Annotated in this window: 46 protein-coding genes (1 of these 46 running past the window's edge); 25 read left to right on the forward strand and 21 right to left on the reverse strand. The window is 72.2% G+C overall.

All coding sequences use genetic code 11. The features are described 5' to 3' along the window. From KM933_RS15240 to KM933_RS39335, 10 genes are all read right to left on the reverse strand, one after another. Nucleotides 1–437 (reverse strand): zinc ribbon domain-containing protein (locus KM933_RS15240; protein WP_221352392.1); only part of this gene is annotated, 437 nt, incomplete at its 3' end. A 3-nt stretch (nt 438–440) separates the two neighbouring features. Further along, nucleotides 441–3,323, reverse strand: a complete 2,883-nt coding sequence (locus tag KM933_RS15245; protein WP_221352394.1) for a serine/threonine-protein kinase — start codon at nt 3,321–3,323, stop codon at nt 441–443. After that, on the reverse strand, nt 3,320–4,639 hold the full coding sequence (locus KM933_RS15250) for a coiled-coil domain-containing protein (protein ID WP_221352397.1): 1,320 nt from the start codon (nt 4,637–4,639) through the stop codon (nt 3,320–3,322). Before KM933_RS15250 ends, KM933_RS15245 begins: the two co-directional genes overlap by 4 nt. Nucleotides 4,640–4,793: 154 nt before the next feature. Then, nucleotides 4,794–5,822 (reverse strand): glutamate ABC transporter substrate-binding protein, encoded by a 1,029-nt coding sequence (locus KM933_RS15255; protein ID WP_221352399.1) that lies wholly within the window; start codon nt 5,820–5,822, stop codon nt 4,794–4,796. A 22-nt stretch (nt 5,823–5,844) separates the two neighbouring features. Then, entirely contained in the window at nt 5,845–7,356 is a 1,512-nt protein-coding gene (locus KM933_RS15260; protein ID WP_430727319.1) for a hypothetical protein, read from the reverse strand. Nucleotides 7,357–7,626: 270 nt separating this feature from the next. Further along, nucleotides 7,627–8,700, reverse strand: coding sequence for an N-acetylglucosamine kinase (locus tag KM933_RS15265; RefSeq protein ID WP_308013408.1), 1,074 nt, complete (start codon nt 8,698–8,700; stop codon nt 7,627–7,629). Further along, entirely contained in the window at nt 8,691–9,956 is a 1,266-nt protein-coding gene (locus tag KM933_RS15270) for a 6-phospho-beta-glucosidase (protein ID WP_221352401.1), read from the reverse strand. The genes KM933_RS15265 and KM933_RS15270 overlap by 10 nt, the downstream gene beginning before the upstream one ends. Before the next feature lie 105 nt (nt 9,957–10,061). Further along, complete coding sequence (locus tag KM933_RS15275) at nt 10,062–11,303, reverse strand: ROK family transcriptional regulator (RefSeq protein ID WP_221352403.1); 1,242 nt, start codon at nt 11,301–11,303, stop codon at nt 10,062–10,064. A 276-nt stretch (nt 11,304–11,579) separates the two neighbouring features. Further along, on the reverse strand, nt 11,580–13,730 hold the full coding sequence (locus KM933_RS15280) for a trypsin-like serine protease (RefSeq protein ID WP_308013409.1): 2,151 nt from the start codon (nt 13,728–13,730) through the stop codon (nt 11,580–11,582). A gap of 61 nt (nt 13,731–13,791) precedes the next feature. After that, nucleotides 13,792–14,301 (reverse strand): hypothetical protein, encoded by a 510-nt coding sequence (locus KM933_RS39335; protein ID WP_308013410.1) that lies wholly within the window; start codon nt 14,299–14,301, stop codon nt 13,792–13,794. A gap of 408 nt (nt 14,302–14,709) precedes the next feature. On the opposite strand from KM933_RS39335, the gene KM933_RS15290 reads away from it, so the two are divergent. Both KM933_RS15290 and KM933_RS15295 read left to right on the forward strand, forming a co-directional pair. Continuing rightward, nucleotides 14,710–18,282, forward strand: a complete 3,573-nt coding sequence (locus tag KM933_RS15290) for an ALF repeat-containing protein (RefSeq protein ID WP_221352405.1) — start codon at nt 14,710–14,712, stop codon at nt 18,280–18,282. An 8-nt stretch (nt 18,283–18,290) separates the two neighbouring features. Then, nucleotides 18,291–18,692 (forward strand): hypothetical protein, encoded by a 402-nt coding sequence (locus tag KM933_RS15295; RefSeq protein WP_221352407.1) that lies wholly within the window; start codon nt 18,291–18,293, stop codon nt 18,690–18,692. A 314-nt stretch (nt 18,693–19,006) separates the two neighbouring features. On the opposite strand, the gene KM933_RS15300 is transcribed toward KM933_RS15295, so the two are convergent. From KM933_RS15300 to KM933_RS15310, 3 genes are all read right to left on the reverse strand, one after another. After that, entirely contained in the window at nt 19,007–19,633 is a 627-nt protein-coding gene (locus KM933_RS15300; RefSeq protein WP_221352410.1) for a Uma2 family endonuclease, read from the reverse strand. A 390-nt stretch (nt 19,634–20,023) separates the two neighbouring features. Continuing rightward, nucleotides 20,024–20,197, reverse strand: a complete 174-nt coding sequence (locus KM933_RS15305) for a DUF397 domain-containing protein (protein ID WP_430727321.1) — start codon at nt 20,195–20,197, stop codon at nt 20,024–20,026. Between the two features lie 17 nt (nt 20,198–20,214). Continuing rightward, nucleotides 20,215–21,096, reverse strand: coding sequence for a helix-turn-helix domain-containing protein (locus KM933_RS15310; RefSeq protein ID WP_221352414.1), 882 nt, complete (start codon nt 21,094–21,096; stop codon nt 20,215–20,217). Between the two features lie 178 nt (nt 21,097–21,274). Between KM933_RS15310 and KM933_RS15315 the strand changes: the two genes are divergently transcribed. Both KM933_RS15315 and KM933_RS15320 read left to right on the forward strand, forming a co-directional pair. Further along, the gene (locus tag KM933_RS15315; RefSeq protein WP_260333589.1) at nt 21,275–21,724 is read left to right on the forward strand and encodes an ATP-binding protein; all 450 of its coding nucleotides are present in this window, start codon (nt 21,275–21,277) and stop codon (nt 21,722–21,724) included. Next, nucleotides 21,721–22,083, forward strand: a complete 363-nt coding sequence (locus tag KM933_RS15320) for a hypothetical protein (protein ID WP_221352417.1) — start codon at nt 21,721–21,723, stop codon at nt 22,081–22,083. Before KM933_RS15315 ends, KM933_RS15320 begins: the two co-directional genes overlap by 4 nt. A 141-nt stretch (nt 22,084–22,224) precedes the next feature. On the opposite strand, the gene KM933_RS15325 is transcribed toward KM933_RS15320, so the two are convergent. Then, the gene (locus tag KM933_RS15325) at nt 22,225–23,322 is read right to left on the reverse strand and encodes a mechanosensitive ion channel family protein (protein WP_221352419.1); all 1,098 of its coding nucleotides are present in this window, start codon (nt 23,320–23,322) and stop codon (nt 22,225–22,227) included. A 283-nt stretch (nt 23,323–23,605) separates the two neighbouring features. Here KM933_RS15325 and KM933_RS15330 point away from each other — a divergent pair, with 283 nt between their 5' ends. The 5 genes from KM933_RS15330 to KM933_RS15355 all read left to right on the forward strand — a co-directional run bounded on the left by KM933_RS15330 (nt 23,606) and on the right by KM933_RS15355 (nt 28,963). Then, nucleotides 23,606–24,142 (forward strand): HNH endonuclease, encoded by a 537-nt coding sequence (locus KM933_RS15330; RefSeq protein ID WP_221352421.1) that lies wholly within the window; start codon nt 23,606–23,608, stop codon nt 24,140–24,142. A 173-nt stretch (nt 24,143–24,315) separates the two neighbouring features. Then, nucleotides 24,316–24,582 carry a hypothetical protein gene (locus KM933_RS15335; protein ID WP_221352422.1) on the forward strand — a complete coding sequence of 89 codons (267 nt, stop codon included), beginning with the start codon at nt 24,316–24,318 and terminating at the stop codon, nt 24,580–24,582. Continuing rightward, nucleotides 24,582–26,894: a 4-alpha-glucanotransferase gene (gene malQ / locus KM933_RS15345; protein ID WP_260333590.1), complete on the forward strand. Its 2,313-nt coding sequence runs from the start codon at nt 24,582–24,584 to the stop codon at nt 26,892–26,894. Before KM933_RS15335 ends, malQ begins: the two co-directional genes overlap by 1 nt. A 74-nt stretch (nt 26,895–26,968) precedes the next feature. Next, entirely contained in the window at nt 26,969–27,268 is a 300-nt protein-coding gene (locus KM933_RS15350) for a hypothetical protein (protein ID WP_221352424.1), read from the forward strand. A gap of 120 nt (nt 27,269–27,388) precedes the next feature. Continuing rightward, complete coding sequence (locus tag KM933_RS15355; protein WP_221352426.1) at nt 27,389–28,963, forward strand: FAD-dependent monooxygenase; 1,575 nt, start codon at nt 27,389–27,391, stop codon at nt 28,961–28,963. A gap of 99 nt (nt 28,964–29,062) precedes the next feature. Here the strand turns inward: KM933_RS15355 and pepN (KM933_RS15360) are convergent, their stop codons facing one another. Next, nucleotides 29,063–31,663, reverse strand: a complete 2,601-nt coding sequence (pepN, locus tag KM933_RS15360) for an aminopeptidase N (RefSeq protein WP_221352427.1) — start codon at nt 31,661–31,663, stop codon at nt 29,063–29,065. 112 nt (nt 31,664–31,775) lie between these two features. On the opposite strand from pepN (KM933_RS15360), the gene KM933_RS15365 reads away from it, so the two are divergent. After that, a complete protein-coding gene (locus KM933_RS15365) occupies nt 31,776–32,387 on the forward strand; it encodes a DUF1203 domain-containing protein (RefSeq protein ID WP_221352429.1) in 612 nt (203 codons plus the stop codon). A 73-nt stretch (nt 32,388–32,460) separates the two neighbouring features. Then, nucleotides 32,461–33,330 (forward strand): SCO4651 family lipoprotein, encoded by an 870-nt coding sequence (locus KM933_RS15370; protein WP_221352431.1) that lies wholly within the window; start codon nt 32,461–32,463, stop codon nt 33,328–33,330. Between the two features lie 115 nt (nt 33,331–33,445). Here the strand turns inward: KM933_RS15370 and KM933_RS15375 are convergent, their stop codons facing one another. After that, the gene (locus tag KM933_RS15375) at nt 33,446–34,483 is read right to left on the reverse strand and encodes an aspartate-semialdehyde dehydrogenase (protein WP_221352433.1); all 1,038 of its coding nucleotides are present in this window, start codon (nt 34,481–34,483) and stop codon (nt 33,446–33,448) included. A 224-nt stretch (nt 34,484–34,707) separates the two neighbouring features. Here KM933_RS15375 and KM933_RS15380 point away from each other — a divergent pair, with 224 nt between their 5' ends. From KM933_RS15380 to KM933_RS15410, 7 genes are all read left to right on the forward strand, one after another. Then, nucleotides 34,708–35,274 (forward strand): RNA polymerase sigma factor, encoded by a 567-nt coding sequence (locus KM933_RS15380; RefSeq protein ID WP_221352435.1) that lies wholly within the window; start codon nt 34,708–34,710, stop codon nt 35,272–35,274. A gap of 1 nt (nt 35,275) precedes the next feature. Further along, nucleotides 35,276–36,058 (forward strand): hypothetical protein, encoded by a 783-nt coding sequence (locus KM933_RS15385; protein WP_221352437.1) that lies wholly within the window; start codon nt 35,276–35,278, stop codon nt 36,056–36,058. A 126-nt stretch (nt 36,059–36,184) separates the two neighbouring features. Next, nucleotides 36,185–36,721, forward strand: a complete 537-nt coding sequence (locus KM933_RS15390) for an RNA polymerase sigma factor (protein ID WP_221352439.1) — start codon at nt 36,185–36,187, stop codon at nt 36,719–36,721. Next, a complete protein-coding gene (locus KM933_RS15395; protein WP_221352441.1) occupies nt 36,718–37,479 on the forward strand; it encodes a hypothetical protein in 762 nt (253 codons plus the stop codon). Before KM933_RS15390 ends, KM933_RS15395 begins: the two co-directional genes overlap by 4 nt. Before the next feature lie 155 nt (nt 37,480–37,634). Then, on the forward strand, nt 37,635–38,363 hold the full coding sequence (locus tag KM933_RS15400; protein WP_221352443.1) for a hypothetical protein: 729 nt from the start codon (nt 37,635–37,637) through the stop codon (nt 38,361–38,363). Nucleotides 38,364–38,416: 53 nt separating this feature from the next. Next, entirely contained in the window at nt 38,417–38,941 is a 525-nt protein-coding gene (locus KM933_RS15405) for a hypothetical protein (RefSeq protein WP_221352445.1), read from the forward strand. A 2-nt stretch (nt 38,942–38,943) separates the two neighbouring features. Continuing rightward, on the forward strand, nt 38,944–39,324 hold the full coding sequence (locus KM933_RS15410) for a hypothetical protein (RefSeq protein ID WP_221352447.1): 381 nt from the start codon (nt 38,944–38,946) through the stop codon (nt 39,322–39,324). Nucleotides 39,325–39,427: 103 nt separating this feature from the next. Here the strand turns inward: KM933_RS15410 and KM933_RS15415 are convergent, their stop codons facing one another. After that, complete coding sequence (locus KM933_RS15415; RefSeq protein WP_221352449.1) at nt 39,428–42,748, reverse strand: S8 family serine peptidase; 3,321 nt, start codon at nt 42,746–42,748, stop codon at nt 39,428–39,430. Nucleotides 42,749–42,969: 221 nt separating this feature from the next. On the opposite strand from KM933_RS15415, the gene KM933_RS15420 reads away from it, so the two are divergent. Both KM933_RS15420 and KM933_RS15425 read left to right on the forward strand, forming a co-directional pair. Next, nucleotides 42,970–43,458: an NUDIX hydrolase gene (locus KM933_RS15420; RefSeq protein WP_221352451.1), complete on the forward strand. Its 489-nt coding sequence runs from the start codon at nt 42,970–42,972 to the stop codon at nt 43,456–43,458. Between the two features lie 244 nt (nt 43,459–43,702). Beyond that, nucleotides 43,703–45,466 (forward strand): TIGR03767 family metallophosphoesterase, encoded by a 1,764-nt coding sequence (locus KM933_RS15425; protein ID WP_221352453.1) that lies wholly within the window; start codon nt 43,703–43,705, stop codon nt 45,464–45,466. 33 nt (nt 45,467–45,499) lie between these two features. Here KM933_RS15425 and KM933_RS15430 read toward each other — a convergent pair whose 3' ends face one another. Both KM933_RS15430 and pepN (KM933_RS15435) read right to left on the reverse strand, forming a co-directional pair. Continuing rightward, a complete protein-coding gene (locus KM933_RS15430) occupies nt 45,500–46,627 on the reverse strand; it encodes a hypothetical protein (RefSeq protein ID WP_221352455.1) in 1,128 nt (375 codons plus the stop codon). A 226-nt stretch (nt 46,628–46,853) separates the two neighbouring features. After that, nucleotides 46,854–49,433 carry an aminopeptidase N gene (pepN, locus tag KM933_RS15435; protein WP_221352457.1) on the reverse strand — a complete coding sequence of 860 codons (2,580 nt, stop codon included), beginning with the start codon at nt 49,431–49,433 and terminating at the stop codon, nt 46,854–46,856. A 375-nt stretch (nt 49,434–49,808) separates the two neighbouring features. On the opposite strand from pepN (KM933_RS15435), the gene KM933_RS15440 reads away from it, so the two are divergent. Next, nucleotides 49,809–50,465 carry a mycothiol-dependent nitroreductase Rv2466c family protein gene (locus KM933_RS15440; protein WP_221352459.1) on the forward strand — a complete coding sequence of 219 codons (657 nt, stop codon included), beginning with the start codon at nt 49,809–49,811 and terminating at the stop codon, nt 50,463–50,465. A gap of 508 nt (nt 50,466–50,973) precedes the next feature. Beyond that, nucleotides 50,974–51,555, forward strand: coding sequence for a biotin transporter BioY (locus KM933_RS15445; RefSeq protein WP_221352460.1), 582 nt, complete (start codon nt 50,974–50,976; stop codon nt 51,553–51,555). Nucleotides 51,556–51,693: 138 nt separating this feature from the next. On the opposite strand, the gene KM933_RS15450 is transcribed toward KM933_RS15445, so the two are convergent. Beyond that, on the reverse strand, nt 51,694–52,455 hold the full coding sequence (locus KM933_RS15450; protein ID WP_221352462.1) for a hypothetical protein: 762 nt from the start codon (nt 52,453–52,455) through the stop codon (nt 51,694–51,696). 239 nt (nt 52,456–52,694) lie between these two features. Here KM933_RS15450 and KM933_RS15455 point away from each other — a divergent pair, with 239 nt between their 5' ends. Next, the gene (locus KM933_RS15455) at nt 52,695–54,548 is read left to right on the forward strand and encodes a serine/threonine-protein kinase (RefSeq protein ID WP_430727320.1); all 1,854 of its coding nucleotides are present in this window, start codon (nt 52,695–52,697) and stop codon (nt 54,546–54,548) included. A 91-nt stretch (nt 54,549–54,639) separates the two neighbouring features. Here the strand turns inward: KM933_RS15455 and KM933_RS15460 are convergent, their stop codons facing one another. Then, the gene (locus tag KM933_RS15460) at nt 54,640–56,088 is read right to left on the reverse strand and encodes an amino acid permease (protein ID WP_221352466.1); all 1,449 of its coding nucleotides are present in this window, start codon (nt 56,086–56,088) and stop codon (nt 54,640–54,642) included. A gap of 252 nt (nt 56,089–56,340) precedes the next feature. Here KM933_RS15460 and KM933_RS15465 point away from each other — a divergent pair, with 252 nt between their 5' ends. Beyond that, on the forward strand, nt 56,341–56,826 hold the full coding sequence (locus tag KM933_RS15465; RefSeq protein WP_221352468.1) for a ribose-5-phosphate isomerase: 486 nt from the start codon (nt 56,341–56,343) through the stop codon (nt 56,824–56,826). Between the two features lie 201 nt (nt 56,827–57,027). Continuing rightward, nucleotides 57,028–57,671 carry the 5' portion of an Fpg/Nei family DNA glycosylase gene (locus KM933_RS15470; protein ID WP_221352470.1) on the forward strand. The gene runs 166 nt beyond the window's last position, so 644 of the gene's 810 nt are visible here — the first part of the coding sequence; the start codon lies at nt 57,028–57,030; the stop codon falls past the right edge of the window.

Below are 57,671 nucleotides of genomic sequence, written 5' to 3' on the forward strand. Positions count from 1 at the left end.
GGCGCGGCGCGCGGTGGAGCGGCGGGCCGGGCCGGTGGCTGGGCGTGCGGCGCCTCCGAAGGGCGGCCGGGCGGTGGAGCGGAAGGCCGGGCCGGTGGCTGGGCGTGCGGCGCCTCCGGAGGCCGGCCCGGCCGGTCGAACCGTACGCCGGGGCCCGGGCTCTCGGAGCCGCCCGACTCCCGGCCCTCCAGGTCCGTCGGCAGGACCACGGCCGCCGGGGTGTCCGAGCCGGCCGGCTCGGGCGCGACCGGCCAGTCCACGGAGGCCGCGGCCGAAGGGGGCCGCGGCGCCGCGCCGTTCATGGCGATCGTGGGGTGGTCGTCCGGCGGCGCGGGTACGGCCGACAGGTCGTACCCGCACGCACCGCAGAAACGGTCTCCCGACTCCAGCGGTTCCTCACAGCTGGGGCAGGCGGCCAGTTGGGGCATCTGCGACATGAATTACACCCACGTCCGGGGGCGGTAGCGGTTGGCGCGCTCCACCAGATCGATCCTCTCCTCGCCACCTGGGGCGAGCCGGGCCAGTGTCCGGTACGAACGCTCCAGACCGAAACGCAGACCCCGCTCGTCCAGGTCACTGCCGAGCAGTACGGTCCGCGCACCGGTGGCCGGTGGGACGGAACCCTGGCTACCGGAGAGTACCCAGTCCAGGGCGCAGCCAAGGACCTCTGTGGACAACTGCTCGCGGCGCACGGCGTCCAGGCCGTATCCGTCCAGGGCCTCGACCTGGGCCGAGGCCGAGGTCAGGTCGGCCAGGAACGCCGTACCGGGCGGCCCGGAACCCGGTACCCCCTGACGGGGCACCACCGTCCCGGGCGCGGTCGCGGCGGCGCCCGCCGGTGCCGTCGGTACCGCTGCCGCCGTCGCTGCCGCTGCCGGTACTGCCGTTGCCGGCGCCGCGAGGGCCCCCGGCACGGACGCGGCGGTCTCCGCCAGGCGCTGCCGCAGCCGTGCCCGCACGGCGGCGACCCGCGCCGCCGTGTAGTGGATGGATGCCTCCGGCACCGACTCCAGCGTCCGTACGGCCCCCGCGCGGTCGCCCGCCGCCAGCTGGACGCGGGCCAGGCCGAACGCGGCGCTCACATAGCTCGGGTCGGTCGTCCACACCAGCCGGTAGTACTCGGCGGCGTTGTCCAGCTGCCCGAGGACCTCCGCGCACAGCCCGAGGGCGAGCTTGGGCGCCGGCTCGCCCGGGAACGCGTCGTAGACCGCGTCGAAGGACACCGCCGCGACCTCGTGGCCGCCGGTCGCCAGTGCCGCCACGCCCCGGTACCAGACCACCCGCCAGTCGTCGGGGTGGTCGGCCTCCAGGGCTTCGAGGGTCCTGGTCGCGTGGTCGTGCTCGCCCATCTCCAGGCGCGCCCGCAGTTCGCGCAGCCGCAGTTCCGGGGAACCGGCGGGCGCCGCGTGCAGCGCGGTGATCAGCTCCGCGGGCGCGGAGGTCATGAGCCCCGCCAGGAAACCGGCGTTCGGATCGCCGGGGTCGACGTGGGGGACCGGCAGCGCGAGCCCGGCGGCCGCGGTGTCCAGCGGCTTGACGAGGGATGCCGGAGCGGGCGCGAGGGCCGGCGAACCGTTCGGCCCGTTCGGCCCGCCGACCCGGCCGACTCCGCCGACCCCGGCTGCCGGGGCCGACCCGTTCGCCTCGGCCGCCTCGGCCGCCCGCGCCGACGCGCCTCTCCTCCACCACGCGGGTACGTGCACGGGCCTGGCCCCCAGCAGCGACACGTCCCCGTCCAGCCTGCCGAACAACTCCGTGTCGGTGACCCTCAGCTCGGGCCCGAACAAGGTGGACAGCGAGGGCCGCGGACGTCCCGTCTGCACGGCGACGACCTCGCGCAGCACCCCGGTGAGCTGCTCGGCCATCTCCTGCGCGGAGGCGAACCGGCGGGCCGGATCGGGGTCGGTGGCCCGCACCAGCAGCCGGTAGAACGACTCGTAGGTGCGGAAGACCTCGATGGTGTCCGGGTCGGGCAGGGAGTCCGCGAACACGTTCGTGTAGCCCTGGAAGTCGAAGGTCAGGACCGCCAGGGTGCGCGCGACCGTGTAGAGGTCGGAGGCGACCGACGGGCCGACGTCGGCGACCTCCGGGGCCTGGTAGCCGACCGTGCCGTAGATGGCCGACTCCTCGTCGTCCATCCGGCGCACCGCGCCCATGTCGATCAGCTTGAGCTGGTCCTCGGTCTGTATCGCGTTGTCGACCTTGAAGTCGCAGTACAGGAGGTTGCGGCTGTGCAGGTGACCGAGGGCCTCCAGCGCCTCGATGCCGTACGCGCACGCCTGCTCGACCGGCAGCGGGTCGCGCCTGCCGAGCGCGTCGCGGCGGCCGTTGGCGATCTCCTTGAGGGACTTGCCGCCGACGTACTCCATGACGATGTAGCCGTCGAGGGAGCCGGTGCGCTGGTCGAGGTGTTCCACGAAGTTGTAGATCCGCACGATGTTCGCGTGCTCGATCTCGGCGAGGAAGCGGCGCTCGGAGATCGCGGCGGCCATGGCGTCCTGGTCGCCGGTGTCGAGGAGGCCCTTGAGGACCACCCAGCGGTCGGAGACCGCCCGGTCGACGGCGAGGTAGACCCAGCCGAGCCCGCCGTGCGCGAGGCAGCCCACGACCTCGTACTGGCCGTGCACGATGTCGCCGCTGCACAGCTTCGGCACGAACGAGTACGGATGGCCGCACTTGGTGCAGAAGCCCTCCGTGCGCCCGGGCCGCTCACCGCGCGAACGCCCCACCGGCGCCCCGCAGTCGGAGCGGGAGCAGAATCGCTTCCGCTCGGGAACCTCGGGGTTCTCCTGCACCATCGCGCGCGGGTCGGGCCGCGGTACGCCCGGGACCTGTACGAGACCCACGCCGAGCCGGCCGCGGGCCGAGGAGCCGGCCGCCGAACCGGAGCTGCGCACCGACACCGAGCGGCCCGTGGAGCGCCCCGAGACGGAGCGCGACAGACGGCCCGACACCGAGCGCCGGGACTGGGCCGACCGCGACGAGGAGCGGGACGATGAGCGGGACGACGCACGGGAGGACGCGCGGGAGCCGGAGTGCGAGCCGGCGTTGCCCGAGCCGCGCGCCCCCTTGCCGCCCGCCGTGATCCCGGTGGGCGGCGAGCCCACCCTGCCGGTCGACGAGACGACCGGCGCCAGACCGCAGGTGTCGCAGTACAGCTCGCCGCCGCCCACGTCCTCGTAGGACCCCGTGCACCCGGGCCGCTGGCACGGCTTCTGCGGATCCTGTCCGCTCCCCTGGCCCTGCCCGCCCTGCCCGCCCTGCCCGCCCTGCCGGTTCGGCCGGTTGGGCCGGTTGTGCCGGTTCTCGTCCGGCTGACTCATGACTCCCCCCTCCGGTCCTGTGGCCCGCCGTCGCCGGGGACCCTCGGTGCCAGCAGCTCGGCGGCCGCCCGCTGGTAGCGCAGCACCGCCTGTTCCGCCACCCGCAGGTCGCAGGGCGCGCTCCACAGCATGCGGCGCGCCGCGTCGTACCGCTCCACGAGCAGCGGGTCCTCGGCGAGGCCGTGCCGGGCGACCTTCGCCTTGTACGCGTCGAGCCGGCCGCGCAGCTCCGCGCGGACCGCGAGCGGCGCGGTGACCGCGGTCAGCGACTCCCGGGCGCGCAGCAGCTCGTCCTCGGCCTTCTCCTCCAGGGACTCCAGGAGGGGCGAGAGACGGTGCCACTGCGCGTGCCTGCGGTACTCGGAGGCCGCCGCCAGCTGCTCCTGCAGCGCGGTGGGCGGGCCGCTGACCGCGGGCACCTCGGACGCGGCGATCTTCGCCAGGACCTCGCCGCGCGCGCTCCTCGCCTCCGCGAGGGTGCGGTCCGCGCGGCTGAGCACGTCCCGCAGCCGCACCAGCCGCGCCTCCGCGTCCTGGCGCACGGTGAGCACGGCGTCGATCTCGCGGCGCACCTCCTCCAGGGCGCGCGCCTCCCGGTCGTAGCGCGTCGTGTCGGGGCGGCCGCCGCCGGGCGCCGAACTCCCCCGCGCCGGTGTCCAGAAGGCCAGCGGATCGGAGACCACCTGCTCGCGCAGCGACGTCAGCGTGCGCGTGATCCGCTCCAGGTCGTCCCCCGAGGGGTGCTCACCGGGCCGGACGCCCACGGAGTGCGCCAGCCGGCGGGTGCGCTGCAACTCCGCGGCCAGCAGGTCGATCCGGGCCGGCAGCGCCGACCAGACCGCGTCGGCCGCGACGACCATGTCCAGCGACGACGCGTACAGCTCGTTCATGCGCTCCACGAGTTCGGCCAGGGTGAAGCGCTCGCTCAGCCGGCCCGTGCCCGCCGTCGTGGGCGCCGCGGCGGTGGAGGCGCTGCCGGCCACCGTGACGCTCTCGCCGCGCAGCAGTTCCGTCAGCTCGACGAGGTCCTCGCGGCTCGACCAGCGCCTGCGGGAGCGGATCTGCCGCGCGGAGCGCAGCGCGCCCGCGTACGCGTCGAAGTACGCCCACAGCAGGGTGATCGCCGCCTCGGTGGTCTCCCAGCGCTCCTTGGTCGTGCCCGTCAGCTCGGCGCCTTCGAGGAGTCTGCGGCCCGCGTGGTCCTGCAGGGCGAGGAGCGAGGTCTCGATGGCCTCGTGCTCCGCGCCGAGCCGCGCCAGCGCGCGGTCCACCTCGTCCCGGTCCAGTACCGGCCCGGACGGTCCCGCGACGCCCATCGATCACCCCTCGCCTCGTCCGTGCCGGCCGACTGCCCGCCCGGTGTCTCCCGGGCACTTCAAGTACTTCGGGTACTTGAGGTACTTCCTGAACTTTCCGGAGCCTATTCGCCGAACCGTGCGTCCCCGTACGCGTTTTGTGTCCGAACCGGCCTCAGGGCTGCCTGTACTTGACCGCGGGCGGTCCGGACGAGGGGCCGAGAGTCCTGGCGAGCCACGTGTCGTACGACGTCCGCCAGCCGTCCTTGCGGTAGTCCACCAGGATCTGGTTGACCCGGCGCACCAGGTCGTCCGCCTCCTTCTTCATCGCCACGCCGTAGTACTCCTCGGTGAACGGCTCGCCCTTGAGCCCGACCGTCGGGTCCTGCGCGGCCTGGCTCGCCGCGAGGGCGCCGTCGGTGACCACGGCGTCCACCTCGCCGAGCTGCAGCCGTACCAGGCAGTCGAGCTGGTTCGGCACGGTGCGCCCCTCGAAGTCGGCGGACCCGGCCAGGCTCCCGGACTTCTTGCCGGCCTCCAGCGCGTCGTAGGCGGTGGAACCGGCCGCCGTGCAGATCCGTTTGTCCGCCAGGGAGGCGTCGTACCCGGTGATGCCGGACTTCTTCGGGGCGAGCACCTGCTGACCGGTCTCGAAGTAGGGCGAGGAGAAGGCGACGTCCTCCAGCCGCTTGCAGTTGATCGTCATGGTGCGCACCACCATGTCGACCTTGTCGTCCTGGATCGCCGGGATGCGCTGGTCGGTGGGGATCGCCCGGAAGCGGACGTTGTTCTTCTTCTCGCCCACGATCCTGTCCGCGATCTCGCGCGCGAGGTCGATGTCGAAGCCCTCCAGTTCGGCCTCGGCGGACGCGCTGTTCGGGTTGCGGTAGCCGAAACGGAAGCTGTTCTGGTCGACGCCGACGATCAGATGGCCGCGCGCCTTGATCTTCCGGACCGCCGGGCCGTTCTGCCCGCCCGAGGACGGGGACAGGCTCTGGTCCTCGGGGTGCTCGGGGTCGAGGCAGTCCTCGTCCCCGACCGGGTCGGTCCGGGCCGCCCCGCGGCCGTCGGAGTCGGCGGCGCCCCCGCGGGACTGGGCCACCGGCAGCAGCAGCGCGAACACCGCCGCCAGGGCGCAGACGACCGCCATGGCGCCCACTCCGCCCCAGCCCCGCAGACCGGCCCGCAGACGTCGCACGTTCATCACCGTGTCCCCTCCCACCGTCTCACCGGTACTCCGACAGCCTGCGCCCGATGCCCAGCACCGCGCCGGCCGCGGCCAGCACGGCGAGCACCGCGGCCCCCACCACGAGACCGTCCATCGCGCCCCGGCCGTCACCGGCCGCCCGCCGGAACTCGGCGCGCTCGTGCGCGAGCGCCTTCCTCAGGTTCTCGTCCACGTTCTCGAAGCACTCGCCCGTCGGTTCCTCGGCGGCGGTGCCGATGACCTTGTCGAGCGCCGCCTGGTAGTTGCCGGCGGTGTCCTGCGCGCGGGCTTCCCGGTGCCGCTCCTTCCAGACCCTCATGCTGTCCGTCGCGGCCTCGACCGGCTTCGCGCCCGCGGTGTCGTCGGCGAGGTCCCCGGCGGCGGCCAGCTTCGCGGTGAGGTCCCTCATCTGCCGCTCGTAGTCGTAGTCGTACACGTCCACGGTCTTCCTGGCGGCGCCCGTGCCGACGTCCTTGGTCTCCGCGCCGCGGGCGACCAGGGTGAGGTTCTCGTTGCCGCGGGCCTTGAGCGAGGCGATCCGGGCGTCGTTCAGCGTGTTCAGCGAGCGCACCCCGTGGTCGTACGACTCGTTCAGCCCGGCGCGGGCGGCGGTGTGGCCGACGGCCAGCCAGAGCAGGACGACAGTGGTGGCGGCCGTGGCGGTCGCCAGGCCGTGGTTGAGCACGCGGTTCGTCCTGCGGTAGTTGCGGCGCTGGGCCCATCCGAGGCCGCCGAGGGCCAGGACGCCGGCGCCGATCGCGATCCACGGGTAGGGCGTCGCGTCGTCGTAGTCGGAGCGCAGCCGCTGGTTCTCCACCTTGTAGAGCTGCTCGGCGTCCCCGAGCATCACCTGCATCTTGGAGTTGGCGTACCGCAGGTAGGCGCCGCCGAGGGGGTAGCCCTGGCGGTTGTTGGCGCGGGCCCGCTCCACCAGGCCCTTGTACTCGGGGAGCATCTTGTTGAGCTCGGTGATGGTCTTCTGCGAGGTGGAGCCGGGCTCGGAGTTGGCCGCCGCCGTCACCAGCTTGTCCGCGGCGAGGCGGATGTCGCGCTCGTACGTCCTGCGGGACTCGGCCGTCTCCTGGCCGCCCGCGAGGAAGCCGCTGGACGCGGCCGTGTTGGCGTCGGCGAGGGAGCGGTAGATGTCGGCCGCGTCGGCGCTCAGCGGCTGGCTGCGGTGCAGCACGTCGTCCGCGGCGGCCGAACGTTCCGCCATCTCCCAGGCGGTGAGCGCGCCGAACACGACCACCAGGGCGGCGAGGACGGCGCCGATGACGCGCAGCCGCCCCGGCTCGGTGGTGGCCGCGGCCCGCAGCCGGTCGACGCCCTCCGCCCACGCCGTGCGCCGCGGGGGCACGGAGCCGGGCCCGCCCGGCCCTCCCCGCGGCCCCGGCGGCGGGGCCTGCGGCGGGAGTGGGGGCAGCGCGCCCGCCGGGGTTCCCGGGGTTCCCGGTGGTCCCTGTGGTCCCGGTGGTCCCGGTGGTCCCGGTGGTCCCGGTGGCGCCGCGGTGCCCTGCTCCTGGTGTGTCACCCGACCTCCCCCATGGTCATCACCGGTCGTCTCCGCCCGGCGCCGGGGAGCACGGGAAGAGACGCACGGCCGCAAGTATCGCCGCCGGGACCGGTATCCGCACAGGTCTTGACTCGATCTTGCGCAGATCGCGGTACGGCCTTGCGCGGATCGCGGTACGGCGAAGATCCCGCACCACCCCTGCTTCTGAACACCACCCTTGCTTCTGAATACGCCAACTCGAACTGTTCGGTTCCCGGCACGCCCGGACCCGGCGCCCGGACCCGGCGCTCAGACCCCCTCGCACTCGTAGAACTCCCGCACGCGGGCGTACGCCCGCGGCGGAGCGCCCTCGTGGTCGAGGCCCAGGAGCGCGGCCCCGAGGACCGGCCGGGCGGTGACGACCCCGGGCGCGGCCTTCGGGGCCCGCTCGGCCAGCAGTTCCCGCACCCGGTCGTCGAGCCGGGGATGGCGGGCGGCCAGCACGCCGCCGCCGAGCAGCACCGGCACCTCCTCGTCCAGCAGGTCGAGCCGGGTCAGGGCGACGACCGCCATGGTCACGATCTCGTCGGCCAGCCGGTCGACGAGCGCGCGGGCGACCGCGTCGCCGTCCGCCGCGGTGGCGAACAGGACCGGCACCAGTTCGTGGCGCCGCACCTCCTCGATGCGCCGCAGGTGCAGCGCCTCGATCAGCGCGTACATCGTGGGCAGGCCGAAGTGCGCGGGCAGGGCGCGGGCCAGCCCGGTCGCGGGGCCCCGTCCGTCCTCGGCGCGCGCCGCGTGCCACAGCGCCTCCTCGGCGAGCCCCGAACCGCCGCCCCAGTCACCGGAGACGCGGCCGAGCGCGGGGAAGCGGGCCACCCGGCCGTCGGGCCGCATCCCCACGCAGTTGATGCCCGCGCCGCACACCACGGCGACGCCCCGCGGCTCCTCGACCCCGGCCCGCAGGATCGCGAAGGTGTCGTTGCGGACCTGCACGGTCGCGCCCCACGCGCGCGCGTGCAGCGCGGCGGCCAGCCGCTCCTCCTCCACCGGCAGGTCGGCGTTGGCCAGGCACGCCGAGACATGGCCGACGGAGGCGGTGCCCGACGCGGCGAAGACCCGGTCCACCGCGTCCGCGAGCGTGTCCACCGCCTGCCGGACCCCGACCACGGGCGGCTGGAACCCGCCGCCGCGCGCCGTGGCCAGCACGCTCCCGTCGGCCGCCACGACCGCGACGTCGGTCTTGCTGTTGCCCGCGTCGACGGCGAGGACGGTCCCGCCGGCCCCCGCGCCGGTGCCGGTACCGACTCCGGTGTCAGTGCGGGTGCCGGCTCCGGTGGCAGTGCCGGTGCCGGTGCCGGGCGCGGTGTGCGTCACGCCCACGCCAGGTGCTCCCGGTTGTGCGCGATCAGCCGGTCGGTGAGCCCGTCGGCCGGCGCGTACTGGCCGACCAGGGGATGTGCGAGCAGCGCCCGGAACACCCGCTCCCGGCCCCCGCGCAGCGCGGCCTCCAGGGCGAGGTCCTCGTACGCGGTGACGCCCGCCATCAGTCCCGCGAACAGCGGGTCCACCGGCGCCACCGGCAGCGGGTCCGCCCCGGTGCGCCCGACTGCCGCCTGCACCTCGATCACGGCGTCGTCGGGCAGGAACGGCAGTGTCCCCCGGTTGTACGTGTTCACCACCTGGCGGGGACTGCCGCCCCCGCCCAGCAGGGACGCGGCGAGGTCGACGGCGGCCTCCGAGTAGTAGGCCCCGCCCCGCTTCGCCAGCAGCGCCGGCTTCTCGTCGAGTGCCGGATCGCCGTACATCGCCAGCAGCTCCCGCTCCATCTCCGCCACCTCCGCGGCCCGCGAGGGCTTCGTCCCCAGCTCCCGTACGACCTCGTCGTGCGCGTAGAAGTAGCGCAGGTAGTAGGAGGGGACGACCCCGAGCCGGTCCAGGAGGCCGCGCGGCAGGCGCAGGTCGCCGGCGAGGGCGTCACCGTGCTCGGCCAGCAGCTTCGGCAGGACGTCCTCCCCCTCGGGGCCGCCGAGCCGCACCCGCGTCTCCCAGGTGAGGTGGTTGAGGCCCACGTGGTCCAGGTGCACGTCACCGGCGGCGACCCCGAGCAGCCCGGCGAACTTCCGCTGGAAGCCGATCGCCACGTTGCACAGCCCGACCGCCCGGTGACCGGCCTGGAGGAGCGCGCGGGTCACGATGCCGACGGGGTTGGTGAAGTCGATGATCCAGGCGTCCGGGTTGGCCCGCCGTACGCGCTCGGCGATGTCGAGCACCACCGGGACCGTACGCAGCGCCTTGGCGAGGCCGCCCGCGCCGGTCGTCTCCTGGCCGACGCAGCCGCACTCCAGCGGCCACGTCTCGTCCTGATGGCGGGCGGCCTGACCGCCCACGCGGAGTTGGAGCAGCACGGCGTCGGCGCCCTCGACACCCGCGTCGAGGTCGTCGGTCGTGGTGATGCGCCCCGGGTGCCCCTGCCTGGCGAAGATGCGCCGGGCCAGCCCGCCGACGAGTTCCAGCCGGTCCGGGTCCGGGTCGACGAGGACCAGGTCCCCGACGGGCAGCGTGTCCCGCAGCCGCGCGAACCCGTCCACGAGCTCGGGGGTGTAGGTGGAACCCCCGCCCACTACTGCGAGTTTCATCCTCAGCCTTTCACTCCGGTGACTCCGCTTCCCACTCCGGCGCGCGTGACGGCCGCGGCACCCGGTCCGGCCGCCGGCGGCACGGCTTCCGGCAGGGTTCCCACATCAGGAACCACCGCGGGCCGAGGTGTCGAAGACCTCGTCGCGGGTGGCGGCGAGCGCGCTCTCCAGCGCGCCGCGCAGCACGGGCTGTTCGCGCACCTCGCCGAGGACGAGGCGCGGCCGGGACGCGGCCAGCTCCGCCAGTTCGGCCTGTACGAGGGCGCGCAGGGGTTCGCCGCCCCTGCTGAGCGAGGCGCCGCTGAGGACGACGAGTTCGGGGTCGAGGACGGAGACGAGCGAGGCGAGGCCGGTGGCGAGCCCGGTCGCGTACGTCTTCAGCAGCTCCCGGTGCGGGCCCGCGTCGATGTCCGCGGCCTGCTCCACGAGGGTGGCGGCGACCTCGGTGCACGGGCCGCTGGGGATCGGTTCGACGCCGAGTGCGCGGGCGAGCTCCGGAATGGCCTGGGAGCCGGCCAGCTCCTGGTAGCCGCCGCTGTTTGCCTTGGTGACGTGCCGCACGAGCGGGGCGCCGGGCACGGGCAGGAAGCCGACCTCGCCCGCGCCGCCGGTCCAGCCGCGGTGCAGCCGCCCGCCGAGGACGAGGGCGGCTCCCAGGCCGTCCTCGTTCCACAGCAGGACGAAGTTCTCGTGACCCCGGGCCGCGCCGAGCCGCTGTTCGGCGATGGCGGCGAGGTTGACGTCGTTCTCGTACTCGACGGGCATCGGCAGCGCCGCGGCGAGCTCGTCGAGCAGGGTGGGGGAGTGCCAGCCGGGCAGGTGGGAGGCGTAGCGCAGGCGTCCGGTGTTCGGGTCGAAGGCGCCCGGGGTGCCGATGACGAGCCGCCGGAGGTCGGCCCGGGTCAGCCCCGCCGCCTTCACCGCACCGTCGAGGGCGTCGGTGACCTGCTGCACGACGCCGTGGGCGGGGCGCCGGCCGGGGGTGGGCAGTTCGTACGCGCCCACCGTCCGCCCCGTCACGTCGGCGACGGCGGCGAGGATCCGCCCGGGCGTCACGTCGAGCCCGGCGGCGTGGGCGGCGGCCGGATTGACGGCGTACAACTGCGCGTTGGGTCCGGGCCGCCCTTCACTGGTGCCGGTGACGACGACGAGCCCCGCCGCCTCCAGCCGGGCGAGCAGCTGGGAGGCGGTCGGCTTCGACAGCCCGGTCAGCCTGCCGATCCGGGTCCGGGACAGCGGGCCGTGCTCCAGCAGGAGGTCGAGCGCGGCACGGTCGTTCATGGCGCGCAGCACGCGGGGGGTGCCCGGTGTGCCCGGTGCGCCGGGTATGCCTGCCGTTCCCGCCATGACGGTCGCCACCTGCCTCTCGGCTGCCCAGCCCCCCAGGACGCCGGCCGGTCGGTCCACCGGGACGACACTGTTAGGAAACTTTCCTGTCGACGGGGTCACTGGGAAGGAAGGTAGGCCGGGGCGAGGAGGGCGTCAACAAGGACGCGCCCTCGCGGCGACGGAGCCGTCACCTGCGGGGGCGGTGGTTCCGCGGGCGGAGGATCCACTTCCGCCGAATCGGCGGCGGGGGGGCCGCGGCGGTTGCGCCGCGGCCCCCCCGCCCGTCCTGCGGGGTCAGCGCACGACGCTGCCGAACTGCGTTCCGGCGGCGGGGAGCCCGCCCTGGCCCGGCTGGTACGTGGTGACCGGCTCCGACGCCGCGGAGACGATGTTCGCCCACGGCACCGTGTGCACGGCACCGTACGGGGCCGGGCCGTACGGCATGCCGACGTACAGGTGCGCGGCGGTCGCGAAGACGCTCGTGCCCAGCCGCTGGTTCGCACCCGAGGCGCCCGGCAGGCCGACCATGCCCGGCTCCACCGCCACGTCGCTGTCACCGGGGTTGCCGAGCAGGGAGAAAGCGGTGATGGAACCGGCGTTCGAGGCCGTACCGATGTCCTCGTCGGGAACGCCGACGGCGAGCCGCATGTTCTGGGCGGTGGCCACGGCGCCGGGCACGGTGCTCGCGACGGAGACCTGCCGGCCGAAGTGGTCGGCCTCCTCCGGGGCGCCCACCACGTCCGCCGGGTCCTGGCTGATGTCCCCGAGCTGGCTGGCCTTCCCGGCCGCGGTGATCCGCAGCGTGACGACGCGGCCCGCCTCCTTGACGGTGCCGAGGGCCTCGCCGGGGGAGCCGACGGCGAGGATCGAGTCCGTGGCGGTCGCCGAGTCGGAGGCCGTGGTGCGGTACGAGGTCAGGGAGAGCGAGGCGCCGAACTGGTCGCCCGCCTCCGGCGAGCCGGTGACGGTGACCGCGGAGTCGTCCTGGTCCACGTCCACGACGGGAGTGGGAAAGCCGCCGGTCAGACCGTGCTTGAGCACCTGGACGCTGCCGGAGTCCGCCTGGTCGCCGATGTCCTCGGCGGGGGCGCCGACCGCGAGGTGCTCCGGTGAACCGGCCAGGGAGGTGCCGAAGCGGTCGCCGTTCTCCAGGACACCGGGGACGCCGTCCTTGCCCTGGTTGATCGAGGTGTTGGTGGTGCCGCGCAGGTAGTAGGCGTTGCCGGCGTCGACGACGCCGTCGAGGTCCTCACCCGGGACCCCGATCAGCAGATAGGGCTCACCGCCGGTGGTGACGCCCGCGGTCAGCGAGTGGCCCATGCGGTCCCCGGCCTCGGGGGCTCCGGCGAGGATCGCGCCCGCGCCCTTGCCCTGCTCAAGGGTGGTGGCCGTCTGCCCCTTGGTCAGGCCGGCGGCCGCTCCGTAGACGATCTGGACGAAACCGGAGTCCGCCTGGTCGCCGATGTCCTCGGCGGGGGCGCCGACCACCAGGTCGCTGTACCCGTCCAGGTTGTGGTCCACCACGGCCAGGGACTCGCCGTACCAGTCGCTCGCCTCGGCGGACCCGCCCACGCCCGGGGAGTTCTGCGTGATCTCGGCGGTGCCCTTGCCGCCGCCGTACACCACGCGGACGAGGCCGGCGCTGGTGAGGCCGCCCACGGCCGCCGCGGGATCGCCGACAGCCGTGTCGGGCACGCCGTCACCGTTGAAGTCGGTGATGCGGGCGGCGTTGACGGTGGTGGTGACCCAGGCGGCCAGGTCGTCGGCGCGGGAGGCGACCGCGCCGGTGCGGGTCTCCTTCTCGTTGAAGCAGCCGCCCTGCCAGGAACGGCTGCTGACGCCGACGAGGCTGACCTGTCCGCCCGCCTCGCGGAGCAGGGGCCCGCCGGTGTCGCCCTTGCAGAGCGCGGCGTTCACCCCGGTGACGGCGATGTCGTCGGACCCGGCCGTACCGACGGTGAACGCGGCGGTGCGCAGCGAACCCGGCACCCAGTCGGTCTTGGTGCGACCGTACCCCGCGGCTTTCAGCTGCTCGCCCGCCGTGGCGGCGGTGGCGGACAGGGGGACCGGGGTGATGCCGGTGAGGGGTTTGGCGAGCCGGGCCAGCACGATGTCGCGCCCCGCGCGCGGCACCAGCTCCACGACCTCGCCGGTCTTGCCGGAGACCGTGGCGACGGTCTTGAGGGCGGGCCTGCCCGCGGCGGCCGCGGCGGTCTCGGGGTCGGCGGCGAAGCAGCTCGCCGCGGTGAGGATCCACTGCGGCGCGACGAGGGAACCGGTGCAGGCGCGGGCGGTGTCGTCGGCGCCGATGGCCAGTCGGGCGGCGAAGGCGTAGCTGCCGGCGGAGGAGCCGTCGCCGGAGACGGCGTGGGCGGGGGCGGTCAGCACACCGGCGGCCACGGCGGCGCCCAACAGGGCGGCGGCTGCGGTTCCGGCGGTGGTCACGGGTCTGTGGAGACGTACGGGGATCACGTTTCTCGATTCCTTGACTCTGGGCGCGGTCGGGTCAGCCGGTGACACGGATCTCGACGAGCACGGACCGGGCCCCGCCGACGTTGCCCTCGCCGACGCTCTGGAAACCGCCCTCGGCGACGGTGACCGTCTTGGTCTCGCCGTTCGCGGTCAGATCGGCGCTGATGGGGTGCTCGCCGGTCTGGAGGGCGAAGACGCGCGGCAGTTCGAGCGTGAGGTATCCCGTGCTCGCGGTGGCCCGGAAGCAGTAGGTGTCCTTGCGGCCGACCGAGTCGTCCCTGACGGTGAAGACGCTGATCTGGTCGGGCGTGGCGCCGCACTCCTCCAGCAGGATGCGCCCGTCGCCCCTGTTCAGCTTGATGCCCTCGGTCGCCAGGATGTCGGCGGCGCCCGGGTAGTGGTAATCCTCCACCGCGACCGGCGGGACGTCGGCCGCCGCCTTCGGCGCAGCGGATTCATCTGCGACGGCGAGCGGAATTCCGATGACCGCGGCAAGAATTGCTGCCGCCCCGGAAAATATCAGGCTACGCGTGCGGAAAGCCACCGCACACTCCTTTCAGGTGCGGCTTTCCCTGGGGGGAGACCCGCTTCCTGTCGAGTTACGTGAAAGTAAAGGCGGTGTGGACCTTATCCCTCTGTTTCACCGGTCGTCAAACACTTTCTCTGCGCTTTTGCACACCGGAATATCGGTCATGTGACGCTAGTTGACGGTTTGTCATCCCTCAGTCATTTCGCAGGTCCAGAAGCTGAGGGGAGACAAAAAGGGCGATCGGTGAAGCCCCCGGTAGCGGCGGGTGCGGGAGTTTTATTTGTGATCCCCGGTGGAAATGCTGGGCGTTATGATCGGCTCTCCGATATTCGGCGGACGGTGGTACGCGTCGCCGATGGCTGAGAAAGGTGTCCAGTGAATCGAAGAATGAACGGATCCGTTCTGGCGGAAAGACCGCCGGGCGTGATACGCGCAGCGGTACTGGGTCTGCTGTCCTTCACCCTCGTGCTGGGCCTGCTGGGCACCGCGCCCTCCGTGGCCGCGGAAGCTCCGTCGGCCGGCGCGGAGGTCGCCGCGCTGGCGGAGGTGACACCGACCGACCGGGGCCTGGTCGTCGACTACTGGAAGTCCGGCGGTCCCGGAGTGAAGGCGGCCGCCGAGGCGGCGCTGAGCGGCAGTGACGCCGACGTGCAGGCGTTCCTCGCGGCGGCGGAGGACATGTCCTTCCAGGACAAGCGGGTGAGTGCCGCCCAGCTCGCTTCGGTGGGCGGTCCGGAGCTTCTGGACGCCGCCCGTACGGCGCTCTCGGGGGCCCCCGAGGATCTGGAGATCTTCGTCAGCTGGGGCTGGGAAGCCCCGATGCAGCAGGACAACCGGGTCCGGGTGGCGCAGGTCATCGACGAGGGCGGGCCCATCGTGCAGGACGCGGGACGGGCCGCGCTGAACGGTACGGCGGACGACGTCAGCAAGTTCCTGCAGGAGGGGCAGTACGTCCAGCGGGAGCAGGACGAGCGGGTGCAGCTGGTCCAGGTCATCAGCGTGGGCGGCACCAATGTGCGCGCTGCCGGGCGCCTGGCGCTGAACGGCACCGCCGCGGACATCCGGGAGTTCCTGGAGGTCGGGCAGTTCGTCGCGCGCGCCAAGGACGAGGAGCACGCCACGGTCGCCGAGCTGGCCGCGCAGGCGAAGGAGGCCGGTCGGCAGGCGGCCAAGGAGACCGCGGCAGCGAAAAAGGAATCCGCCAAGGCGGTCAAGGCGGCGGAGCTCGCCAAGGAAGCCGCGCTCAAGGCCGCGTCGGAGGCCGAGGCGGCCAAGAAGGACACCGACAAGGCCGCTCGGGCTGCCGGCCGGGCGGCGGAGGCGGCATCGCAGGCCGCTGCCGCCGCACAGACGGCGATCAACGCGTCGCGGGCCGCGAACAACTCGGCGCGGGTCGCCGCGAACGCCGCCTCGCAGGCGGCCGCGGCTGCGGCGGGTGCCTCGCAGGCGGCGTCCCGGGCCCGTAGTGCGGCGGCCGACGCGGCGGTGGACGAGCGCAACGCGGGTGCCGCGCTGAAGGCGGCCGAGAACGCGGAGAAGGCCGCTGCCGGTGCCGATCTGGCGGCCGACGCGGCCGGTCAGGCGGCCACCGCGGCCGACGCGGCCGGGGACGCCGCGCGCTCGGCCGTGAGCGCGGGCACGAACGCGAACCTCGCCGCCAACGCGGCGGTGGAGGCGAGCAGCTACGCGGGGCAGTCCAGTGAGGCCGCCGCCCGGGCTCGTGCCGCCGCGGCGGCCACCAAGCGCCATGCGGCGGAGGCCAACCGCGCCGCGTCCGCCGCCGAGGGCCTGGCCCGCAAGGCGGCCAAGGCGGCCCGTGAGGCCCGTGACGCGGCCAGATCAGCGGCCACGCACGCCAGGAACGCGGGTGCGGCGGCCCGGGACGCGGCCGAACACGCGGGCAACGCCGCCACGGCCGCCGCGAAGTCCACCGAACACGCCAACGCGGCCACCGAGGCCGCCGGCGTGGCCACCGACGCCGTGACCAAGGCCCAGGAGGTCTACACGCTCGCCCGCGAGGTGGAGGCCGAGGAACTGCTCGGCCGCACCAACGCGGGCATCGAACGCGCCCGGGACCAGCGGGAGGCCGACGCGGCCCGCACCGCCGCCCTGGCCGGACGGGAACAGGAGGACAGGGACCGGCAGACCGAGCGGGACCGGCTGGTGACGGAGGCGGCCAAGCCCGGCGCCGACCTCGCTGCCGTCGCCGGGCAGGGCCGCGAACTGGCCGTGCGGGTCATGAAGGGCGGCACGGCGTGGGCGCGTGCCGCGGCCGAGGCCGCCCTCGCGGGTCCCGACGAGGTGGTCATCGACTACCTGCGCAACGGCTGGCGGACGGCGCAGGAGCAGGACGACCGTTCCTATGTCGAGCGTCTGGCCGAGGAGAGCGGGACGAAGAGCGTCCGGGACGCGGCCGAGGCCGCCCTGGACGGTGACGCCGCCGCGATCACCGCGTTCATCACCAGCGGCCAGTACCAGGTGGCTTCCGACGACATGCGGGTGGCCATCGCCCAGGCCCTGGACGGCGCAGGACCGGTTCTCACCGATGCCGGCCGTGCCGCTCTGAACACCGGCGACCCGAAGAAGTACAGCCACTTCCTGCTCACCACGCAGCCCACCGCGCGGACCCAGGACGAGCGGGTGCGGGCCGCCCAGTTGATCGATTCCGGCAGCCCCGAGGTGAAGTCCGCGGCACGGATCGCGCTGGAGGGCTCGCCGCAGACGCTGCACGCCTTCATCGTCTCCGGCCAGTACCAGGCACAGCGGAAGGACCATCTCACCGCCACCCACGTGGCCCAGGTCCAGAAACTCATCGCGGACGCCGCCAAGGTCGCCGCCCTCGCACAGCAGAGCGCCGCGACCGCCCAGAAGGTCGCCGCCACCGCCCGCAACGCCGCTGCCGAGGCCAACGAATGGGCGCGGAAGGCCGACGCCTCCGCGACCAAGGCCCAGGGCTACGCCGACCAGGCCACACAGCACGCCAAGAACGCCGAGGCCTCCGCGGCCAGCGCCGCCGCCTCCGCCAGAACGGCCCGCAACGCCGCCAACAGCGCCGATGCCGCCGCCCAGGACGCGGCCAGATCGGCGACCGACGCCACCCTCTCCTCGGAGATGGCCCAGGCATCCGCCTCCAGTGCCTGGGTCGCCGCCGACCAGGCACGCCGGTCGGCCATCGAGGCCGGCAAGGACGCCGAAGCCGCGCTTGAGGCCGCCACCGGCGCGTTCGTCATCGCGGTCAAGAAGTACAAGGAGGAGGAGGAAGCACGCCGCAAGGCCGCCGTCGAGGCCAAACAGAAAGCGGTCAACGACAACGGGGCGCTCGCCCGGAAGATGTACCGCTGCAACTCCGGGTACATCCCCTGCGACCCGCGGGAAGAGGCCCAATGGTGCCAGCATCAGGAAGTCCTCTGCGGCATCACCGCCCAGGGCGACGAGTTCGGCGCCGCCATGAAGGAACTGTGGGGCGTCAGCAAGGAACTCATCGGCCTCGGCGAGTACCAGGCATGCCTGGAAGAGAAGGACTTCGAGCACTGCTCCAGCTTTGCCGCCGACGCGTTCATCGGCGGCAAGTTCAGGGCCTTGGAGAAGCTCCACGACGAGCTGAAACTTCTCAGGCGCGGCTGCAAGGTCGCCGGTAGGTCCACTCCGTTCGGTGGCTCCCTCGCCACTTTCGCGGATGCTTCTTGCGGCGTGCACAGCGTTCCTGGGCTGCCCCGAGACAAGTCGATGATCACGAACGGCCCCGGAGACTGCCAGGTTTGCGCTGAGAGGATCCGTGAAAATCTCGGCGAAGGCAAGATCATTCGGATTCCCGCACCAGGGGCATTCTTTGGCGAATACCGGGATCAGTCGACCCACAACTGGAACAATGGTTATCATGTCGTAGTGGTACTCAACGACAGGGTCTATGACGCATTCACTCCGAGTGGCGGAGAGTCGATCGCGGAGTACAAGTCCAAATGGCAGTACGGCGATGTCATAGATTTCGGATTCTAGGGGAGTCCGTGGACGACAAGAAGTACTTTGAGGGTGTGAGAGCCCGGCCGGGGCTCTACGGTCTCAACAAGGCATATAGCGATACGGTCATGTTTCTCAACGGATTCGATCAGGCCCGCTCCGGTGGGCTGATGCGCGGATTCACCGAGTGGCTGGTCGTGCGCAAAGGGGAATGTTCCAGCTTCGGATGGCAGGCGCTCGTCCTCGAAGAGGCGCTGCCTGAAATCGAGTCATGGGGCTGGAGCAAGCTGGAAAAGGCGACTCCAGAGCAGGAGCAAAAGGCAATAGAATTGCTGCTCTCCCTCCTGCTTGAGTTCCTGGCAGTGCGGGATAACGTGATGGCGCTGGCTGGTATGTATTCGAAGTACCATTCTCTCCATTCAGGGGTCGGTGATCCTGGAGGAGAGTAGGGCTGCGTGACCTCTCGGCGCGAAGCGGCCCCGGCGGGATCTTTCGAAGCTGCCCGCTGATTCGGGGATCACATGATGTCGGCCTTCAAGACCCAGTTGTGGTCTTGAAGGCCGACATTGTTGTGCGCGAGGGATGCCGCTGCAACTAATGGATGTCTGCAGGTCGGGCGGGCCGTGCTCCAGCAGGAGGCCGGGTGCGGCACGGTCGTTCATGGCGCACCGGGGGCGAGGAGGGCGTCGGCAAGGACGTCCCCACGGCGGCGGAGTCGTTACCTGCGAGGGCGAAAGCGAGGGCGCCGTCGTCGGCCGCTCCATTACTCCGAGGGCTCCAGAAAGGGAGCCGTCTCCAGGGCCGGATAGGGGGAGGGGAGCGGAAGGGGGCGGCCCAGGTCGGACTTGACCTCGGTGGCGTAGTACGCCTCGGTGAGGTCGTCGCCGGGGTTGATCGGGTCCGAGTAGCAGTGGGCCGTCTTCCGGCGACGGTTGACCAGTACGTACACGGGGACGCCGGCGGCGGCGTAGGTGCGCAGTTTGGGACCGGTGTCCGTCTCGTGGTTGGTGGAAGTCACCTCGCCGACCAGGGAGATCATGTCGATGGGGTACCAGCCCTTGTGGGCCCTGCGGTACGACTCGTCGAGCTCCGTCGCCTTGCGGCGGCGCACGTAGAAGTCGGGGATGAGCAGGGCCATGGTACGGCCGTCCTTGTGCGCGGCTCGGTAGCCGTTGCCCATGCCCACCAAGCGGTATCCGGCGGCGCGGAACTGGAAGGACAGTTCGAAAGCGCCGTCATTGTGGTTGTCGTTCGGTGCCGGCGGCACGATGACTGTCCCCTCGACGTACTCGGGTCGAATCGGCGTCTCGGACGCTTCTTCGAACGCGATCAGCAGATCAATGGGGTCCTGCTGCGTCATGACCGGCTCCATGATGAGTTCGGCAGTCATCGATGCTTCTCCCTCGCCACGCTGTTGCCAGGCTACGTCCGTTCTGGGTGCCCCGGCAGAACCATGAGGCACTCGGACCCGTCCGACCTGGGAATCCTGCTGGCGTTCACTCGAATGAGGGGCGCCCGGTTGAAGGGCTTGCTGAGGCGTCGAGCGCTTTCGCCCTGCAGTCCGGGCATGTCCCGGCCTTCTTGGCGAGGAACAGGTGCCGGTAGGCCGTCACCTGATGCCGAGGGATGCCGCAGAGTGTCGTGTTGCCCGCCAAGGCGTGATCCAGGGCTGAGGCACCTGGTTCCCGGCAGGCGGCGAAGTGCGTCGGGACAAGTCCGAACGCGAATCCGAGAGACCGAAGGCGACGACCTGGCTGAGGCGTGGGGTGCTGACTCACTTTTATCGCCGACGGCCGTCGAAGGCTCGTGCGGCGGTGAACGCCGCCCAGGCGGTGGGGGAGAGCCGGAGTATTCGGCCGTCGGAGTCCTTTGAGTCGCGGACGGCGATGGTGTGCGGGACATTGAGGGCGACTTCGACGCATTCGCCGCTTGCAGTGCTGTAGCTGGACTTCACGAAATTGAAGCGGTATGTCAATGCATGTCCTCGCTGATGCTCTCGATCAGTCCGAGCGAGTCCTTGGGGGCCAGGCTCAGCCGTGCCGTGCGTTCGAAGAACGAACTGTACGTGGCGCTCTCGGTGTCGTTCTCGACCCACACGGTAGCGGCGATGCTGTCGACGTGGACCACGTCCACCGCTTCGGCCTCGGCGAACGAGAGGATGTTGAAGGAACCGCCGACGCAAGCGTGGCCGCCCGCCCGGAAAGGCAGTACCTGAATGCGAACATGGGGGAGCTGAGCCGCCTTCAGCAGGTGCTGCAACTGTGCGCGCATCACCTCTGGGCCGCCGACCTGCTGGCGCAGCGCTCCCTCTCCGATCACCGCGTAGAACCGGAGCGGTTCGGGTCCTGACAGGCGGGTCTGGCGTTTCGTCCGGACCTCGACGATCCCCTCGATCTCGTCCGGATCGTTCCAGAGACCCTCGCTGACAGCGAGGGCCCGCGTGTACTCGGGAGTCTGCAACAAGCCCGGGACCAGTGCCTGTTGCCAGGCTCGTACGCCGGTTGCCACATCCTCCATCGCGATGTACTCCGCCATGGCGCCCGCCTGGGGGGTGTGCTGCCACCAGCCCTTGGCCTTACGGCGGTCACGGTCCAGCTTCGCCAGTTCCAGCAGCCGGGCCACCGCCTTCGGGTCCTCCAGCCCGTAGAACTCGCAGAGCACTCGGATGTCCGGGTCCCGCATGGGTACCCAGCCCTGCTCCATCTTCACGATTTTCGAGTTGGTCGCAGTGATGGTCTGGGCGGCCTGGTGCTGGGTCTTGCCCGATGCGTCGCGCAACCGCAGCAGTTCGCCACCGAGCTTGCGTCCCAACACCGTTGACGCCCGGTTTCCGAGCTGAGCAGATCGATTCACGGGTCCAGTGTCGCTCTGCTCGCACTGTGTAGTCGACGACGTTCACTCGTTGGAGACAATTGTCTCTTAGATTCTTGCATCCAAGACATCCGCCTAACTACGTTCAGTGCTCAGTCGCCTACCCGGCGGCGTCGACTGACGTACAGGAGGCCCGTGTCCTATGACCGAACCCCCCACCATGTCCGACACATCCGAACCCCTCCACGAGGACACCCTCGACTACACCCCCCCCCTCGCCCGCAGCGTCACGCTCGGTCGCCGCAGGGTCGCGCGGCTCGTCGCCGAGTGGGGGCACCCCGCCCTCGCCGGGGACGTCGCGGTGGTCGTCTCGGAGCTGATGGGCAACGCCCTGCTGCACGGCAGCCTCCGGGACCGGCTGATCCGCGTACGGATCTCGCTCACCGCCACCGCACTCCGCGTCGAGGTCAGCGACCCGCGCGGCGAGCGGCTGCCGTGTCCGCGTCCGGCGGGGGCCACGGACCAGTTCGGGCGCGGATTACTGCTCGTCGCGGCCCTGGCCGACCAGTGGGGTGTCGAGCCGCGCGGCGTCGGCAAGACCGTGTACGCGCAGTGGGCGCTCACTTTCACCGCGGCGGGGGCCGGTCACCTCGCGGGCGTGAAGGAATGACGGGACCGTACGCGGCCGGGGAGGGCGGCCCGCTCGTGCCGCGGCCCGAGCTGACGCGGCAAGCCCTGCGCCGGGCTGTGACCGAAGTTGTTCCGTCCCGGTTGCCCGAGTTCCTCGAAGACCTCCGAAAGGCGTTCGTCCGGGCGGGGGACGAGGGCGGCGTCGTACCGGTCCGGATGTTCTGCCTGCGATGGGGCGTCGTGGTCGAGATCGAGCGTCGTCCCGCAACCGCGCGCGGTCTGCGCGCCGCCGAGCGGGCGATCGACAGCCCGGACCCCGCCGTGCGCGACCGGGCGGTCCGGAAGGCCGGGGACATCGTGCGCGCGGCGCACCGCGAGGTCGAGGGCGGTTCTCAGTGAGACCGGTCGCCCGGTCGACGGGATCGACGCACGGGTCCGGTCGGCGCGGTACGCATACGAGTGGACGCGCGTGGGGCGGCCCCCGGAAACACTCCGGGGGCCGCCCCACATGGCTGAGCGCGTATGAAAAAGGTCTCGCCGCTACTTCGTCACATTCGACGGTACGTTCGCCGGCGCGGGCGCCGTCGGCGCTATCGGGGACGCCGTCATCGACTGCGGGGACGACGCGTTGGCGTACGCCGAGGGGGCCGCCATGCCCGCCGTCGGGTCGGCGGCGGCCGGTTCGCCGTCCGGCTGGAGCGGGGGGTGGCCCACGATGCGGATGCCCGCCCGGTCGAAGGCCAGCTTGATGCGCCAGCGCAGCTCGCGCTCCACCGGCAGGGCCTTGCCCGGCATCGTCTTGGCGGAGACGCGGACGACCATCGAGTCCAGCAGGACGCTGTCGAGGCCCAGCACCTCTATCGGACCCCACAGGCGCTCGTTCCAGGGCTCGTCCCTGCTCATCGCCTCGCCCACCTCGGAGAGGACCGAGCGGACCCGGTCCAGGTCCTCGTCCGAGCGGACCGTGACGTCCACACCGGCCGTGGCCCAGCCCTGGGAGAGGTTGCCGATGCGCTTGACCTCGCCGTTGCGGACGTACCAGATCTCGCCGTTGTCGCCCCGGAGCTTGGTGACCCGCAGGCCCACCTCGATGACCTCGCCGGAGGCCACGCCCGCGTCGACCGTGTCGCCCACGCCGTACTGGTCCTCCAGGATCATGAACACGCCGGAGAGGAAGTCCGTCACGAGGTTGCGGGCACCGAAACCGATCGCCACACCCGCCACACCGGCGGAGGCCAGCAGCGGCGCCAGGTTGATCTGGAACGTGCCGAGGACCATCAGCGCGGCCGTGCCCACGATCAGGAAGGACGCGACCGAACGCAGGACCGAGCCGATGGCCTGGGAACGCTGGCGGCGGCGCTCGACGTTGACCAGCAGCCCGCCGAGCGCGGTGCCGTCCACGGCCTGCGCCGTACGGTTCATGCGGTCGATGAACTGCGTGATGGTCCGCCGGACGGCGATTCTCAGCGCCACGGCGATGACCACGATGAGCAGCACCCGCAGTCCGATGCTGAGCCAGGTGGACCAGTTCTGCTCGACCCAGCTGGCGGCGTTGGTCGCACTTTCCTGGGCGTCCTGGAGCGTGGGCGGCGTCGGTTCCTCAGTGGGATCGACGGCCGACAGGACGGACAAGAACACGGCAGGTACCTCCAGGCGTAGCGGCCCGCCCGCGGCAAGGACATCGGGTGAAGGGGGGTGAAGTGCCGACGGGCGGAAACACCACACTAACGGGGCACCGTGTGCGGATCGTTGCAATGTTCGAGGGAGAGACGGTGCTCACCTGGGGATGAAGGGGGTGTGGTCGAAAACACTCCCAGCCCGTTACCGGGACATGGTGGCGCTTCCACCAGGCCGGAGGGGAGACTGACTACGGATCGTCCCGGCGCGAGCCACGCGCCGCCGGCGTACAAGGAGGCCATCCGTGCCGCATGTCCTGGTCCTCAACGCGTCGTACGAGCCCCTCGGCGTCGTACCGCTCCGCCGCGCGCTCGTCCTCGTCCTTGAGAACAAGGCCGTTTCTCTTGAGGAATCCGGCGCCTTCATGCACAGCGCGACCGTCACTGTCCCCGCGCCCAGCGTGGTCCGGCTGAAAAGGTTCGTGCGGGTCCCCTACCGGGGGCCCGTCCCGCTGACCCGCCGGGCGCTGTTCGCCCGCGACGGCGGCCGGTGCATGTACTGCGGTGGCGTCGCAACCAGCGTCGACCACGTCATCCCGCGCAGCCGCGGGGGCCGGCACGTCTGGGACAACGTGGTCGCGTCCTGCCGCCGCTGCAACCACGTCAAGGCCGACCGCCACCTGGGTGAGATCGGTTGGCGCCTGCGCCACAAACCGGCCCCGCCGACCGGGCTCGCGTGGCGCATCATCGGCACCGGGCACCGGGATCCACGCTGGCTGCCCTACCTGCAGCCGTACGGCGCGGAGGACGCGATGGCCCGGATCGACGGCATTTCCGCCTGACGATCCGGGCCTTCGTCGTACCTCGTCCGGTCCCGGGGGGTCCGGGCGCGTGGCGGCGCCCGTCCGGGGACAGAATGTGACCAGGCGCACGTTGTCGGAGCTCTCGCGTCTGCGGGTCCGCCCGGTGGGTAGGGGCTGCCTGACCCGCCCGCACGATCGTCAAGGAGGCCCCTGTGGCCGCATCGGCACAGCTTCTGCTCCAGGCCCTCTCCCCGCCTCCGGCGGGCGCGGCGGACGTGCCCGCGGACCCCGAGCCCAACTCGCTCCACTGCGCCTCCGGCGCCGAGAGCTCCTGTGCCGAGACGCCGCTCACCAGCGAGCCGCCGCTGCCCGACGCCGCACCGCTCACCAGCGAACCTCCTCTTTCCGACGCCGCGCCCCCGACGGGCGGGCCCACTTCCACGGGTGCCGCCGCGGGCCCGGACTCCGCGGGGGCCTGATGTCGCTCTCCCGGCTCGCCGCGCTGTACGGCGTCGCGACCTCCTACAGCCCGTCCCCCGGCCGTACGGTCCCCGCCTCGGACGCGGCGGTCGTCGCCGCGCTCGCCGCGCTGGGGGTCACCGCGGGAACCCCGGACGCCGTCCGTGACGCGCTCGCCGCGCGCGAGGAGCAGCTCCGGGAGCGCCTGCTGCCCCCGACGGTCGTGTGCTGGATCGACACGGACACCGATACCGATACGGACATCGATACCGATACCGGTCCCGCTGCCGGTACCGGCCCCGACAGCCGGGCCGCCGACCACGGTCCCGGCGCCGCCGCCGGAGGCGGGGGAGCCGGTGAGGGCGATTCGGGACCCGCCGAGCCCGCCGTCGGCTTCGGGGACTCCTCGCTCGCCTCCGCGCTCGCCGCGCTGCCCGCCGGGACGCGGCTGCGCGTGCGGACCGAGCAGGGCGGGACCCATGAGTCCGTCGAACGCGCGTCCGTCGAGCGGCTGCCGTTCGGGGTGCACCGGCTGGAGGCCACCGCCCCCGACGGACGCACCGCCCACGCCCATCTGGTCGTCGCCCCGAAGCGGCTGCCCGCACCCTCCGGACGGGCGTACGGACTGCTCGTACAGGTCTACTCGCTGCTCTCCCGCCGCTCCTGGGGCATGGGCGACCTCGGGGACCTCACCGAGCTGACGGCCTGGGCGGGACGCGCGCTCGGCGCCGGTTTCGTACAGGTCAACCCGATGCACGCGGCCGTGCCCGGTGCGCCCACCGACCCCTCCCCGTACCGGCCCTCCTCGCGCCGCTACCCCGACCCCGTGTACCTGAGGGTCGAGGACGTCCCCGAGTTCGCGTACGTCGACGAGGGGGACCGCGAACGGCTCCTCGCCCTCCTGGAACGGGCCCGCAGGCAGCGCGAGTCCGTGCTGGAGAAGGACGCCCTGATCGACCGCGACGCCGTGTGGGACCTCAAGCGCGAGGCCCTCGAACTCGTCCGGAACGTGCCGCTCGGGCCCGGCCGCCGGGCCGCCTACTGCGACTTCCTCGCCCAGGAGGGCGAGGCGCTGGAGGACCACGCCACCTACTGCGCGCTCGCGGAGGTGCACGGTCCTGACTGGACGCAGTGGCCGTCCGGTCTGCGCGACCCCCGTTCCGCCGAGACCGCCCGCGCCCGCGCCGAGCTGATGGACCGCGTCGACTTCCACAGCAGGCTCGCCTGGCTGACGGACGCCCAGCTCACCGCCGCGCAGCAGGCCGCCCGCGACGCCGGGATGCCCGTGGGCCTCGTGCACGACCTCGCCGTCGGCGTCCACCCCGGCGGCGCGGACGCCTGGGCGCAGCAGGAGTACTTCGCGGCCGGCATGTCGGTCGGCGCGCCCCCGGACGCGTTCAGCGTCCAGGGCCAGGGGTGGGGACTGCCGCCCTGGCGCCCGGACCGCCTGGCCGAGTCCGGCTACGCCCCGTACCGGCGCCTCCTGCGCGCCCTCTTCCGGTACGCGGGCGCCCTGCGCATCGACCACGTCATGGGCCTGTTCCGCCTCTGGTGGATCCCGCAGGACCGCCCGGCCACCGAGGGCACCTACGTCCGCTACGACGCCGAGGCCATGCTCGCGGTCCTCGCCCTGGAGGCGTCCCGCGCGGGTGCCCTGGTGATCGGCGAGGACCTCGGCACCGTCGAGCCGGGCGTCCGGGAGACCCTCCAGGAACACGGGGTGCTCGGCACCTCCGTCCTGTGGTTCGAACGCGACTGGGACGGTACGGGGCTGCCGCTGCCCCCCGGGAGCTGGCGCGCGGACTGCCTGGCCACCGCCACCACCCACGACCTGCCGCCCACCGCGTCCCGGCTCACCGGCGACCACGTCGAACTCCGCGACCGGCTGGGCCTGCTGACCCGTCCGGTGGAGGAGGAGCGGGCCGAGGCCGCCGCGGACGTGGGGGAGTGGCTGGCGCTGCTCTCCCGGCTCGGGCTGCTCCAGGGCACCGCGGGCGGGGTCTGCGAGCCTTCGGAGGAGGCGGAGATCCAGGCCGTGCACCGCTTCCTGCTGCGCACCCCGGCCCGGCTCGTCGGCGTCTGGCTCCCGGACGCCGTCGGCGACCGCCGCCCGCAGAACCTGCCGGGCACCTGGGACCAGTACCCGAACTGGCGCCTGCCCGTCGCGGACGCCGAGGGACGCCCCGTCACCCTGGAGGAACTCGCCGCCTCGCCCCGGCTGCACGCGCTCGTCGAGGTGGTGCGCGAGAACCACGCAGCCGACGCGGACGCGGACGCCGACGCCGACGCCGACGCCGACGGAGACGGAGACGGAGACGGGGTGACCGAGTGAGACCCAGGACGCCGGAAGGCCCGTACGGCACCCCCGGGCGCGCGGCCGCGGGAGGGGTTCGCTACGTTTGCACCGTGGACAAGAAGAACGCCCTGCGCGCCGGCGCCCTGGCTGCCGGTACGACGCTGATGATGCTCATGATGTCGTCCCCCGCGCTCGCGCTGACGCGTGACGACGGCGACGACCCCGCGCAGAAGCTGAGCGTCATCGAGACGCTGGGCCTCTACGTCGTGGCGCCGATCGGGTTGTTCCTGCTGATCGCGGGCCTGGTCTGGGTGCTCGACGGTTCGAGCGACCGCCAGCCGAGGCTCAAGCCGGGAGGCAGGGGCCAGGGCAAGATGGAGGGCAAGGACCAGGTGCACGCGGGCGCCTGACCGCGCTCCCTCCTTCCGGGTTCTTCGCCGAGGGCACCGTCCTCGTTCCCGTACGCGTCCGATGCCGTACGGGAACGAGGACGGTGCCCTCGGTGTGTCCGGGCCCGGTGGCCTCGCCCTATGGTGGCGAACGGGTGCCGGTCCACGGCTGTTCGCCACCCGCCGCAGGCCGCCGCCCCGACCGGAACCCACCGGCACCAGGAGGCAGCCATGGACGGCAAGATCCGCAACGCCACCGCACCGGGCGACGTCATCGTCGTCGGTGCAGGTCCCACCGGACTGCTGCTGGCCGGCGACCTCGCGGCCGCCGGCGTTCCCGTCACCCTCGTCGAGAAGCGCCCGCGCGGCATCAGCAACCTCTCCCGCGCCTTCGTCCTGCACGCCCGCACGCTGGAGCAGCTCGACGCCCGCGGGCTCGCCGACGAGCTGGAGGCCAAGGGGCGCACCCTCGACCGGCTGTTCCTCTTCGCCCGGCTGACCGTCGACCTCGGCACGCTCCCCTCCCGCTTCCGCCACCTGCTCGTGCTGCCGCAGTACGAGGTGGAGAGGGCGCTGGAGCGGCGCGCGGTGGAGGCGGGGGTGCGGTTCGCGTACGAGACCGAGGTGACGGGCCTGGCGCAGGACGCGGACGGCGTGACCCTCCGGGTCCGCGGGGCCGACGGGAAGACGGCGGAACTGCGGGCCGCGTACGCCGTCGGGGCGGACGGGATGCGCAGCGTCGTGCGGGAGTCGCTGGGGCTGCCGTTCCCCGGGCGGTCGGTGATCCGCTCCGTCGTCCTCGCCGACGTCAGGCTCGCCGAGGAGCCCGGGACGCTGCTGACGGTGAACGCGGTCGGGGACGCGTTCGCGTTCCTCGCGCCGTTCGGCGACGGCTACCACCGGGTGATCGGCTGGCACCGGGGCCGCGACGCCGCCGACGGCGAACCCCTCGGCCTCGACGAGGTCAGGGAGATCACCCGGCTCGCGCTCGGCCGTGACTTCGGTATGCACGACGCCCGCTGGATGTCCCGCTTCCACAGCGACGAGCGGCAGGCCCCGCGGTACCGGGTGGGCCGCGTCCTCCTCGCCGGGGACGCCGCGCACGTCCACACCCCGGCGGGCGGCCAGGGCATGAACACCGGCCTCCAGGACGCCGCCAACCTGGGCTGGAAGCTCGCGGCGACGCTCCACGGGTACGCCCCCGCCGGTCTGCTGGACACCTACGAGTCCGAGCGGCACCCCGTCGGCAGGTCCGTCCTGCGCAGCAGCGGCGGCATCGTGCGGCTCGCGATGGCCAAGCGCCCCTGGACGCTCGCGGGCCGCGCCCTGCTCACCACGTTCCTGAACCGTGTCGGCCCGGCCCGCAGGCGCATGGTCGGCCAGGTCACCGGCATCGGGTACGCGTATCCGGCCCCGCGCGGCGCCCACCCGCTGGCCGGCCGGCGCGTCCCGGACCTGGCCCTGCGCGAGGGCCGCCTGTACGAAACGCTGCGGGACGGTCGGTTCGTCCTGGTGACCCCCGCCGGCACGGCCGCCGACCCCGCCGCGGCCGCCGCGGCCGGGGCCCTCAAGGACCGGCTGGACGTGGTGTCCTGGGCGAGCGGCCGGCGTACGAGCCTGCTGGTCCGGCCGGACGGGTACGCGGCCTGGGCGGCGGAGTCGGCGTCCGCGGAGGAGACGGAGGCCGCGCTGACCGCGGCCCTCGGCCGCGGCTGACCGCCCGGCGCGCGCAGCACAAGAAGGGGGCGCCCGGTGCAACACCGGGCGCCCCCTCGCGTACGCGTCACCCCACGGCCGCTACAGCCGCTACGACTGTTACGACTGCTCGGCCGCAGCCGCCGCCGTGTCCGCCGCCTGCGCCCGCAGCGCGCGCTCCACGCCGGAGCGGGACTCGGAGATCAGCCGGCGCAGCGCCGGGGTCGGCTCGGCCGCGGCCAGCCACTCGTCCGTCTTCGCGAGGGTGTCCGCGTCGACCTGGACCGACGGGTAGAGGCCGACCACGACCTGCTGGGCCATCTCGTGCGAGCGCGAGTCCCAGACGCCCTTGACCGCCGCGAAGTACCGGTCCGTGTACGGGGCGAGCAGTTCGCGCTGGTCGAACTGCACGAAGCCGCCGATGACGGCCTCCTGGATCGCGTTCGGCAGCTTGTCGGACTCGACGACCGACGCCCATGCCTCCGCCTTGGCCTCCTCGGTCGGGCGGGCGGCCCGGGCGGTCGCCGCGTGGCGCTCGCCCGCGGCGGTCCTGTCCCGCTCGTACTCGCCCGCGATCTCGGCCTCGTCGAAGCGCCCCACCGCCGCGAGCCGCTGCACGAAGGCCCAGCGCAGCTCGGTGTCGACGGCCAGCCCCTCCAGGGTCTCCCGGCCGTCGAGCAGGCCCTCCAGGAGGTCCAGCTGCTCGGGCGTGCGGGCCGTCGCCGCGAAGGCGCGCGCCCAGGCCAGCTGGTGGTCGCCGCCCGCCTCGGAGGTCCGCAGGTGGGCCAGCGTGGCGTCCGTCCAGCGGGCCAGCAGCGCCTCGCGCGCGTTCGGGTCGGCGTACAGCTCGATCGCCGTCCGCACCTGCCGGTGCAGCGTCTGCACGACGCCGATGTCCGACTCCTTGCCGATGCCGGACAGGACGAGCGAGAGGTAGTCGCGGGTGGCCAGCTCGGCGTCGCGCGTCATGTCCCAGGCCGAGGCCCAGCACAGGGCGCGGGGCAGGGATGCCTCGAAGTCGCCGAGGTGCCCGGTGACGAAGGCGAGGGACCGCTCGTCGAGGCGGACCTTCGCGTAGCTGAGGTCGTCGTCGTTGAGCAGGACCACGGCCGGGCGCCGCCTGCCCACCAGCTCGGGCACCTCGGTCAGCTCGCCGTCCACGTCCAGCTCGAAACGGTCACCGCGTACCAGCTTGCCGCTGCCGCCCGCCGCGTCGTCGAGGTCGTACAGGCCGATCGCGATGCGGTGCGGGCGCAGCGTGGGCTCGCCCTTCGCGCCCGCGGGCAGGGCCGGGGCCTCCTGGCGGACGGCGAAGGACGTGATGACGCCGTCCGCGTCCGTCTCGATCTCCGGGCGCAGGATGTTGATGCCCGCGGTCCGGAGCCACTTCTGCGACCAGGTGCCCAGGTCGCGTCCGCTGGTCTCCTCCAGCGCGCCGAGCAGGTCGGACAGGCGCGTGTTGCCGTACGCGTGCGCCTTGAAGTACGCCTGTACGCCCCGGAAGAACTCGTCCTCGCCGACGTACGCCACGAGCTGCTTGAGGACGCTGGCGCCCTTGGCGTACGTGATGCCGTCGAAGTTGACGAGGACGTCGTCGAGGTCGTTGATCTCGGCCATGATCGGGTGCGTGGAGGGCAGCTGGTCCTGCCGGTACGCCCACGTCTTCATGGAGTTGGCGAAGGTGGTCCAGGAGTGCGGCCAGCGGGAGCCCGGGGCGTACGCCTGGCAGGCGATGGAGGTGTAGGTCGCGAAGGACTCGTTGAGCCACAGGTCGTTCCACCACTCCATGGTCACGAGGTCGCCGAACCACATGTGGGCCAGCTCGTGCAGGATGGTCTCCGCCCGCACCTCGTACGCGGCGTCGGTCACCTTCGACCGGAAGACGTACTGGTCGCGGATGGTCACCGCGCCCGCGTTCTCCATCGCGCCCGCGTTGAACTCCGGTACGAAGAGCTGGTCGTACTTCTCGAACGGGTACGCGTAGTCGAACTTCTCCTGGAACCAGTCGAAGCCCTGCCGAGTGACCTCGAAGATCGCGTCCGAGTCGAGGAACCCGGCGAGCGAGGGCCGGCAGTAGATGCCCAGCGGCACGCTCTGCCCGTCCTTCTCGTACACGCTGTGCACCGAGTGGTACGGGCCGGCGATCAGCGCCGTGATGTACGTGGAGATCCGCGGCGTCGGCGCGAACTTCCAGACGTCGTCCTCGGGCTCCGGTGTCGGCGAGTTGGAGATGACGGTCCAGCCGTGGGGCGCCTTCACGGTGAACCGGAAGGTCGCCTTGAGGTCGGGCTGCTCGAAGCTCGCGAAGACCCGGCGGGCGTCCGGCACCTCGAACTGCGTGTAGAGGTACGCCTGCTGGTCGACCGGGTCGACGAACCGGTGCAGCCCCTCACCGGTGTTGGTGTACGCGCAGTCGGCCACGACCCGCAGGACGTTGCGGCCCTCCAGGATGCCGGGGAGGGCGATCCGCGAGTCCGCGAAGACCTCGGCGGGATCGAGCGGGTCGCCGTTGAGGACGACCTCGTGGACGGCCGGGGCCACCAGGTCGATGAAGGACTCGGCGCCGGTCTCGGCCGAGTCGAAGCGCACCGTGGTCACGGACCGGTAGGTGCCCCCCTCGCCCTGCGCGCCGGAGAGGTCGAGATCGATCTCGTACGAGTCAACGGTGAGCAGCTTCGCCCGCTGCTGCGCCTCTTCACGGGTCAGGTTTGTGCCAGGCACGCGGTCATCTCCTCGTCATGTGTGGATTGCGACATCCTTCCACGGTGGCTGCGGGAGTGCGATGTCCGTTTGTCGCCGGTGTCGGGCCCGGCACCGGCGCCAGGCTGGAGCCATGACCAGCCATCATGCACGGGCCGTCGGACCCCGGGTCTCGAAGGAACTCCGCGACAGGGACGACGCGGGCCGCCCTCGCACCGCCGTGGAGGACACGGAGGGCGGGGCCCCGCTCCGCTGCTGTCTGCGGCGCAGCAGGCCGGGGGAGCGCGTCGTCCTCGTGTCGTACGCGCCGCTGCGCCGCTGGGCGGCGGAGACGGGGGCGCGGCCCGGCGCGTACGACGAGCAGGGACCGGTCTTCCTGCACGCCGGGGAGTGCCGGGGCCCCGGCACGGCCGCCACCGGGTACCCCTTCGTCCGGCCGGGCGTCCTGCGCGTCCTGCGCCGCTACTCGGCCGACGGCCACATCCTCGGCGGACACCTCCTGAAGATCCCCGAGACGGCCGACAGGACGATCGACGGGGCGGTTGACGAGACGATCCGCAAGGAGACCGCCAAGGAGATCGATGAGGTGGTCGACGCGGCCCTCACGGACGCCTTCGCCGCTCCCGAGGTGGCACTGGTGCACGTCAGAGCCGTCGAGTACGGCTGCTTCCTCTACGAGGTGCGCCGTCCCCGACCGGGAGGGGCACCGTACGAAACCGGCCCCGATGTGGGCAGGGGGGAGTGACACGTAAAGCACGGGGCACCTGGGTTCGAGTCAAGTAAACCGACTATGAACCGAGTTGTGGGGGAAAGTCCTTATGGCAGCGAAGCGTGTCCTGGGAGTCGCGACCGTCCTGGTGCTCACCGCGGGGGTGGCCGGCTGTTCCGACGGCGGTGACGGCGGCGACGCGAAGTCGAAGGACGGGGCGAAGTCGGCGTCCTCGACCAAGGGCGCGTCCGAGTCCCAGGTGGTGCTGGCCGCCCACCAGAAGACGATCGCGGCCGACACGGCGAGGATGAGCCTCGTCTCCGAGGCGACCGCCGCGGGCAGGACGGCGACGGTGCGCGGTACGGGGGTGATGGACCTGGAGGACGGCAACAGCACCATGACGATGACGACCCAGGGCCAGAAGATCGAGCAGCGGGTCCTGGACGGCGTCGTCTACCAGAAGGCGCCCGCCGAGCAGCGCGCCCAGCTCGACCTGCCCGAGGGCAAGACGTGGATGAAGATCGACCCCGCCAAGCTGAACGGCTCGAACGGGCAGGTCAACGACCCGGCCGAGTCCTTCGGGTACACCAAGGGTGTGACCGACCGCGACGTCACGAAGGTCGGCACGGAGACGATCGACGGGACCCGCACCACGCACTACCGCGTCAAGGTCGCCGTGAAGGACCTGGCCAAGGGCGACCAGGCCAAGGCCGACCAGCTGGAGAAGCAGCTGGGCACCTCGACGCTGCCGCTGGAGATGTGGCTCGACGACGAGGGCCGGCTGCGCCAGCAGACCATCAAGCTCACGCTGCGCCCCCAGACGGGTGAGGGCCAGAAGGGCCAGACGGTCACCAGCGCCACGACGCTCAAGTTCACCGACTTCGGCACCGAGGCGGACGTCGAGGCCCCGGCCGCCGCCGACACGGCGGACGTGACGAAGAAGCTCGCCGACGCCTCGAAGGCCCAGGGCACGGCCTGAGTTTCCAGGGGCGCGGGGAACTGCGCGAGCAACCCCCGCCGGCCCGCACCCGGCACACCGCACGACCCGCGTGCGGAGAACCGCAGGCCGGTTCTCCGCACGCGGGTCGTCCGGCTCAGACCGCGGCGGCGCTCAGCTCGGCCGCCACCAGCTCCGCGATCTGCACCGCGTTCAGCGCCGCGCCCTTGCGCAGGTTGTCGCCGGAGACGAAGAACGCGAGACCGTGCTCCACGGTCTCGTCGGCGCGGATGCGGCCCACGAAGGACGGGTCCTGGCCCGCGGCCTGCAGCGGGGTCGGGATGTCCGAGAGGGCGACCCCCGGAGCCCCGGCCAGCAGCTCGGTGGCGCGCTCCACGCCCAGCGGGCGCGCGAACCGGGCGTTCACCTGGAGCGAGTGGCCCGAGAACACCGGGACGCGGACACAGGTGCCGGAGACCTTGAGGCCCGGGATCTCCAGGATCTTGCGGGACTCGTTGCGGAGCTTCTGCTCCTCGTCGGTCTCGTACGAGCCGTCGTCGACGATCGAGCCCGCCAGCGGCAGGACGTTGAAGGCGATGGGGCGCTCGTAGACGCCCGGCTCGGGGAAGTCGACCGCCGAACCGTCGTGGGTCAGCCTGTCCGCCTCGGCGACGACCTTCTGCGCCTGCCCGTGCAGCTCGGCCACCCCGGAGAGACCGGAGCCGGAGACGGCCTGGTAGGTGGCGACGACGAGGGCTTCGAGGCCCGCCTCCTCGTGGAGCGGCTTCAGCACGGGCATCGCGGCCATCGTCGTGCAGTTCGGGTTGGCGATGATCCCCTTGGGCCGGTCCGCCACGGCGTGCGGGTTGACCTCGGAGACGACCAGCGGGACCTCGGGGTCCCTGCGCCAGGCCGAGGAGTTGTCGATCACGACCGCGCCCTGGGCGGCGACCTTCCCGGCGAGGGCCCTGGACGTGGCACCGCCCGCGGAGAACAGCACGATGTCGAGGCCGGAGTAGTCGGCCGCGGAGGCGTCCTCCACGGTGACCGGCTCGCCCTTGAAGTCGATCGTCGAACCGGCCGAACGGGCCGAGGCGAACAGGCGCAGGGTCTCCACCGGGAAGTCGCGCTCGGCGAGGATCCTCAGCATGACCGTGCCGACCTGACCGGTGGCCCCGACGATTCCTACCTTCACAGCGACTCCTTCTGCCTGTTCATCACCGTTTGCCCGTCCGTTTCGGGCCGGCGTTTCCATCATGCGTCCCACCCGGGCCCAGGTGTCCAATCCTTTGCCCGCGGAGTGGGACGGTGTGACGCACGCCTCCGCCGGAGCCGGAGCCGGAGCCGGAGCCGAAGCCGGTCGAACGTTTCGCGCGCCCCCCGCGTCCTAGAGGAAACGCGGCGAGGGGAGGGGTGGCTGTGCTGCGCAGAAGAGCCCGCCGCGTCCAGGAGGACGGGGCGGCGACCGGGGAGACGGCCGGGGGGCCGCTCGACGACCCCCTGGACGCGGTCCAGGAGCGCCGGGTGCGGGCCGTGCTCGCGCTCGGCGGGGTGCCGCAGGCGGACCTGCCGGACGGGGTGCAGCAGGTCCGCCTGCGGCTGCTGGAACGGGCGGCGAGCGGGGCCGGGGCGCCGCGTGACGTGTCGGCGTGGGCGGCGGTCGTCGCCTCCAACCTGGCCGTGGACTGGCACCGGGCCAGGCGCCGGCAGGAGCGGATCGGCGAGCGCCTGGCCTCGCTGCGGCCCGCGGCGCACGCCGTGGACGACTCGGGTGAGGACACGAAGGTGCTGTCCCTCGCCGTGGCCCGGGGCCTGGACGAGCTGCCCGACGCCCAGCGGCAGATCCTCGTGCTGCGCTTCTACGCCGACCTGCCCGTCCGTGGTATCGCCGAGGAGCTCGGCATCCCGGAGGGCACGGTCAAGAGCAGGCTGCACGCGGCGGTCCGCGCACTGCGCACCCGCCTGCACGAGGACGAGGTGGTGTGACATGGCCGACCACGAGAGCGGTACCGGCGATGCGGCCGCGGACGCGCTGAGGGCCGCGATCACGGACGAGCCACTGCCGGACGGTGCCCTGGAGGACGAGGAGTTCGCGGCGGACCACCGGGCAGCGCTGGCCGACGTGGCGGTGCTGCGGGAGCAGCTGAAGATGATCGGCGCCGCCCTCGCGGAGCCGGAGGCGCCGCCCGGTGATCCGGCACCGAGGCGTTCGGCCGGCCGGCCGGACGGTACTCCCGGGAAAGGCTCCCGAAGGCCCCGCGCACGACGGGCCTTCGCGGTCGGCACCATGATCGCGACGGCTCTGGCCGGCGTGGTGGTGGGGATGTCGTGGCTGGTGGCGCGGGGCGGCGGGGACGGAGTGTCCTCCTCCGACGCAAGCAGTTCCAAGCAGGATGCCGACGGCGGTGCCACGGACAGCGAGAAGGCGGGCGGGGCACGGAACGGCCCCATCCGGATCGCCTGCGCCCGGATCGTCGTCGAGGGTACCGTCGTCCGTGTCGAAGGGGCCCCCGGTACCCGGCAGGACCTGGTCACCGTCGACGTGGACCGCTACTACAAGCCGGAGGAGGGCAAGGGCGAGATCACCTTCCCGATGGCCATGGACGCCCACCCTCCGCTCCGCAGAGGCGACCAGGCCCTGGTCGTGATCTCGGGCGGCGCTGCCACCCCCGACATCTTGACCACGGGCGAGAGGGAAATCGCCTACGACCGCGCGTGGATCCTCAAGGCACTGCCGGAGGCGGACGGGCTGAGGTGCACCGGGCGATGACGCTGTCGGCGCACGGCCTGCGCCGTCCCCTCGTCGGCAGCCCGGTCGAATCACCGCCGGCGGCCCTGTCGAACGATCCGTGATGCTTCTGCGTCATAGGAGAAACACGATGGGGGGAGAGCACCGGTGCCGACGAGAAGATCCCCGCGTGCCGAAGCGGATCCGCTCGCCGAAGATCCGCTCGACGCGGTCCAGGCGGACCGGGTCCGTGCGGTCCTGGCGCTCGGCGGGGTACCCCAGGACGATCTCCAGGACGGATTGCAGCAGGTCCGGCTACGCCTGCTGGAGCGCCGGGCGCGTCGTGAGGAACCTCCACGTGACATCGGTGCGTGGGCGGCGGTGGTGGCGTCGAACCTCGCGGTCGACTGGCACCGGACGAAGCATCGGCAGGAGCGGGTCAGCGAACGGCTCTCCCTGTTGAGCGCTCCGGACGCCCAGGTCCAGGGCGGCCCCGAGGAGAGGGTGCTGGCCCTCGCGGTCGCCGAGGGTCTCGACGCACTGCCCGCCGCGCAGCGGCAACTGCTCGTCCTGCGCTACTACGTGGATCTCTCGGTGCCTCAGATCGCCGAGCAGCTGGGGATCCCGTTGGGAACGGTCAAGAGCAGGTTGTACGCGGCGGCGAACCTGATGCGTGAGCGGCTGCGAGTGGAAGAGGTGGCGTGACGGTGCACGAGCACGAGCAGCCGGTGAACGACGAGCAGATGATGGCGGTCCTGCTGGGAGAGCCCTCGCCGCCCGGACCGGACGGCGCCGAACAGCACGCGGCCGCGGAACGGGACATGGCCGTGGTGCGGGAGCAACTGCGGTGGATCGGGGACGGCCTGGCCCGGAAGGCGGCCGCGGTGGCACCGGACCCGCAGGTGTCGCGGGAGGGGTCGCACGCGGACTCACGGGAACCGCGGACGGCTGTCCGTCGCTCCTCCCGCCCGCACAAGGGCCTGCTCGCGCTGGCGGCTTCCGCGGCCGTCGTCCTGGGGGGCACCGCCGCCTATCTCATCGCCCACAACGGTGCCGCGGACGATGGCGGCGGCGACGCCAAGCTCACCCCGGAGGGGGTCGTCGCCTGTTCGACTGCGGTGGCCGAGGGCACGGTGGTTCGTGTCGAACAGCTGACCGGCGACGAGAAGTTCAGGGTCGTACTCGATGTGGACCGCCACTACAAGCCGGAGAGCGGGAAGCCCCGGCTGAGCTTCACCACGGAAGGGGCGGAGACGAGGACGTACTACAGGACGGGCGTGCGGATGCTGGTCGTGGTCTCCCGGTTCGCGGCCGAGGGGCCCGAGACCTTCCGGGAGGGCGATCCCGCGGACGCCGGCCCCGGCGGGACCGGGAAGGACCCGGGTGACGCCCTGGCCTGGGGGCGCGAGTGGGTCAAGAGGGCCCTGCCGGGTGCGGAAGGTCTCGGCTGCCCCGTCGAGTGACACGCGCTCCTGATCAAATTCGTTGCATTCCCGTCACCGCCCCTTTACTTTTCTCCTGCGTGATCTTTGTGGCAGGTGCATGCCACATACCGTCGTAGGGGGGATGTGCTGTGAGGACGAGGAGAACGAGGGTTTCCTGGAGAACCGCCGTCGCCGTGGCCGCCGCGAGCGCGGTCATCGGGGCCGGCGCGTGGAGCGTCTCCGGGGAGGGGTCCGCAGACGGCGCGCGTCTCGACGCGCAGGCCGAGCGGATCGTGCACGGGCGTGAGACCCGGGTGTTCAAGAGCCTGGAGCAACTGATCGGAACGACGCCGTACATCGTCAAGGCGACGGTCACGGACGTCCGGCCCGGACGGACCGTCGGCGGCGAGGAGGACGACGGCGGTGCCACTCAGGCCAGGGACGTGACCCTCTCCATCGAGACGAAGTACAAGAAGACCCTGCTTCCGGCCACCCTCGTCGTCGAGGAGTGGGGCTGGGACGACACGGGCGCCGGCTATCAGGTGGAGAACGTCGCCTGGAGCGAGGTGGGGGACAAGGGGTACTACTTCCTCACCAGGAGCCAGGACGCCGACGACCGCTACCGGCTCATCAATACCCAGGGCCGGATGCTGGAGACCGGCGACGGGTTCCTCGAACTGTCGGCGGATCCCGATTCGGAACTGGCCGTTGCCGTCGACGGAATGGATTCGCTGGAATTCGGCCAGCGGATCAAGTACCTGCTGCTGCCGGAAAACAGCGACCAACTCGAGACCGTCACGGAACCGCCGACGGCCCCCAGCGCCTCCCAGACCGCACCCGCGCCCGAGGACGGCGGCGAGGAACCCTACCCCGGTGACAATGTCGACGACGGCTCGGAGCCCAGCGCCTCGGCCACCGGCTGATGGCCCCGCGCACCGTCTTCCGCACCGTCCGTCCTGACAGAAAGCGAACCGACGTGCCGAGAGTCCTTCCCCGGCTGACCACCGCCCTCACCGTGGCGGCCGCGCTCACCCTGGCGATTCCTTCCGCGGCCCGGGCCGACCACGACGACAGCGCCACCGACCCCGACAACAGGAACCAGGCCGTCAAGGGCTTCAGCCTGACCGCCAACGGTACCAAGGCGATGAATCACGGCAAGGCCGAACTCGAACGCAGTGTCATCACCACCTCGTGGGGAGGCGGGGACATCGAGGTCTACGACAAGAACTACGGTGACACCGGCTGGTACGGGCGTACGGACTGCACGAACTGGAATGCCCTGTGGACCTCCTGCGACATCATCCGGGTCCGGCTCAACACCAAGTGGTCGCTGAGCGCATCGCAGTGGCGCAGCCTCGGCTGCCACGAGTTCGGCCACACCGCTGATCTGGGGCACCGCAAGGGGTCCAACGACAGCGACAACAACTCCTGTATGCGGGTGAACATCTGGCCCACCCACTACGACCAGCACGACCTCAACGCGATCAAGGCGGGGACCTGATCATGCGGAAGACGCTTCTGGTCGCCTCGGTGACCGCGGCGGTGCTCGCGCTGGGCGCCACCGGATTCCACGTCCTCGGCGAGTCGGAGGTCGACGGGTTCAAGGACTCGGCGCGGAGCGCGGCGTTCTGCCGCACAGCGGCTCCACTGGATCTTCAGCGGACCGAGGAGCTGTCGGCGCACGAACGGAAGCACATCATCGAGGACCTCAACGACGGCCTCCCCGGGAAGGTCTCGAACGACTTCGACCGGCTGCTCGCCTGGTACGAGCACCCCGAGCCGGAACACGAGGAAGCAGCCCGCAAGTCCAGTTACGCGGTCGGTGAGTTCATCGAGCGGGTGTGCGCGGACGTCAACATCGGCGGCATCCGGGCATCCGGTTAGAACCTGTCCGGTCGGCCCACCCGGCCGGACGCGCGCAAGAGGCCGGGGGCGGGCATCCGGAAGGACGCCCGCCCCTGGCCTGTCGTACGGGTACCACTTGCTACTACGGCGTGACCTTGCCGATCCGCACACTGCCGATGCCCGCGGCCGTACCGCGCGCGTTCACCAGCTGGACCTGGCCGAAGAATTCCCGGCCCGCGGGCGCCGCGGCCGCGACGGTGACCGATCCGGACACCGTCGCGGAGCCGCCCGCCCCGAGCTTCACCGGTGCCGAGTCGACGCTGATGCTGCCGAGCGCGGCGGAGAAGAACACGTCCTGGTAGTCGTACGAGGTGGAGCCGGACGGCACCGAGTAGCCGATGACCTGGACCGTGTACGTACCGGCGGCGGGCGAGGCGACGGAGACCGCCTCCTCCGAGTCGCCGTCGGCGGAACTGCCCACCACCTTGCCTGCCGCGTCGACCACGGCCAGGTCGAGATCGGCTGCCGGGTCGGAGACGTTGCCGATGACGACGTCCAGCGACGCGGCGCCCGCGGGCACCTGGACGGTCGTGGTCTGCGTCACGCCCTCCGTGATGGCGGGCCGCGCCGACTTCGAGGAGCCGAGCGGGCCGCCCACCAGCCTGCCGTCGATCGCCGCGAACCTGTTCGTCACCTTCCAGGAGGCGGCGACCGGAGTGCCGACCTCGGCCTCGGGAACGGTCACGACGTCCGGGTCGAAGGTCACGCCGAGCACCTCGGCGTCCAGCCTGTACGGGTTGTCGAGCACCGGCGACGTACGGCGGGACTCGACCTCGATCTCCCAGACGCCCGGCTGCGGCTCGCTGTAGGAGCGCAGGTCGGGGCGGCAGCCGTTGCCGTCGAGGTAGTTGTTGTAGCAGTTCGGGGTCGAGGTGCTGTCGACCGGGACGCCGTACGGGTGGATGGCGATGAACCGGGTCTGGCTGCCGGCCTTCAGCCCGCCGATGGAGACCTGGAGGTTCTCGGCGCCCTCGGGGACGGTCACGAAGTACGACTTGCTGGAGTTGCGCTGGACCGTGCCGGACGCGGAGAAGGCGTACTTCTGCGCGGCGGCCAGCGGGGCGGCGACCACCACGGTGGTGAGGACCTGCTTGTCGACGCCCTCGGTGCGCGGGTCGTCGACCTCCAGGATGGCGCTGCTCAGCCCGGCGCTCGTGGGCCTGGCCTCGACCTTCACCGTCACCGGCTTGTTCAGCGGCAGCGAGACCTCGTCCTCGCCGACGATCCGGAACGTCCTGTCCCGGTTGTTCTCCAGCCGCAGTTCGTGCCGGACCGCGCGGTCCGCGCCGGTCGTCCGGGTCACGGTGACGTCGTACGTCTTCTTCTGGCCGGCCTTCAGGCCGCCCTCGCGGTCGTAGAGGCCGGTGCCGAAGCCCGGGGTCTTGAGCGCGAAGTCGACCGCGGTGTCGACCGGGGCCTTCACCGTGTACTCGTGGGCGGTGGCGCCGCGGCGGATCGACTTCCAGGCGTCCTGGATGTCGATGAGGCCCGCACCCTCCTCGTACGCCTGCGTACCGCTGATGTGGTCGGCGGTCGAGGTCAGCGCGGTGCGCAGCTTCGCGGGCGTCAGGTCGATGCGCTTCTGCTTCGCGGCGCTCAGGAGCAGCGCGGACGCGCCCGCCGCCTGCGGGGACGCCATCGAGGTGCCCTGGAGCATCGAGTAGCCGGGCGGCAGGGAGTAGCCCGCCTCGGCGACCGGGCCGCCGGGGAACCAGGTCTGCGTGGTGTTGATCGCCGCGCCGGGCGCGGTCAGCGTGGGCGTGAAGCCGCCGTCCTCGCGCGGGCCGCGCGAGGAGAAGGGCATCATCGCGTACTTCTTCGCCACGGCCGAGCCGTAGTTGGCGGCCCAGGTCTCCCTGGAGGCGGACGCGCCGACCGAGATGACCTTGTCGGCCAGACCGGGGTCGCCGATGGTGTTGGCGCCGGGGCCGGAGTTGCCGGCCGAGATGACCAGCTGCACACCGTAGGTGTCGATGAGGCGCGTGTAGAGCTCGGCGCGCGCGTTGTTGCCGTCGTTGAGCGCGGGCAGGCCGCCGATCGACATGTTCACGATGTCGACGCCGCGGTCGGCGACGAGGTCGATCATGCCCTCGGTGAGCGCGACGTTCGTGCAGCCGCCGGTCCAGGTGCAGGCGCGCGAGGAGACGAGCTTGGCGCCGGGTGCCGCGCCGTTCATCTTCCCGCCGAACAGCTTGCTGGCGGCGGTGATGCCCGCGACGTGCGTGCCGTGCTCGGACTCGATGATGCCGATGTTGACGAAGTCGGACTTCTTGCCGACCCAGCTGCCGCCGAGCGGGTCCATCGGGACGTCCTTGCGGATCTCCACGACGAACGGCACGCGCTCGGCGACGGCCGTCGCCGGGTCGTCGGTGCCGAAGTAGCCGATCTGGTAGCCATCCTTGTACGGCTTCATCGGGGTGTCGTCCGTGAAGTCGTTGTCGTCGTTCAGGTCGACGCGGGCGGTCCCGGCCGCGGCGTCGTAGAGGACGCCCCAGCTGTCGGTGGTGTCGCCGTCGCGGTTCAGGTCGCCGTTGGCGTCGCCGCCGGTGGACGCGGACTCGCGGAAGCGGCTGACCGCGTAGTCCCCGGCCGGGGCCCGCCAGCTCTCGCCGTCGTAGGTGAAGACCGGGCCCGAGCGGGCGTTGGTCATGGGCTGCCAGGTCGCGTCGCTGTCGATCAGCGGGTCGGTGGCCGTCACCCAGTCGACGATCTTGCGCTCGCCGGTCGTGGTCCTTTGCAGCGCGGGGTGCGCCACGTCGACACCGGAGTCGAGGATGCCGATGGTGACGCCGCGGCCGTCCGCCTTCGGGTTGTCCTCCACGAAGTCGACGGCGCCCGTCTCGAAGGACGGGTTGTACGGGTTCTTCGCCGGCGTGTTCTTCCCGGGCGCGGGGTACGCGCCGGCGGTCGGAGCCTTCTCGGCACCCTTGGCCCGGTCGGCGGACGGGGTCGGGTCGTCCAGCGCGATCTCCTGGCGCAGGTCGATGCCGTGCACGGAGGAGAGTTTGGCGGCCGCCGCGATGGCCGCCTCGGCCCGGGCGGTCGGCACGGTGGCGCGGACGTAGCCGAGCTTGTCGTGGGTGCGGCCCACGGAGCCGCCCTTGACCGCGTCCAGCTGCCCGGCGACCTGCTCGGTCTGCCCCGGGGCGGTGGCGATCATCATCGTGACGTTCTTGTCGCCGGCCGCCTGCGCCTCGGCGAGGAGGTCGGCGTCGGCCGAACCGAGCTTGCCGCGCGCGGACTTGACCGGCGCGTCGGCGGCGGGGGCGCCCGGGTCGTCCGCGGCCAGGGCCATGGGTATCGGCCCGGCCGCGGAGAGCGCGGCCACGAGGCCGGCGGCGACGGCCAGGCGGGCCGCCCGTCTCGCGCCGGTGATCGGAGCGCGCTGAGGGTTGGGGGTCATCAGCATCCTTTGGAGGTAAAGGAAAAGTCCGTTCGTGATCGGATCGATCGCGTCAGTCCGGTATGTGAACCCGGATGGCCGCTCAGCTTTACCCACGAGGTGGACTTTTGGGGAGGGCTGACCGGGATGTGAGGTGTGCATGGCGTAATTCCGCCATACGTCATGCGGTCCATCTCGGGCCAAACCGGGACGCGCGGATGGACGTGACGTAACGTCTGCCCATGCACAAGGAGTTGCGGGTGGCGGCCTACGCCGTGTGCGTGCGGGACGGGCGGATACTCCTCGCGCGCTGGGTGTCGCGCAAGGACGGCAGGCTCTGGACGCTGCCCGGCGGCGGCATGGACCACGGCGAGGACCCGTACGACACCGTCGTGCGGGAGGTGGAGGAGGAGACCGGGTACGCGGCCGAGCCGGTCGCCCTGCTCGGCGTCGACACGCTCCGGGAGACCCATCCGCGCCGCCTCGGTGCCGACGTCGACTTCCACGGTCTGCGGATCGTCTACGAGGCCCGCGTCACCGGCGGCGAGCTGCGCCACGAGACCGGCGGTTCCACCGACATGGCGGCTTGGTACCCGCTTGAGGAGGTGCCCGCGTTGAAGCGGTCGGGACTCGTCGACCTCGGGCTCGCACTGTGGCGGGAGCGGCCCGCGCGAGGACGGGTGACGGACGTCCTCGGGCGCCCCGAGCGTCCCGCGGCGGCCGGCGGATAGCGGCCGGGGCCTCCCCCTACCCAGCCGGATGAACGCCGAGTGACCGGTCCGCCTCGGTTCGGGGAGGGCCCGGTGGACGCGGAGGGTGGTGCGAGATCGACGTACGGTGATCGGTGCCGCCCGTTGCCGTCCAGTTAACGCCCAGGCCATCCCCGGTGCCAACCATCCAGTAGTGACGGGAAGTTCGTGCGAGCGAACCGCCCGCGACCACTGCTGACGCGTTCGTACCCGGGGAGACCGCGCCATGTCGCGCACACGCTCTGTCGCCACCACCGCCCGTGACCGCCGCGCCTTCCTGGCCGCCACCGGGGCGGTGTCCCTCTCCGCGGGCATCGGCTTCGCGCTGCGGCCGGGCACCGGCGAGGCCGCCGCCGGCACCGCTGCCGCCCCCGCGCAGGGGCAGTCCGTCGCCGTCTCCCGCAGGGCGCCGGCCGCGCCCCTGGCCCCGTACACGCGGGGCACCACCCTCTCCACCCTCGCGGCCGCGCGTCCGGGCTCCGGGTTCCGCCGGCTCGGTGACGGGCCCGCCTGGCCGCGTGTCGTCCGCGGCGACCTGGCCGCCGCCGGGGCGGGGCGGGCCGGACGGCGTACCGCGCTCGCCGCGTTCGTGCAGTTCACCGACCTGCACCTGGTCGACGTACAGCACCCGCTGCGGTACGAGTACCTGCGCGCCCAGACCGCCAGCGCCTGGCGCCCCCAGGAGTCCCTGTCGGTGCCCGGCGCGGTCTCGCTCGTCGAGCGCGTCAACGCGCTGCGCGGCGCCCCCGTCACCGGGTCCCCGCTGCACTTCGTGATGACCACCGGCGACAACACCGACAACAACGCCAAGACGGAGCTGGACTGGTTCCTGAAGGTGATGAGCGGCGGCCGCATCACCCCCAACTCCGGTGACCCGGACCACTACGAGGGCGTGCAGAACAGCGACCTCAAGCTGTACTGGCAGCCCGACTCGGCCCTGCGCGACGCCGACAAGCAGCTCGGTTTCCCGCGCATCGAGGGCTTCCTCGCCGCCGCGATCCGCGAGGTGCGCAGCCCCGGCCTGAACCTGCCCTGGTACTCCACGGTCGGCAACCACGACTCGCTGCCCGGCGGCTGCTACGCGCCCGGCGACCCCTTCTTCGCCGAGTTCGCGGTCGGCGGCAGGAAGCTGATGACGCTCGACGAGTCCATCGGCACCGGCTTCTGGAAGAACGTCAAGAAGGGCGGCGACCCGAAGGGCACCGACTTCAAGGCGATGCTCGGGTCCCAGGCGCGCAGGATGCGCCCGGTCACCCCGGACGAGGGCCGCGCCCCCTTCACCCCCGCCGAGTACCTCCGGGCCCACCTCGACCCGGCGCACACCGGCACGGGCCCCGTCGGCCACGGTTACTCGCAGGCCAACCTGGCCGAGAAGACCCAGTACTACACGTTCCGGATCGCGGACGACCTGCTCGGCATCAGCCTCGACACCACCGACCCGGGCGGCCACTACGAGGGCTCGCTCGGCACCGCCCAGCTGCGGTGGCTGGAGCGCGCGCTCGAAGCGGCCGAGAAGAACAAGGAACACGTCATCGTCTTCAGCCACCACACCAGCAAGACCATGCGCAACCTCCGCGAGGACCCGGCGCGCCCGGGGGAGCGGCGGCACGGCGGCGACGAGGTGCTCGCCGTGCTCGGCGCCCACCGGCCGGTACTGGCCTGGGTGAACGGCCACAGCCACAAGAACAGGATCACCCCGCACGCCGCCCCGGACGGCCGCTCCTTCTGGGAGGTCTCCACCGCCTCGCACGTCGACTTCCCGCAGCTCGCCCGGGTGATCGAGGTCGCCGACAACCACGACGGCACGATCTCCCTGTTCACCACGCTCATCGAGTCCGCGGCCCCGCACGACACGGACTTCGCGGACCTGTCCCAGACGGGCCTGGCGGCCCTGTACCGGGAACTGGCGTACAACGCCCCCGGCGCCCGCACGGACCTGTCCGGCGACCCGGAGGACCGCAACACGGAGCTGGTGCTGAAGAAGGGCTGACCTCCCGGGCGCCGGTCCACGACGCATCCGCGCCTACCGGGGCAGCACCACGACGTACGCGGCCGGGTCGTGGTCCCCGGCCCGATCGTGGTCCCCGGCCGGGTCGTGGTCCCCGGCCGCCATGAGCGCCGTCCGCACGGCCGCCGCCTGCTGCTCCGGCGCGTCCCGCAGCTTCTTCGGCGTGACGTGGACGACCGTGATCCCGAGCCGCTCCAGCCGTTCCCGCTTGCGGGCGTACTCGGACCACGTCGCGTCGTCGTCCTGCCGCGGCGCCCGGGTGTCGAGTTCGAGGGCGACGGCGTGGTCGGGCCAGTACGCGTCGAGACCGCCGAGGCGTGCCCCGCCGGGCAGCCGCAGGTCCACGTTCCAGACGGGGTCGGGCAGGCCGTGCTCGGCGACCATGCGGTAGAGCCGGTCCTCGGCGACGGCGCGGCCCTCCGCGAGCAGGCAGCCGACCGCGTCCACCACGTGCGGCCTGCTCAGCAGCCGGGCCTGCGCCAGTTCCCGTACGACGGCCGCGGGGTCGCAGTGGCCGCCGCGCACCGCCTCGGTGAGCAGCCGGCGTACGGCTCCCGCGTCCGTGAGGTGGGCGGCCGCGTCGGCCAGCGCGCGCGGGACGGGCGCCACCGGCAGGCCGTTGATCCGCTCGGGCTCCGGCACGCCCCCCGCGCGCACGATCCGGGCGCAGCCCGTCGAGCGCAGCCGGCGCAGCCGCGGGACGAGGACGTCGATCCGGTCCAGGGAGAGCAGCGGGGGAGCGGACGGGAAGCCGTGCAGGGCGAGCGCCGCGAGACCGGTGATCATCGCGTCGGCGTACCGCTGCGGGGGATGCGGTGGACGCGAGGGGCGTGGGGGGTGCGGAGGGCGTGGGGGGTGCGGCGCACCGGCGTCCGGCCGGACGGGGACCCCCGGCTCGGTGACGGGCGGGCAGGCGGCGTACATCAGGACCGCGTGCAGCCGTTCCTCGCTGGTGGCGGGGCCGGGGCGGAGCAGGAACACCCCCGGCAGGAGCTGCTGCCAGGAGCCGCCCGGCCGGCACTGCGCGCCGATGTCGGCGCCGGTCACGCCCCGGGCCCGGAGCTGTGCGGCGGTCAGCACCCGCTGCTGCACGTCGGGCAGGTGACGGAACGGCCGGGGGGAGAGCGGGGTGTTGTGGTTCATGCCCTCGAATCTCCCGCCTCCGGCCGTCCTCCTAACCGCTGTTACACGCTCGTCGTCAAACCAGGACGAAGCCGTCCTGAAGCACACACGTCCGACCGCCGAAACCCCCTGGTCCGCCAGGGGGTCACGGCACCGGCGCCCCGCGTTCCGTAACCGTTGCGCACGCCCCGCGGGTCAACCGGCAGCGCGGCGTCCCCCTTCGGGGGAGCGGAGTCGCGCCGTCCGCTCAGCCGGCGGCGGCCTCGTCGCGGGCCTGGCCCCGCAGCGCCCGCGCCAGGTCGTCCCGGGCTTCGAGCACCAGCCGCCGCAGGGCGGGCGCGGCCCCCTCGTGACCGGCGAGCCACGCGTCGGCCGCCTCCACCGTCGACCAGGAGTCCTGGAGCGACGGGAACAGCCCCCGCACCACGTCCATCCCGATCTGGATGGACCGCTCCTGCCACACCCGCTCGATCACCTCGAAGTACTTCCCCGCGTACGGGGCGCAGAGCTCCCGGTGCGACGCCTGCGCGAATCCCCCGATCGTCGCCTCCACCAGCGCGTTGGACAGCGAGTCCGACTCGACCACGGAGTCCCACGCCTGCGCCTTGACCGCCGCCGAGGGCCGTGCGGCCAGGCACCGCACCTGGTGCCGCTTGCCGGACGCCGTGTCGTCGCGGGCCAGTTCCGCCGCGAGCGCCTTCTCGTCCGCGATCCCGTGCGCGGCGAGCGGTTCGAGGAACGCCCAGCGCAGCTCCTGGTCGACCTCCAGCCCGTCGATCTTCTCCGTGCCCTCCAGCAGCCCGCGCAGCAGCTGGAGATCGGCCTCGCCGGACGCGACCGCCGCGAAGAAGCGCGCCCACGTCAGCTGGTGCTGGCTGCCGGGCCCGGCGAGCCGCAGCTCCCGCAGCGCGCCCTCGGCGAGCAGCCGCCCGCCGGTCTCCCGCCACCCGGGCGCCACGTAGAAGGTGAGCGCGGAGTTCGCCCACGTGTGCAGCGTCTGGAGCACCCCGATGTCCGACTCGCGGCCCGCGAACCGCAGTACCAGGTCGAGGAAGTCCCGGGCGGGCATGAGCGCGTCGCGGGTCATGTTCCACAGCGCGGACCAGCACAGGGCGCGGGCCAGGGGGTCGGTGACGGCGCCCAGGTGGGCCCGCAGCGTGTCCAGCGACCCCTCGTCGAAGCGGATCTTGCAGTACGTGAGGTCGTCGTCGTTGACGAGGACCAGCTCGGGGGCGTCCGCGCCGGCCAGCTCGCCGACGACCGTGCGCGGACCGTCGACGTCCACCTCGGCGCGCGCGTACCGCACGAGGGAGCCGTCCGCGCCCTCGCGCCGGTAGAGGCCCACGGCCACCCGGTGCGGCCGCAGTTCCGGATGCGACTCGGCGGCCTCCTGGAGGACCGCCAGCTCCGAGACCCGGCCCTGCGCGTCGAGGAGCACCTGCGGGGTGAGGGAGTTGACGCCGGCGGTCTGCAGCCAGGCCCGCGACCAGGCCGCCATGTCGCGCCCGCTGGTCTCCTCCAGCGCCGCCAGCAGGTCGCCGAGGCGCGTGTTCCCGTACGCGTGGCGCTTGAAGTAGCGGCGTGCGCCCTCCAGGAAGGCGTCCCGGCCCGCGTACGCCACCAGCTGCTTGAGGACCGAGGCCCCCTTCGCGTACGTGATCCCGTCGAAGTTGAGCTTGGCGTCCTCCAGGTCGCGGATGTCGGCGGTGACCGGGTGGGTGGAGGGCAGCTGGTCGGCGCGGTACGCCCACGCCTTGCGGTTGTTGGCGAAGGTGATCCAGCCGTCCGTGAAGCGGGTCGCCTCGACCATCGAGAACGTGCCCATGAAGTCCGCGAAGGACTCCTTGAGCCACAGGTCGTCCCACCAGACCATGGTCACCAGGTCGCCGAACCACATGTGGGCCATCTCGTGCAGGATGACGTTCGCCCGGCGCTCGTACGACGCCCGCGTCACGTTCCCGCGGAAGATGAACTCCTCGCGGAAGGTCACGAGACCCGGGTTCTCCATCGCGCCGAGGTTGTACTCGGGCACGAACGCCTGGTCGTACTTCCCGAACGGGTACGGGAAGTCGAAGTGGTCGTGGAAGAAGTCCAGGCCCTGCTTGGTGATCCGGAAGACGTCGTCGGCGTCGAAGTGCCTGGCGAGGCCCTTGCGGCAGAGCGCGCCGAGCGGGATCTCCAGCCGGGTGCCGTCCGCCAGGACGCGCTCGTAGGAGTCGGTCACGTGGTGGTAGGGGCCGGCGACGACCGCCGTGATGTACGTCGAGATCGGCTTGGTCCCGGCGAACCGCCAGACCCCGTCGGTGAGTTCGCCGGCGCCGTTGCTCCACACGACCCAGCCCTCGGGGGCCCGCACCTCGAAGCGGTAGGGCGCCTTGAGGTCGGGCTGCTCGAAGTTGGCGAAGACGCGGCGGGCGTCGGCCGGCTCGTACTGCGTGTAGAGGTAGACCTCGCCGTCCTCGGGGTCGACGAAGCGGTGCATGCCCTCGCCGGTACGGCTGTACGCGCACCGGGCGTCGACGACCAGCTCGTTGTCCTCGGCCAGGTCCTCCAGGAGGATGCGCGAGCCGTCGAAGACCGCGCCCGGGTCCAGGTCCCGGCCGTTCAGCGAGACGGCCGTGACGGCCGGTGCGATCAGGTCCGCGAAGCTCGTGGCGCCCGGCTCCGCGCTGCGGAAGCGGATGGTCGTCACCGAGCGGAAGGTGCGCGGTTCGGAGTCCGTCCCGCCGATCGCGGAGCGCAGGTCGAGGGACACCTCGTACTCCTCGACGGACAGCAGTGCGGCCCGCTCGCGGGCCTCGTCGCGGGACAGATTCTCACCGGGCACGGGCGGCACTCCCTCGTGGCGTCATGGGGACGGATGCATGCGTGTGAACAGCACCGATCCTGCCATGCGCACCTGACACGGGACACCCGGGAACGGCGGGGAAGGTGAGGACGGGCGACGGAACGGGAGGGGTGCGGGTGGCTTCCGGGGAGGGACGGACCGGCTGTCAGGGCGGTGCGGGGGCGGCTGTGCGGGAGAAGGGCGGGCGGTTGACGGGGAAGACGTGAGTGGCCGGCGGGGCAGTCGCGGGCGGCCGATCGGGAATGGCGCGGGTGACCGATCGCGTTGAGGCTGGGAGCAGTAACCGGGACCTCCGGTCCGTGACGGACCCCGAAGGACGCTGACCGAACCGACCGCCCCTCACCGAGGAGAAGCATGTCCGAGCAGCCTTCCGCCAAGACTCCCGTCGACTTCTGGTTCGACCCGCTGTGTCCCTGGGCGTGGATGACCTCCCGCTGGGTCCTGGAGGTGGAGAAGGTCCGGGACATCGAGGTGCGCTGGCACATCATGAGCCTCGCCGTGCTGAACGAGCCGAAGCTGGACGAGTTGTCCGACGAATACCGCGAGACGATGTCCACCTCGGCGTGGGAGCCGGTCCGCGTGGTGACGGCGGCCTGGCAGAAGCACGGCGCCGAGGTCCTCGGCCCGCTCTACACCGCGCTCGGCACCCGCATCCACAACGACGGGCAGGGCCCGACGAGGGAGGCGATCGCCGGCGCGCTCGACGAGGTGGGCCTCCCCGCCGACCTGCTCGACCACGCGGACCAGAAGGACTTCGAGTTCGACGCCGAGCTGCGCGCCTCGCACAAGGAGGGCATCGACAAGGTCGGCCAGGACGTCGGCACGCCCGTCATCGCCGTCCCCGGCGCGGACGGCGAGCAGATCGCCTTCTTCGGCCCGGTCGTCACCCCGGCCCCGCAGGGCGAGGAAGCGGCCAGGCTGTGGGACGGCACCCTGCTCGTCGCATCGGTCCAGGGCTTCTACGAACTCAAGCGCACCCGCACGCAGGACCCGGACTTCAGCAACCTGTAAGAAGGGCTGCGCCCCGTTCTCCAGGGGCGCGGGGAACTGCGCGGTCAGCCGTGGCGGACCCGCAGGCGCGACCTGAAACGGGGGGACCCCCGCGAGTCACGTCCTCGCGGGGGTCCTCCATTTCCTCGCCCGCCGCGTGAAAGGTGAGAAGACGATCACGGGGCAGGGCGCGCCCGGACGAATCCGCGGCTCTTATTGCAAGTTACTTGCAAGTGCGATGCCTGGGCAAGAGGGCGGGGCCGCGTGTCCGTGCCCACGGCGGTGAACGCGGCGGCGCATGCGGCTGCGGACACGGCGGCACATGCGGTGGTGCACACCGCGGCGTGCGCCGCGGGAAAGGCACCCCGCCTCAGTGACCGGTATCACGCCCTCGCAGGTGTATGTGACACCCTTTGTCGGAGGTGCACCAACCCCCCGTCGCCCCCTTGTCGACCACTGACGGTGAGTGGCCCGACCGCCCTGGGATAGCGTCAGGACGTCCCCCGCCCGCACCCCCGCCGGAGCCCCCATGACCACCGCCGTCGCAACGACCCACCCGCGCCAGGTCCTCGCCGACCTCCTCCCCGCCTCCCGCGTCCGGGACATCGCACTCGTGGCGGGCGGCGCCGCGCTCACCGGCCTCGCGGCGCAGATCGCGGTACCGGTACCGGGCTCCCCGGTGCCGGTGACCGGCCAGACCTTCGCGGCCCTGCTCGTCGGCACCGCGCTCGGCGCCGGCCGCGGCCTCGCCGCCCTGGCCCTGTACGCGCTGCTCGGCCTGGCGGGCCTGCCGTGGTTCTCCGAAGGGAGCTCCGGCGCCACCGCGTCCTTCGGCTACATCCTCGGCATGCTGCTCGCCGCGACCGTCGTGGGCGCCCTCGCCCGCCGCGGCGCGGACCGCTCGGTGGTGCGCATGGCGGGCGCGATGCTGCTGGGCGAGGCGGTCATCTACGCGATCGGCGTCCCGTACCTGGCCCTCGTCGCCGACATGACGGCGACCCAGGCCGTGGCGGCGGGCCTCACCCCGTTCCTGATCGGCGACGCCGTCAAGGCCGCCCTGGCGATGGGCCTGCTCCCCGCCGCCTGGAAGTTCGTCCACCGCGAGAACTGACGGAGAACAACTGACGGAGAACGACGGAGGACCGGCGGCCCGGGCGACCGGGTACCGGTTCACCGTTTCACCGGTTCACACGGAAGGGGCTCACCGGTTCGTGCACCGGTGAGCCCCTTCCGCCTCGTGCGGCCACCCTTACGACTCGCTCCGCCCGGGGCGCCGCTGCGTCCACCACAGCCCCACCGCTCCCGCGGAGACGAGCGCGGCGCCCGCCGCGCCGAGCGGCAGGACCCGGTCGGCCGGTCCGGTCCTGGGCAGCTCCTGGCCCCCGCTCCTGTCCCCGGCCTCGTCCCCCGCCTTGTCGCCGCCCGGTGTGACCGGGCTGTTGTCGGTGCCCAGCAGGAGAGGCGTCGCCGGGGCGTTCGGCGAGGGGTCGTTCGCTCCGAACGGGACCGGCCCCTGCTGCCAGAACGTCTTCCTGCCGTCGGCGTCCTGGACGGGCAGACAGATCCTGCCCTCCTTCTTCAGGTCGAACGTCGCGTCCACGGCGTACGACTTCGACTTTCCGGCGGCCAGGTTGTCGATGGCGCAGGCATAGCCGCTGTTCGCTCCGTCGGGGAGATCCTCTTCGGTGATTTTCGCGCATCCCTCGACGCCCTTGACCGAAAGGCCGTCGAAGCCGACCACGAGCAGCCGGACCTCTCCGCTGTCCTTCGTGCCCCCGTTCTCCACCGTGGCGGTGATCGTCGTTTTCTTCGAGCTGTTGTCGACCTCGATCTTCTCGGGCAGTTCGGTCGCCAGTTTTACACCTGCCGGGGCTTCGTCGACGGCCTTTCCCCCTTTGTCGCTCATCGGCCCCGGGTCGTCCGCGCCGGCGGGGGCGGAAAGAATCATCACCGCCGACAGAGATGCGGTGAGCAGCGATCCCGCGGCGATCGTCATGCGACGAGAACTCATGTTCGTCCCCCTTGTATCCCCGTACTGCGCCTGAATTCGCAGTACTTGAAGAGGTACCACAAGATTTCTCCGCACTATGCTGGTGCGGCGTAAAGTTGTGGCCATTGTGCTCCTTTGCGTTTTTTCTGGGGCAGGTGTTGAAGGGGGGCATGAGGGTGCCGGAAATGACGAGGGGTGGTATTCCGGGATTGCTGGTGACCGGCCGGTACCGACTGGTCGAAATCATTGGGCAGGGGGGAATGGGGCGGGTGTGGCGGGCGACCGACGAAACACTCGACCGGCAGGTCGCCGTCAAGGAGATGCGCATAGACGGAATGGACCAGGAGGATGCCAGGACCCGCCGCGAGCGGACCCTGCGCGAGGCCAGGGCCACCGCCCGGATCGACCACCCCAACGTGGTGCGCGTGTACGACGTCGTGGACGAGGGCGAGCGACTGTGGATCGTGATGGAACTGGTCGACGGGCGCTCCCTCGAACGGGTCGTGGCGGCGGACGGACCGCTGAACCCGCGCGACACGGCCGGGATCGGACTCGAACTGGTCGCGGCACTCCGCCAGGTGCACGCGGGCGGCGTCCTGCACCGGGACATCAAGCCGGGCAACGTCCTCGTCGAGCGGCGTGCCGGGCGGGTCGTGCTCACCGACTTCGGCATCGCCGCCATCCAGGACATGGAAGCCCTGACGATGGCCGGCATGCTGGTCGGTTCCCCCGACTACATGGCGCCCGAGCGGATCTCCGGCCGCCCTCAGGGCCCGCCGTCCGACCTCTGGTCCCTGGGCGCCACCCTCTGCGCGGCGCTCGGCGGCCGGTCCCCCTTCTCCCGCGCGACGACCCTCGCGACGCTGCACGCCGTGCTGTACGAGGAGCCCGAGATCCCGTCCGCGGCGGGGGAGCTGCGGGACACGCTCACGGCCCTGCTGCGGAAGGACCCGGCGGAGCGCCCCCGGCTGGAGGAACTGCCCTCGCTCCTGGCCCCGGTGGCGAACGGCGGCACGGGAGCGGCGACGTGGCCCCCCGCCGCCCCGGACGAGGCGGAGGAGCCGCCCACGACCGCGCTCGCGCCCACTCCCACGCCGGCGGGCGAAGGCACCGGCGGTACGGCGGAGCCCGTGCAGGACGCCGTGCCGGGGCCCGCGGCCCCCGGCGCCGGGAACACCTCCTCCGAGGCCCCGTCCGGGGGCACCCCCGAGATCCCCTCCGAGGGCGCGACCCCCGGGCGCGCACTCCGCGCACCGGGAGTCCGCCTGAAGCGGCCGAAACCACCGCAGCCGCAGCCGCAGCCGCGGCCGGAGACAGAGCCGCAGTCGCAGCCGGAGCCGGAGCCGGAACCGCAGCCGGAGAACGAGGCGCCGGCAGAACCGCCCGGGCCGCCGCCACCCCCGCGGGCAGCCGCCGGCGCCGGGCTGCCCACGGAGCCCCGCCCCGCCCCGATGCCGCCGGGGGAACCGCTGGGCCCCGTCGAGCCGCCCGCACCTCGCCGCGCCGGGAGCGGGACCCGTGACCGGACCCGCAAGGGCCTCGTGGCCGCCGTGGGCGTGGTCGTCGCGGGGGCTCTCGCAGCCCTGCTCGTCCCGCTGCCCGACGGATCGTCCGGCGGCGGGGGCGGCGCCTCCCCGGGCTCCCGGACCTCCCCGCCGCCCACCGTCGCCGGCACCTCCCGCCCGCCGAGCCTCCCGGCGGGTTCCCGTGTCGAGGCGGGAATGTACGCCTGGGTGCCGCCCGAGGACTGGGACCGGGTGGTGCGCAGCGGCGCCCAGATCCACTACACCTCACCGGACACCGAGCAGGAGATCCTGGCCAACGCCTCCACGGCCCGCGGCGATCTGATGGACCAGTGGGAGAGGACGGAGACGACCACCCGCAAGGGTCTGGACTACCGGCTGATCCGGCTGGAGGAGACCACGTTCCGCGGGCGGCCCGCGGTCGTCTGGGAGTACACGGTGACGGCGAAGGGCCGGCCCTGGCACGTCCGCCTGCTCGGCTTCGACACGGACAGCCGGTCGTACGAGATCAGCACCTGGTACAACCCGGCCATCGAGGACCGGGCCCTCCCCGTCTACCACGAGGTCCGGGACAGCTTCACCCCCCTGTGACCGGCGGTCCCGCACACGACGACGCCTCCGCGGGAAAGGCCCACGGAGGCGTCGTACGGAGCAACGGTCGTGCGGGACGGCGGACGTACGGTCAGCCGGCGGACCCGCTCGGCGTCCGGTGCCGCCGGCGCATCTTCTCCAGCACCAGGGAGATGCCCACCACGACCGCCGCGACCAGCAGCGACAGCAGGACCGTCTTGCGGCCGTCGTGCTCGGTGTCGGTGAGCATGTAGCCGAGCACGAAGACGATCAGCGCGATCGTGGCGTACGTCAGGTACGGGTACAGCCACATCCGCACGACCAGCCTCTCCGGCGACTCGCGCTCGATGATCTTCCGCATCCGCAGCTGCGAGCAGCAGATGACGAGCCAGACGAACAGCGCGACGGCGCCGGAGGAGTTGACCAGGAAGAGGAAGACCGTGTCGGGGAACTCGTAGTTGAAGAACACCGCGACGAAGCCGAAGGCGACCGACGCGAGGATCGCGGTCCGCGGGACGCCGCGCTCCGTGGTGCGGGCGAAGGACGTCGGCGCGTCACCGCGCCGGCCGAGCGAGAACGCCATGCGGGAGGCCGTGTAGAGGCCGGAGTTGAGGCAGGACAGGACGGACGTCAGCACGATGAACTTCATGATCTCGCCGGCGTTCGGGATGCCGAGCGAGTTCAGGGCGGCGACGTACGAGCCGTCCTCCTGGATGGCCTTGGAGTCCCAGGGCAGCAGCGTGACGACGACGAAGATCGAGCCGAGGTAGAAGACGCCGATCCGCCAGATGATGCTGTTGGTGGATTTCGTGACGGCGCGCTGGGGGTCCTCCGACTCGCCCGCCGCGAGGGTGGCGATCTCGCTGCCCATGAAGGAGAAGACGACGAGCAGGATGCCGGTCAGGATCGCGCCGGGCCCGTTCGGCAGGAAGCCGCCGTGGCCGGTGAGGTTCCCGAGACCGGCGCTGTCGCTGTCTACCCCCGGCAGGATGCCGAGGACCGCGAGGGCGCCGATGACGATGAAGGCGCCGATCGCGACGACCTTGATGCCGGCGAACCAGAACTCGAACTCGCCGTACGAGCCCACGGAGACCAGGTTCGTCGCGGTCAGCACGACCATGACGAGGAGCGCCCAGCCCCACTGGGGGACGGCCGGGACCCAGCTCTCCAGGATCACCGCGCCCGCCGTGGCCTCGATCGCGAGCACGACCACCCAGAAGAACCAGTACAGCCAGCCGATCGAGAAGCCCGCCCAGCGGCCGAGCGCCCGGTCGGCGTGCGCGGAGAACGAGCCCGAGGTCGGGTTGGCGGCGGACATCTCGCCGAGCATCCGCATCACGAGGACGACCATCGTCCCGACGAGGGCGTACGACACCAGGATGCCGGGGCCCGCGGTGGCGATGCCGGAGCTGGAGCCGACGAAGAGGCCGGCGCCGATGACCCCACCGATCGCGATCATCGACAGGTGGCGGTTCTTGAGTCCGGCCTGCAGGCCGGCGTCGGGTTCTCCGGAGCCCTCGGGGCCGTTACCGGCCTTGTTCAGGGTCGGCTGCGAAGTCATGGGCGGTGTTCCTTTGCGCCGGGACTGTGGGGAGGTTGCTGACGGTGCGCGGCCGTCGGGCACAGCGGCCCAGCGACGAGCCGGTCCAGTGAATCCCAGGTGAATGAATAGGTGAACCTTTGAATCCAGATTGTTACTTGAGATTGCCTTGAGGTTCTGTGGTTTTACTTACACTTTCCCTCATTCGCCTCGGAAGTCTTCTGCGCATGCCCCGACGCGGCCGATCCGAAACAGCCGTGCCACACTCGGACCATGCGCGTGTACCTCGGCTCCGACCATGCCGGTTTCGAACTCAAGAACCACCTCGTCGAGTGGCTCAAGTCGGCCGGGCACGAGCCCGTCGACTGCGGGCCCCTCATCCATGACGCCCAGGACGACTACCCGCCGTTCTGCCTGCGCGCCGCGGAGCGCGCGGCGGCCGAGCCGGGGGCCCTGGGCATCGTGATCGGCGGATCGGGCAACGGTGAGCAGATCGCCGCGAACAAGGTGAAGGGGGTGCGGGCCGCTCTCGCGTGGAGCGTGGAGACGGCGGCACTCGGGCGGCAGCACAACGACGCCAACGTCATCGCCGTCGGCGCGCGGATGCACTCCCAGGAGGAGGCGACGAAGTTCGTCGAGACGTTCCTCGACACGCCGTTCTCCGGCGACGAGCGGCACGTCCGCCGGATCGACATGCTGTCGGCGTACGAGACGACGGGCGACCTCCCCCCGATCCCGCCCCACCACCCGCAGAGCTGACTTCACGGTTCCCCGCACCTCCGCCCCTTCGGGGGCGCGGGGAACCGCGCGACAGGCCCTCACGCACCCGCGGACGAAAGCCCCTTCAGGGGCGCGGGGAACTGCGCGACAAGCCCCCACGCACCCGCGGACGAAACGGATGGGACTGGGGTCCGGGGCGCAGCCCTGAAGCTCGTCCCCCACCCGACCGGAGGTCACCCCGTGCCGGAAGGGCACACCATCCACCGGCTGGCCGAGGACTACCTCGGCGGATTCGGTGGCCGCAGGGCACACGCCACCAGCCCGCAGGGCAAGTTCGCGGACGCCGCCGCCCTCCTGGACGGCACGGTCCTCACCACGGCGGAGGCCCACGGCAAGCACCTCTTCCTCCGCTTCGAGAGGGAGGACTGGGTCCACATCCACCTCGGCCTCTTCGGCAAGGTGGCCTTCGGTGACGCCCCCGCGCCCCCGCCCACGGACACGGTCCGGCTGAGGCTCGCGAACGACACCGCGTACGTGGACCTCCGCGGCCCCACCACCTGCCACCTGATCACGGACACGGAGAAGCAGGCGGTGCACGACCGCCTGGGCCCCGACCCGCTGCGCGAGGACGCCGAGCCCGACCGTGCGTACGCGCGGATCGCCCGCAGCCGTACGACGATCGCCGCCCTGCTGATGGACCAGAAGGTCATCGCGGGCGTCGGCAACGTCTACCGCGCGGAGGTCCTCTTCCGCCACGGCACCGACCCGTACCGGCCGGGCCGGGACATCACGCGGGCCGAGTGGGACGCGATGTGGGCGGACCTGGTGGTGCTCATGCGCGAGGGGGTCCGGAACAACCGGATCGACACGGTCCGCCCGGAGCA

It is taken from the genome of Streptomyces beigongshangae, from assembly GCF_019710745.1.
In the GTDB taxonomy this organism is placed as follows: domain Bacteria; phylum Actinomycetota; class Actinomycetes; order Streptomycetales; family Streptomycetaceae; genus Streptomyces; species Streptomyces beigongshangae.

What these genes read in the sequence shown, in the direction of transcription:
- KM933_RS15300 (WP_221352410.1), bottom strand. Translation starts at nt 19,633, where the DNA reads ATGACTGCCGAACTCATCATGGAGCCGGTCATGACGCAGCAGGACCCC.
- KM933_RS15440 (WP_221352459.1), top strand. Translation starts at nt 49,809, where the DNA reads ATGTCCGAGCAGCCTTCCGCCAAGACTCCCGTCGACTTCTGGTTCGAC.
- KM933_RS15370 (WP_221352431.1), top strand. Translation starts at nt 32,461, where the DNA reads ATGGCAGCGAAGCGTGTCCTGGGAGTCGCGACCGTCCTGGTGCTCACC.
- KM933_RS15355 (WP_221352426.1), top strand. Translation starts at nt 27,389, where the DNA reads ATGGTGGCGAACGGGTGCCGGTCCACGGCTGTTCGCCACCCGCCGCAG.
- KM933_RS15320 (WP_221352417.1), top strand. Translation starts at nt 21,721, where the DNA reads ATGACGGGACCGTACGCGGCCGGGGAGGGCGGCCCGCTCGTGCCGCGG.
- KM933_RS15430 (WP_221352455.1), bottom strand. Translation starts at nt 46,627, where the DNA reads ATGAACCACAACACCCCGCTCTCCCCCCGGCCGTTCCGTCACCTGCCC.
- KM933_RS15270 (WP_221352401.1), bottom strand. Translation starts at nt 9,956, where the DNA reads ATGAAACTCGCAGTAGTGGGCGGGGGTTCCACCTACACCCCCGAGCTC.
- KM933_RS15455 (WP_430727320.1), top strand. Translation starts at nt 52,695, where the DNA reads ATGGGGCGGGTGTGGCGGGCGACCGACGAAACACTCGACCGGCAGGTC.
- KM933_RS15245 (WP_221352394.1), bottom strand. Translation starts at nt 3,323, where the DNA reads ATGAGTCAGCCGGACGAGAACCGGCACAACCGGCCCAACCGGCCGAAC.
- KM933_RS15250 (WP_221352397.1), bottom strand. Translation starts at nt 4,639, where the DNA reads ATGGGCGTCGCGGGACCGTCCGGGCCGGTACTGGACCGGGACGAGGTG.
- KM933_RS15420 (WP_221352451.1), top strand. Translation starts at nt 42,970, where the DNA reads ATGCACAAGGAGTTGCGGGTGGCGGCCTACGCCGTGTGCGTGCGGGAC.
- KM933_RS15365 (WP_221352429.1), top strand. Translation starts at nt 31,776, where the DNA reads ATGACCAGCCATCATGCACGGGCCGTCGGACCCCGGGTCTCGAAGGAA.
- KM933_RS15465 (WP_221352468.1), top strand. Translation starts at nt 56,341, where the DNA reads ATGCGCGTGTACCTCGGCTCCGACCATGCCGGTTTCGAACTCAAGAAC.
- KM933_RS15410 (WP_221352447.1), top strand. Translation starts at nt 38,944, where the DNA reads ATGCGGAAGACGCTTCTGGTCGCCTCGGTGACCGCGGCGGTGCTCGCG.
- KM933_RS15450 (WP_221352462.1), bottom strand. Translation starts at nt 52,455, where the DNA reads ATGAGTTCTCGTCGCATGACGATCGCCGCGGGATCGCTGCTCACCGCA.
- KM933_RS15275 (WP_221352403.1), bottom strand. Translation starts at nt 11,303, where the DNA reads ATGGCGGGAACGGCAGGCATACCCGGCGCACCGGGCACACCGGGCACC.
- KM933_RS15255 (WP_221352399.1), bottom strand. Translation starts at nt 5,822, where the DNA reads ATGAACGTGCGACGTCTGCGGGCCGGTCTGCGGGGCTGGGGCGGAGTG.
- KM933_RS15460 (WP_221352466.1), bottom strand. Translation starts at nt 56,088, where the DNA reads ATGACTTCGCAGCCGACCCTGAACAAGGCCGGTAACGGCCCCGAGGGC.
- KM933_RS15385 (WP_221352437.1), top strand. Translation starts at nt 35,276, where the DNA reads ATGGCCGACCACGAGAGCGGTACCGGCGATGCGGCCGCGGACGCGCTG.
- KM933_RS15425 (WP_221352453.1), top strand. Translation starts at nt 43,703, where the DNA reads ATGTCGCGCACACGCTCTGTCGCCACCACCGCCCGTGACCGCCGCGCC.
- KM933_RS15445 (WP_221352460.1), top strand. Translation starts at nt 50,974, where the DNA reads ATGACCACCGCCGTCGCAACGACCCACCCGCGCCAGGTCCTCGCCGAC.
- KM933_RS15415 (WP_221352449.1), bottom strand. Translation starts at nt 42,748, where the DNA reads ATGACCCCCAACCCTCAGCGCGCTCCGATCACCGGCGCGAGACGGGCG.
- malQ (WP_260333590.1), top strand. Translation starts at nt 24,582, where the DNA reads ATGTCGCTCTCCCGGCTCGCCGCGCTGTACGGCGTCGCGACCTCCTAC.
- KM933_RS15315 (WP_260333589.1), top strand. Translation starts at nt 21,275, where the DNA reads ATGTCCGACACATCCGAACCCCTCCACGAGGACACCCTCGACTACACC.